This is a genomic window from Streptomyces sp. NPDC055140, from assembly GCF_053607285.1.
Genome location: NZ_JBSGTG010000003.1, coordinates 285627 through 341529 on the forward strand (window position 1 = coordinate 285627; position 55903 = coordinate 341529).

53 protein-coding genes (2 of these 53 only partly in view) are annotated in these 55903 nt (G+C 71.4%); 21 read left to right on the forward strand and 32 right to left on the reverse strand.

The window, feature by feature from the left end:
* Together ACWFR4_RS08975 and ACWFR4_RS08980 are read right to left on the reverse strand one after the other, a co-directional pair.
* Positions 1–780, reverse strand: the start of a protein-coding gene (locus tag ACWFR4_RS08975; protein WP_453651667.1) for an ATP-dependent helicase. The gene continues 2553 nt to the left of window position 1, outside the view; 780 of the gene's 3333 nt are visible here — the first part of the coding sequence; its start codon is at positions 778–780; the stop codon falls past the left edge of the window.
* Between the two features lie 276 nt (positions 781–1056).
* Positions 1057–1431, reverse strand: coding sequence for an MGMT family protein (locus ACWFR4_RS08980; RefSeq protein WP_116510254.1), 375 nt, complete (start codon positions 1429–1431; stop codon positions 1057–1059).
* 162 nt (positions 1432–1593) lie between these two features.
* Here ACWFR4_RS08980 and ACWFR4_RS08985 point away from each other — a divergent pair, with 162 nt between their 5' ends.
* From ACWFR4_RS08985 to ACWFR4_RS08995, 3 genes are all read left to right on the forward strand, one after another.
* Complete coding sequence (locus ACWFR4_RS08985; protein ID WP_453651669.1) at positions 1594–4551, forward strand: lysylphosphatidylglycerol synthase domain-containing protein; 2958 nt, start codon at positions 1594–1596, stop codon at positions 4549–4551.
* Positions 4552–4720: 169 nt separating this feature from the next.
* Positions 4721–6265: an alpha/beta hydrolase gene (locus tag ACWFR4_RS08990; protein WP_453462989.1), complete on the forward strand. Its 1545-nt coding sequence runs from the start codon at positions 4721–4723 to the stop codon at positions 6263–6265.
* A gap of 140 nt (positions 6266–6405) precedes the next feature.
* Positions 6406–8007: an alpha/beta hydrolase gene (locus tag ACWFR4_RS08995; RefSeq protein WP_453651671.1), complete on the forward strand. Its 1602-nt coding sequence runs from the start codon at positions 6406–6408 to the stop codon at positions 8005–8007.
* A 127-nt stretch (positions 8008–8134) separates the two neighbouring features.
* Here ACWFR4_RS08995 and moeZ read toward each other — a convergent pair whose 3' ends face one another.
* From moeZ to ACWFR4_RS09055, 12 genes are all read right to left on the reverse strand, one after another.
* Positions 8135–9313, reverse strand: coding sequence for an adenylyltransferase/sulfurtransferase MoeZ (moeZ, locus tag ACWFR4_RS09000; RefSeq protein ID WP_116513428.1), 1179 nt, complete (start codon positions 9311–9313; stop codon positions 8135–8137).
* A gap of 63 nt (positions 9314–9376) precedes the next feature.
* Entirely contained in the window at positions 9377–10126 is a 750-nt protein-coding gene (locus ACWFR4_RS09005; RefSeq protein ID WP_453651673.1) for a spherulation-specific family 4 protein, read from the reverse strand.
* Positions 10114–11073, reverse strand: a complete 960-nt coding sequence (locus ACWFR4_RS09010; RefSeq protein ID WP_453651675.1) for an NAD-dependent epimerase/dehydratase family protein — start codon at positions 11071–11073, stop codon at positions 10114–10116. The genes ACWFR4_RS09005 and ACWFR4_RS09010 overlap by 13 nt, the downstream gene beginning before the upstream one ends.
* 213 nt (positions 11074–11286) lie before the next feature.
* On the reverse strand, positions 11287–12576 hold the full coding sequence (locus ACWFR4_RS09015) for a hypothetical protein (protein WP_453651677.1): 1290 nt from the start codon (positions 12574–12576) through the stop codon (positions 11287–11289).
* Positions 12577–12896: 320 nt separating this feature from the next.
* Positions 12897–14768, reverse strand: coding sequence for a DUF3492 domain-containing protein (locus ACWFR4_RS09020; protein WP_453651679.1), 1872 nt, complete (start codon positions 14766–14768; stop codon positions 12897–12899).
* A 188-nt stretch (positions 14769–14956) separates the two neighbouring features.
* Positions 14957–16534, reverse strand: a complete 1578-nt coding sequence (locus ACWFR4_RS09025; RefSeq protein ID WP_453651681.1) for a dipeptide ABC transporter ATP-binding protein — start codon at positions 16532–16534, stop codon at positions 14957–14959.
* Positions 16531–17520, reverse strand: a complete 990-nt coding sequence (locus ACWFR4_RS09030; RefSeq protein WP_453463007.1) for an ABC transporter permease — start codon at positions 17518–17520, stop codon at positions 16531–16533. The genes ACWFR4_RS09025 and ACWFR4_RS09030 overlap by 4 nt, the downstream gene beginning before the upstream one ends.
* On the reverse strand, positions 17517–18515 hold the full coding sequence (locus ACWFR4_RS09035) for an ABC transporter permease (protein WP_453651683.1): 999 nt from the start codon (positions 18513–18515) through the stop codon (positions 17517–17519). Before ACWFR4_RS09035 ends, ACWFR4_RS09030 begins: the two co-directional genes overlap by 4 nt.
* Positions 18516–18519: 4 nt before the next feature.
* Positions 18520–20238: an ABC transporter substrate-binding protein gene (locus tag ACWFR4_RS09040; RefSeq protein WP_453468790.1), complete on the reverse strand. Its 1719-nt coding sequence runs from the start codon at positions 20236–20238 to the stop codon at positions 18520–18522.
* A gap of 184 nt (positions 20239–20422) precedes the next feature.
* The gene (locus ACWFR4_RS09045; RefSeq protein WP_453468789.1) at positions 20423–20515 is read right to left on the reverse strand and encodes an Ms4533A family Cys-rich leader peptide; all 93 of its coding nucleotides are present in this window, start codon (positions 20513–20515) and stop codon (positions 20423–20425) included.
* Positions 20516–20571: 56 nt separating this feature from the next.
* The gene (locus tag ACWFR4_RS09050) at positions 20572–22128 is read right to left on the reverse strand and encodes a DUF3152 domain-containing protein (protein ID WP_453651685.1); all 1557 of its coding nucleotides are present in this window, start codon (positions 22126–22128) and stop codon (positions 20572–20574) included.
* Positions 22115–23134: an alpha/beta hydrolase gene (locus ACWFR4_RS09055; protein ID WP_453468787.1), complete on the reverse strand. Its 1020-nt coding sequence runs from the start codon at positions 23132–23134 to the stop codon at positions 22115–22117. Before ACWFR4_RS09055 ends, ACWFR4_RS09050 begins: the two co-directional genes overlap by 14 nt.
* A 148-nt stretch (positions 23135–23282) precedes the next feature.
* On the opposite strand from ACWFR4_RS09055, the gene ACWFR4_RS09060 reads away from it, so the two are divergent.
* The 4 genes from ACWFR4_RS09060 to ACWFR4_RS09075 all read left to right on the forward strand — a co-directional run bounded on the left by ACWFR4_RS09060 (position 23283) and on the right by ACWFR4_RS09075 (position 25140).
* Positions 23283–23501, forward strand: a complete 219-nt coding sequence (locus ACWFR4_RS09060) for a hypothetical protein (protein ID WP_116510277.1) — start codon at positions 23283–23285, stop codon at positions 23499–23501.
* A 144-nt stretch (positions 23502–23645) separates the two neighbouring features.
* Complete coding sequence (locus tag ACWFR4_RS09065) at positions 23646–24287, forward strand: TetR/AcrR family transcriptional regulator (RefSeq protein ID WP_453468786.1); 642 nt, start codon at positions 23646–23648, stop codon at positions 24285–24287.
* 141 nt (positions 24288–24428) lie between these two features.
* Positions 24429–24656, forward strand: a complete 228-nt coding sequence (locus tag ACWFR4_RS09070) for a DUF3107 domain-containing protein (RefSeq protein WP_453468785.1) — start codon at positions 24429–24431, stop codon at positions 24654–24656.
* A 217-nt stretch (positions 24657–24873) separates the two neighbouring features.
* Positions 24874–25140 carry a hypothetical protein gene (locus ACWFR4_RS09075; protein WP_453651687.1) on the forward strand — a complete coding sequence of 89 codons (267 nt, stop codon included), beginning with the start codon at positions 24874–24876 and terminating at the stop codon, positions 25138–25140.
* 27 nt (positions 25141–25167) lie between these two features.
* Here the strand turns inward: ACWFR4_RS09075 and ACWFR4_RS09080 are convergent, their stop codons facing one another.
* Positions 25168–25899, reverse strand: a complete 732-nt coding sequence (locus tag ACWFR4_RS09080; protein ID WP_453466635.1) for a ferritin-like fold-containing protein — start codon at positions 25897–25899, stop codon at positions 25168–25170.
* Between the two features lie 518 nt (positions 25900–26417).
* On the opposite strand from ACWFR4_RS09080, the gene ACWFR4_RS09085 reads away from it, so the two are divergent.
* Both ACWFR4_RS09085 and ACWFR4_RS09090 read left to right on the forward strand, forming a co-directional pair.
* A complete protein-coding gene (locus ACWFR4_RS09085) occupies positions 26418–28547 on the forward strand; it encodes a DEAD/DEAH box helicase (RefSeq protein ID WP_453651689.1) in 2130 nt (709 codons plus the stop codon).
* 139 nt (positions 28548–28686) lie between these two features.
* Positions 28687–29565 (forward strand): alpha/beta fold hydrolase, encoded by an 879-nt coding sequence (locus ACWFR4_RS09090; RefSeq protein ID WP_453466631.1) that lies wholly within the window; start codon positions 28687–28689, stop codon positions 29563–29565.
* Positions 29566–29580: 15 nt separating this feature from the next.
* On the opposite strand, the gene ACWFR4_RS09095 is transcribed toward ACWFR4_RS09090, so the two are convergent.
* Positions 29581–30480 carry an NYN domain-containing protein gene (locus ACWFR4_RS09095; protein WP_453466629.1) on the reverse strand — a complete coding sequence of 300 codons (900 nt, stop codon included), beginning with the start codon at positions 30478–30480 and terminating at the stop codon, positions 29581–29583.
* 263 nt (positions 30481–30743) lie between these two features.
* Between ACWFR4_RS09095 and ACWFR4_RS09100 the strand changes: the two genes are divergently transcribed.
* Entirely contained in the window at positions 30744–30896 is a 153-nt protein-coding gene (locus ACWFR4_RS09100) for a hypothetical protein (protein ID WP_165914635.1), read from the forward strand.
* 115 nt (positions 30897–31011) lie between these two features.
* Here ACWFR4_RS09100 and ACWFR4_RS09105 read toward each other — a convergent pair whose 3' ends face one another.
* The 3 genes from ACWFR4_RS09105 to ACWFR4_RS09115 form a co-directional block, all read right to left on the reverse strand.
* Entirely contained in the window at positions 31012–31617 is a 606-nt protein-coding gene (locus ACWFR4_RS09105; protein ID WP_376257925.1) for a MarC family protein, read from the reverse strand.
* A 122-nt stretch (positions 31618–31739) separates the two neighbouring features.
* On the reverse strand, positions 31740–32603 hold the full coding sequence (locus tag ACWFR4_RS09110) for a PHP domain-containing protein (protein ID WP_405478683.1): 864 nt from the start codon (positions 32601–32603) through the stop codon (positions 31740–31742).
* Positions 32604–32698: 95 nt separating this feature from the next.
* The gene (locus ACWFR4_RS09115; protein ID WP_453466625.1) at positions 32699–33337 is read right to left on the reverse strand and encodes a DUF6758 family protein; all 639 of its coding nucleotides are present in this window, start codon (positions 33335–33337) and stop codon (positions 32699–32701) included.
* A 211-nt stretch (positions 33338–33548) separates the two neighbouring features.
* On the opposite strand from ACWFR4_RS09115, the gene ACWFR4_RS09120 reads away from it, so the two are divergent.
* A complete protein-coding gene (locus ACWFR4_RS09120) occupies positions 33549–34814 on the forward strand; it encodes an MFS transporter (RefSeq protein WP_453466622.1) in 1266 nt (421 codons plus the stop codon).
* 12 nt (positions 34815–34826) lie between these two features.
* Here the strand turns inward: ACWFR4_RS09120 and ACWFR4_RS09125 are convergent, their stop codons facing one another.
* Complete coding sequence (locus ACWFR4_RS09125; protein ID WP_116510288.1) at positions 34827–35423, reverse strand: suppressor of fused domain protein; 597 nt, start codon at positions 35421–35423, stop codon at positions 34827–34829.
* 461 nt (positions 35424–35884) lie between these two features.
* On the opposite strand from ACWFR4_RS09125, the gene ACWFR4_RS09130 reads away from it, so the two are divergent.
* Together ACWFR4_RS09130 and ACWFR4_RS09135 are read left to right on the forward strand one after the other, a co-directional pair.
* Entirely contained in the window at positions 35885–37000 is a 1116-nt protein-coding gene (locus ACWFR4_RS09130) for a magnesium and cobalt transport protein CorA (protein ID WP_453466621.1), read from the forward strand.
* 101 nt (positions 37001–37101) lie between these two features.
* Complete coding sequence (locus ACWFR4_RS09135; protein ID WP_453651862.1) at positions 37102–37602, forward strand: hypothetical protein; 501 nt, start codon at positions 37102–37104, stop codon at positions 37600–37602.
* A gap of 21 nt (positions 37603–37623) precedes the next feature.
* Here ACWFR4_RS09135 and ACWFR4_RS09140 read toward each other — a convergent pair whose 3' ends face one another.
* Positions 37624–38376 (reverse strand): hypothetical protein, encoded by a 753-nt coding sequence (locus tag ACWFR4_RS09140; RefSeq protein ID WP_453651692.1) that lies wholly within the window; start codon positions 38374–38376, stop codon positions 37624–37626.
* A 177-nt stretch (positions 38377–38553) separates the two neighbouring features.
* Between ACWFR4_RS09140 and ACWFR4_RS09145 the strand changes: the two genes are divergently transcribed.
* Genes ACWFR4_RS09145 through ACWFR4_RS09155 form a run of 3 tightly spaced genes read left to right on the forward strand, consistent with a single transcriptional unit; the run spans position 38554 to position 41579 of the window.
* On the forward strand, positions 38554–39840 hold the full coding sequence (locus ACWFR4_RS09145) for a magnesium transporter MgtE N-terminal domain-containing protein (protein WP_382998393.1): 1287 nt from the start codon (positions 38554–38556) through the stop codon (positions 39838–39840).
* On the forward strand, positions 39827–40402 hold the full coding sequence (locus ACWFR4_RS09150) for a DUF1003 domain-containing protein (protein WP_453466615.1): 576 nt from the start codon (positions 39827–39829) through the stop codon (positions 40400–40402). The genes ACWFR4_RS09145 and ACWFR4_RS09150 overlap by 14 nt, the downstream gene beginning before the upstream one ends.
* Positions 40403–40445: 43 nt before the next feature.
* Complete coding sequence (locus ACWFR4_RS09155; RefSeq protein ID WP_453466613.1) at positions 40446–41579, forward strand: Mrp/NBP35 family ATP-binding protein; 1134 nt, start codon at positions 40446–40448, stop codon at positions 41577–41579.
* 65 nt (positions 41580–41644) lie between these two features.
* Here ACWFR4_RS09155 and ACWFR4_RS09160 read toward each other — a convergent pair whose 3' ends face one another.
* The 5 genes from ACWFR4_RS09160 to sigE form a co-directional block, all read right to left on the reverse strand.
* Positions 41645–42313: a hypothetical protein gene (locus tag ACWFR4_RS09160; RefSeq protein WP_453651694.1), complete on the reverse strand. Its 669-nt coding sequence runs from the start codon at positions 42311–42313 to the stop codon at positions 41645–41647.
* 169 nt (positions 42314–42482) lie between these two features.
* Positions 42483–42935: a sec-independent translocase gene (locus ACWFR4_RS09165; protein WP_376540815.1), complete on the reverse strand. Its 453-nt coding sequence runs from the start codon at positions 42933–42935 to the stop codon at positions 42483–42485.
* 238 nt (positions 42936–43173) lie between these two features.
* Positions 43174–45051: a trypsin-like peptidase domain-containing protein gene (locus ACWFR4_RS09170; protein WP_453651696.1), complete on the reverse strand. Its 1878-nt coding sequence runs from the start codon at positions 45049–45051 to the stop codon at positions 43174–43176.
* Between the two features lie 169 nt (positions 45052–45220).
* Complete coding sequence (locus ACWFR4_RS09175) at positions 45221–46201, reverse strand: zf-HC2 domain-containing protein (protein WP_453651698.1); 981 nt, start codon at positions 46199–46201, stop codon at positions 45221–45223.
* Complete coding sequence (sigE, locus tag ACWFR4_RS09180) at positions 46198–46971, reverse strand: RNA polymerase sigma factor SigE (protein WP_453651864.1); 774 nt, start codon at positions 46969–46971, stop codon at positions 46198–46200. The genes ACWFR4_RS09175 and sigE overlap by 4 nt, the downstream gene beginning before the upstream one ends.
* A 156-nt stretch (positions 46972–47127) precedes the next feature.
* Between sigE and ACWFR4_RS09185 the strand changes: the two genes are divergently transcribed.
* Positions 47128–47826 carry an O-methyltransferase gene (locus ACWFR4_RS09185; RefSeq protein WP_453468319.1) on the forward strand — a complete coding sequence of 233 codons (699 nt, stop codon included), beginning with the start codon at positions 47128–47130 and terminating at the stop codon, positions 47824–47826.
* A 117-nt stretch (positions 47827–47943) separates the two neighbouring features.
* Here ACWFR4_RS09185 and ACWFR4_RS09190 read toward each other — a convergent pair whose 3' ends face one another.
* Positions 47944–48111 (reverse strand): DUF3117 domain-containing protein, encoded by a 168-nt coding sequence (locus tag ACWFR4_RS09190; protein ID WP_003966491.1) that lies wholly within the window; start codon positions 48109–48111, stop codon positions 47944–47946.
* 312 nt (positions 48112–48423) lie between these two features.
* On the opposite strand from ACWFR4_RS09190, the gene chcB reads away from it, so the two are divergent.
* Positions 48424–49227: a 2-cyclohexenylcarbonyl CoA isomerase gene (gene chcB, locus ACWFR4_RS09195; RefSeq protein ID WP_453468311.1), complete on the forward strand. Its 804-nt coding sequence runs from the start codon at positions 48424–48426 to the stop codon at positions 49225–49227.
* Positions 49228–49265: 38 nt separating this feature from the next.
* On the opposite strand, the gene ACWFR4_RS09200 is transcribed toward chcB, so the two are convergent.
* Positions 49266–49859: a DNA-3-methyladenine glycosylase I gene (locus ACWFR4_RS09200; RefSeq protein WP_453651700.1), complete on the reverse strand. Its 594-nt coding sequence runs from the start codon at positions 49857–49859 to the stop codon at positions 49266–49268.
* Positions 49856–50215: a DivIVA domain-containing protein gene (locus ACWFR4_RS09205; protein ID WP_453468314.1), complete on the reverse strand. Its 360-nt coding sequence runs from the start codon at positions 50213–50215 to the stop codon at positions 49856–49858. The genes ACWFR4_RS09200 and ACWFR4_RS09205 overlap by 4 nt, the downstream gene beginning before the upstream one ends.
* Positions 50216–50365: 150 nt before the next feature.
* On the opposite strand from ACWFR4_RS09205, the gene folP reads away from it, so the two are divergent.
* Entirely contained in the window at positions 50366–51226 is an 861-nt protein-coding gene (gene folP / locus ACWFR4_RS09210; protein WP_405478700.1) for a dihydropteroate synthase, read from the forward strand.
* Positions 51227–51244: 18 nt separating this feature from the next.
* On the opposite strand, the gene ACWFR4_RS09215 is transcribed toward folP, so the two are convergent.
* Both ACWFR4_RS09215 and dapE read right to left on the reverse strand, forming a co-directional pair.
* A complete protein-coding gene (locus ACWFR4_RS09215) occupies positions 51245–51994 on the reverse strand; it encodes an LOG family protein (RefSeq protein ID WP_453468315.1) in 750 nt (249 codons plus the stop codon).
* Positions 51995–52067: 73 nt separating this feature from the next.
* Positions 52068–53147, reverse strand: coding sequence for a succinyl-diaminopimelate desuccinylase (dapE, locus tag ACWFR4_RS09220; RefSeq protein ID WP_453468316.1), 1080 nt, complete (start codon positions 53145–53147; stop codon positions 52068–52070).
* Between the two features lie 62 nt (positions 53148–53209).
* On the opposite strand from dapE, the gene ACWFR4_RS09225 reads away from it, so the two are divergent.
* Together ACWFR4_RS09225 and ACWFR4_RS09230 are read left to right on the forward strand one after the other, a co-directional pair.
* Positions 53210–54136 carry a heavy metal transporter gene (locus ACWFR4_RS09225; protein ID WP_453651702.1) on the forward strand — a complete coding sequence of 309 codons (927 nt, stop codon included), beginning with the start codon at positions 53210–53212 and terminating at the stop codon, positions 54134–54136.
* 301 nt (positions 54137–54437) lie between these two features.
* Entirely contained in the window at positions 54438–54896 is a 459-nt protein-coding gene (locus tag ACWFR4_RS09230) for an ATP-binding protein (protein ID WP_453651704.1), read from the forward strand.
* A gap of 124 nt (positions 54897–55020) precedes the next feature.
* Here the strand turns inward: ACWFR4_RS09230 and ACWFR4_RS09235 are convergent, their stop codons facing one another.
* A protein-coding gene (locus ACWFR4_RS09235; protein WP_453651706.1) for a bifunctional succinyldiaminopimelate transaminase/glutamate-prephenate aminotransferase crosses the window boundary here: on the reverse strand, positions 55021–55903 show its 3' portion. 245 nt of this gene lie beyond the right edge of the window; 883 of the gene's 1128 nt are visible here — the last part of the coding sequence; its start codon lies off the right edge, out of view — the gene reads right to left on this strand; it ends in the stop codon at positions 55021–55023.

The window sequence follows — 55903 nt, forward strand, 5'->3', positions numbered from 1 at the left end:
GCGCGTGGCGAGTTCGTCGGCGACGGGGCTGCGGTGGGCGAGGAGGACCGCGCGGTGGACGAGTTCGGCGTAGTCGAGGACTCCGTGCAGGTCGAGGACGTCGAGGTAATCGGCGAGGAAGGTGGCGGCGGCCTTCCAGTCGGGGCGGCCGATCCGGCGGGCGAAGGCGTCGAGTGCGGCCGGTCCGAGGCCCAGTTCGCGGCTGCGGGCGAGGACGGCGCGTACCTCGTCGGCGAAGCCTCGGGTGGTCAGGCAGGCCCGCAGCTCGTCGGGCCAGCGGACGTGGGCGAGACCGGCCTGCTCCAGGTCGATCTGGCCGGCGAGCAGTTCGCGTACGGCGACGTCCTGTTCGGGTCCGGACAGCAGGCGCAGGGGTTCCGCGAACAGGCCGGCGTCCTGGTGGGCACGGACGAGGGCGTAGCAGAACGAGTGGAACGTGGTGGCCTGTGGTGCGTGGGCGGCGCCGATGCGCAGGGCCATCCGGTCGCGCAGTTCGACGGCTGCTTTGCGGCTGAAGGTGAGGACCAGGATGCGCTCGGGGTCGGTGCCTTTGGCGATGCGTGCGGCGACGGCCTCGACGAGCGTGGTCGTCTTGCCCGTGCCCGGTCCCGCGAGGACGAGCAGCGGGCCGTGCACGTGGTCAACCACCGCGCGCTGCCGTGCGTCCAGACGAGGGGGGTCCACCAGGGCCGGCGGGGTACGCACCAGTCGGTACGCGCCGGGGGTCCCCTGTCGTACCTGGCGGTGCGACAGGTTCCGGGTGGAGGAAGAGGAGCTCACGTGGATCGCTGGTCCTGGTGGGTGTGCTGGGGGGGACGGGGAGGCGGCCGGCCGGCCCTGCGGGGCGGTGGCTGCGGGGTGAGGGAGGTGCGCGCCGTCGACGCTACGCCGTCGAGTGTGGCGGAAGCCGGGCTTCCGCCGGGTCCCCCGGGTCCCGTGCGGCACGGATGTGCCGCGATTCACGAACGTACGCGATGGCAGCGAAGTGCCCCTCTCGCCCCGTTTCCCCCGTACGGGCCGTGGGCCGCTCGTGCGGGGACGCAGTGGCGGAGGCTGTCAGGTGTGAGATTCCGCGCGTTCCTCGCCGTCCCATCGCGCGTGCCTCATGTCGAGGCGCGGGATGTGTCCCTCGGACGTGCGGGAGGCCTCGCGCAGGGGGGTGCTCTCCGCGCGGTAGTGCGCCATGGCGTCCAGTTCGTGGCCGGGCAGCAGCACGCCGTCCGAGCGCACGACGCGCCACCACGGAACGGCTCCCCCGTAGAGGGCCATCACGCGGCCGACCTGGCGCGGGCCGCCCTCGCCGAGCCATTCGGCGACGTCACCGTAGGTCATGACGCGCCCGGGCGGGATCAGCTCCGCGACCTCGAGCACCCGCTCCGCGTACTCCGGCAGCTCTCCCGCCGCACCGCTCTCCTCGCTCATCCGGCCCATCCTGCCGCACCCCACCGACACTGTGACGGCCCGGTCACGGGGCGTGGAGAGGTACATGAAGAAGCACGAATCCGCGGTTGCGGGATACTTTGCTCGCCCGCATCGCACCCTGATGCCCCCCTGTGTCAGTGGGACGTGCCACCATCGTGCGGGCGGTGACCGGTGATACGAGATCAAGAAGAAACGACGGAGCAGCAGGGCGTGCATCCCGATAAGGCGGAGGGCACCTCTGGGGCTTCGGCGCGCCCGGACAGCGAAGAGGCCGACCACTCCCCCGTGACCGAACGCCTGGGCCGGCGGGCCGAGGCGCCCCCGGCGGGCGCGCCCGAGGAGACCGCGGAGGCCTCGCCCGAGAAGAGCGCGGAGGCCGGGCCCGAGCGGACCGAGGTCCCTCTCGTCGACCCGGAGTGCATCGACGCCGACGCACACTCCGAGCGGGTGGACGGCGACGAACCCCTCCTTCCTGCGCGCGTGCACCGCCCCTCCGACCTGATGCGTCTCCTGGTGGGCGTTCTCGCGATCGCCGTGCTCCTGTCGATCGCCGCCTTCGCCCACGGCACGACCTCGGGTCTTCAGCAGGACATCAGCAAGGGCACGGGCGCCGCCCCCGACCTCATGATCAAGTTCGCGGGGCTCGCGTCGAGCATCGCGATCCTCCTCGTCCCGGTCGCCTTCGCGATCGAACGGCTGATCAAACGCGACGGGCTGCGGATCGCCGACGGTGTTCTCGCGGCCGTCCTCGCGCACGGTGTGACGCTCGCGACGGACCTGTGGGTCGCCCAGGGCGCCCCGCAGTCGATCCAGGACGCGCTCACCCGCCCGTCGCCGGGCGACATCCACGCGCTGACCGATCCGGTGCACGGCTATCTGGCGCCCGTCATCGCCTATATGACGGCCGTGGGGATGTCACGCAGACCCCGCTGGCGCGTGGTGTTGTGGGTGGTGCTGCTACTCGACGCGTTCGCGATGCTGGTCACCGGCTACACGACCCCGTTCTCGATCATCCTGACGGTCCTCATCGGCTGGACCGTCGCCTACGGCACGCTCTACGCGGTCGGTTCGCCGAATGTGCGGCCCACCGGCCAGACGCTCCTCGCCGGCCTGCGGCACGTCGGCTTCCACCCGGTGAGCGCGGCCCGCGAAGAGGCCCACGAGGGCGCTACGGAGAACGGCGACAGGGGACGGCGCTACTTCGTCACCCTGGAGGACGGCCCCCCTCTCGACGTCACCATCGTCGACCGAGAACAGCAGGCACAGGGCTTCTTCTACCGCGTGTGGCGCCGGCTGACGCTGCGCGGGATCACCACGGGCCGCAGCCTCCAGTCCCTGCGCCAGGCGCTGGAGCAGGAGGCGCTCCTCGCGTACGCGGCGATCGCGGCCGGGGCCAACGCACCGAAGCTGATCGCGACGTCCGAGCTCGGCCCCGACGCGGTGATGCTCGTGTACGAGCACACGGGCGGCCGTTCGCTGGACTCGGTGCCTGACGAGGAGATCACCGACGAGCTGCTGCACGACACCTGGCACCAGGTGCAGGCGCTCCAGTCGCGGCGTATCGCCCATCGGCGGCTCACCGCCGACGCGATTCTGGTGGATCGTTCCGGCACGGTGATCCTTACGGATCTGCGCGGCGGCGAGATCGCGTCCGGCGATCTGATCCTGCGCATGGACATCGCGCAGCTCCTGGCCACGCTGGGTCTTCGTGTGGGCGCCGAGCGTGCGGTGGCGTCCGCCGTGGGGGTGCTCGGCCCCGACGCGATCGCCGACTGCCTGCCGCTGCTCCAGCCCATCGCCCTGAGCCGTACGACGCGCTCGACACTGCGCAAGCTCGGCAGGGAGCGTTCCGAACGCGAGCGCGAGGCCGTGCTCGAGGCGTCGCGCAGGGCGAAGCAGGCCCGCCTGGACGAGGCCGCCGCCCTTGCCGAGCCCTCTCCCGCCGAGGAATCGACGCCTACGGAGAGGCCCACCGAGGAAACGCCCTCTACGAAGACGGTCGCCGAGCGGATCACGCCCCCGTCGGCCAAGACCTCCGCGAAGGTCGAACGGCAGACCGAGAAGGCCGAGCGACAGGCCGAGAAGAAGGCCATCGACGAGGCTCTGGACGAAGCGCGCGAGGAGGACCTCCTCACCCAGATCCGCCACCAGGTGCTCCGCATCCGGCCGCAGGCACCCGTCGAACCGGCCCGCCTGGAGCGCGTCAAACCGCGCACCCTCGTGAGCTTCATCGCGGGCGCCATCGGCGCGTACTTCCTGCTGTCGCAGCTCACCCACATCGAGTTCGGCACGCTGTTCGACCAGGCCCAGTGGGGCTGGGTCGCCGCCGCCGTCCTGTTCTCGGCGCTGAGCTACTTCGCCGCCGCGATGAGCCTGCTCGGCTTCGTGCCGGAACGGGTGCCGTTCCTGCGGACGGTCGCCGCCCAGGTCGCCGGTTCGTTCGTGAAGATCGTGGCACCGGCCGCCGTCGGCGGTGTGGCGCTCAACACCCGCTTCCTGCAACGCGCGGGCGTGCGCCCAGGGCTCGCGGTGGCCAGTGTCGGCGCCTCCCAGCTCTTCGGCCTGGGCGCTCACATCATGATGCTGCTGACCTTCGGCTATCTGACCGGCACGGAGAAGACCCCCTCCCTGTCGCCGTCCCGGACGGTCATCGCGGGTCTGCTGACCGTCGCGGTCCTCGTGCTCGTGGTCACGTCGATCCCGTTCCTGCGGAAGTTCGTCGTCACGCGCGTACGGTCCCTGTTCGCCGGCGTCGTACCGCGCATGCTGGACGTACTCCAGCGGCCTCAGAAGCTGATCACCGGCATCGGCGGCATGCTCCTCCTGACGGCCTGCTTCGTGATGTGCCTGGACGCGTCGATCCGCGCCTTCGGGGACGAGTCGACGACGCTCAGCCTGGCCAGCGTCGCGGTCGTGTTCCTCGCGGGCAACGCGCTCGGTTCCGCCGCGCCGACGCCGGGCGGTGTGGGCGCGGTCGAGGCGACCCTGACGGTCGGCCTCATCGCGGTCGGACTGCCCAAGGAGGTCGCGGCCCCGGCCGTGCTGCTCTACCGGCTCCTGACGCTGTGGGTGCCGGTGCTGCCGGGCTGGCTCTTCTTCAACCACCTCTCCCGGAAGGGCTCTCTGTAGGAGCACCTTTCCGGGAGCGCTCCCTGTAGGGACGCGTTTTCGGGAGAGCTCCCCGTAAGGATGCGTTTCCGGGAGAGCTCCTCGGAGAGCCCTCCCCCGTAGCCGCCGTCGCTCACCCGCACGGCCCCCGCCCCGAGCGCCCCGTGAGCCGTCGCCGCAGGATGGGTTCATGCCCAATCCGTCCCGGCCGCGTGCCGCTGCCCTGGCCGCCGCCGCCCTCCTCATGACCTCCGCCCTCGCGGCGTGCAGCGGCGACCCCAAGGACGCGGACCTGACCTCCCAGACCCTCAGCTGGAAGGACTGCCCCGCGCCCTCGGAGTCGGAGGGCGGCGGCCCCGCGCCGTCCCCGCTGCCCGGAGGCGCCACCTGGCAGTGCGCCACCATGAAGGCGCCCCTCGACTGGGACAAGCCCAAGGGCGACACGATCGGCATCGCGCTCATCCGCGCCAAGTCCTCCGGCGCCGAGGACAAGCGCATCGGATCGCTCATCTTCAACTTCGGCGGACCGGGCGGCTCCGGAGTCACCACGCTGCCCGCGTTCGGCAACGAGTACGCGAAGCTGCGCACCCGCTACGACCTGGTGAGTTTCGACCCTCGCGGCGTCGGCCGCAGCGACGGCGTGAAGTGCGAGAACGACCAGCAGCTCGACAAGTACTTCCAGCAGGACGCCATGCCCGACGACGCCGCCGAGACGAAGGAGCTCGTAGGCAACATCACCCAGTTCAACGACGCCTGCGAAAGGAACTCCGGGAAGGTCATCCCGCACGTCGCGACCACGGACGCGGCGCGCGACATGGACCTGATGCGGCAGGTGCTCGGCGACGACAAGCTGCACTACTTCGGGATCTCGTACGGCACCGAACTGGGCGGCGTGTACGCCCACCTCTTCCCGAAGAAGGTGGGCCGCGCCATCTTCGACGGCGTCGTCGACCCCACCGAGAACTCCGAGGAGGGCTCGCTCAGCCAGGCCAAGGGCTTCCAGCTCGCCCTCGACAACTACGCGAAGGACTGCACCTCCAAGGTCGAGGACTGCCCGGTCGGCGACACTCCCGAGCAGGTCAAGGCCAAGATCGCGAAGCTGCTCAAGGACCTGGAATCCAAGCCGATCCCCGGGGTCTTCCCGCGCGAGCTGACGCAGACCGCCGCGACGAGCGGCATCGCGCAGTCGCTGTACTCCAAGGACTTCTGGGAGTACCTCACCGAGGGCCTCGTACAGGCCTACGAGGGCGACGGCAAGATCCTCATGCTCCTGTCGGACTCCATGAACGGCCGTAACGAGAACGGGCAGTACAGCAACATCCAGGCGGCCAACGTCTCCGTCAACTGCGCCGACGACAAGCCCCGCTACACGCCGGCATACGTCAAGTCGAAGCTCCCCGAGTTCCGCGCCGCCTCTCCCCTGTTCGGCGACTACCTCGCTTGGGGCATGCTCAGCTGCACGGACTGGGCGGTCCCCGGCGCCGCGGACCACCCCGACGTGAGCGCGCCCGGCTCGGCGCCGATCCTCGTCGTGGGCAACACGGGCGACCCGGCCACCCCGTACGAAGGTGCGAGGAAGATGGTCGACGCGCTCGGCAAGGGTGTCGGGGTGGAACTCACCTACGAGGGCCAGGGCCACGGCTCTTACGACAGCGGGAACAAGTGTGTGCGGGGCGCTGTGGACAGCTATCTGCTGAACGGGACGGTGCCGAAGGCGGGCTCGGTCTGCAAGTAGCGGCGGGGGTACGTGCGTTCGGCTCGCACGCACGGTCGCCGATGACACGCTGGCGCAGGTGATTGTCAGTGGCGCTGCCTAGGATGGTCTGACTGTCTTCGGATCGGAGGCAGGCGAGGGGGATCGCCAGGGGGGTGCCTGTGTCGCGTCATGTTCGTTCGCTCGCGCTGCTGGCCGCGGGGCTGCTGGTGGCCGGTGCCGCCGCGGGCTGCGGCGGGTCGGGAGACAAGGCCGGGCACGGCGAGGGGAAGGGGCGCGCGCAGCCACCGCGCTCGTCGCCGCCCTCGCCGTCGTCACCGCCAGGCTCGGGCACGGCCGGCCGCGCCGGCACGCTGCCCGCGCTGCCCGCCGTGCTCACGTCTCAGCGGCTCGACTGGGGCCGCTGCAAGGCCACCGACGACGGCCCCGCGCCCGGCTCCGACTGGCAGTGCGCGACGCTGAAGGCGCCCCTCGACTACGCGAAGCCGGACGGGAAGACCATCGGCGTCGCCCTCATCCGCGCCAAGTCCACGGGCGGGAGCGGCCGTTCCGGCTCGCTCCTGTTCAACTTCGGTGGCCCGGGCGGCTCCGGGGTCTCGATGCTGCCCGCCTTCGCACCGGACTACGCGAAGCTGCGCGAGCGCTACGACCTGGTGAGCTTCGACCCGCGCGGCGTCGGCGCGAGCGAGGGAGTGCGCTGCCGCGACGACAAGGCGATCCAGGCCGCCGAGTCCGTCGACCTCACGCCGGACACCCCCGCCGAGGAGCGGGCGTACTTCAAGGACGCCGCCGACTTCGGCGCGGGCTGCGCGCGGCAGGCCGGCAAGCTGCTCGGGCACGTGTCGACGGACGAGACAGCCCGCGACATGGATCTGGCGCGCCAGGCGCTCGGCGACGACAAGCTGCACTACATGGGCGTCTCGTACGGGACCCAACTGGGCGGTGTGTACGCGCACTTGTTCCCCGGCAAGGTGGGACGGCTCGTCCTGGACGCCGTGGTCGACCCGGCCGCGGACACCGTGGGCCACGCCGAGAACCAGACGAGGGGCTTCCAGCGGGCCCTCGACAACTACCTCAAGTCCACCGGTCAGGACCCGGATCAGGGGTCCCGGAAAATCGCCGCGCTGCTGAAGCGGATCGACGCGAAGCCGCTGCGGACCTCGGGCGGCCGCGAGCTCAACCAGTCGCTCGCGACGATCGGCATCACCGTCACCCTGTACAGCCAGAGCAGTTGGCCCGCACTGACGCGTGGCCTGGAGGCGGCGGAAAAGGGGGACGGGACGGCGCTGCTCGCGCTGGCCGACGCATACAACGAGCGGAGTCCCGCCGGGCATTACAGCCCGCAGAGCCACTCGCAGCGGGCGATCTCCTGCCTCGACGACAAGGCACGGCCGACGCCGCGGGAGGCGCAGCAACGGCTCGCCTCGTTCCGCGAGACCTCGCCCGTCTTCGGGGAGTTCATGGCCTGGGACACGGCGGGCTGGTGCCATGACTGGCCGGTGCCGGGCCAGTACGCGACACCCGAGGTGAGCGCGCCGGGCGCCGCCCCGATCCTCGTCGTGGGGAACACGGGCGACCCGGCGACCCCGTACGAGGGCGCCCGCCGGATGGCGGACGAGCTCGGCAAGGGCGTCGGTGTCGAGCTCACCTGGAAGGGCGAGGGGCACGGCGCGTACGGCAGCGGGTCGAGCTGCGTCGACTCGACGGTGAACGGCTATCTACTGGAGGGCCGAATACCGCGCGACGGGAAGGTCTGTTCCTGACGCGGACGCCGACGCGGTGCCCCATGCGGCGCTCTATGACGAACGGGCCCCGCACGCGAGGTGCGGGACCCGTTCGCAAAAGCTGCCCCCTGACCGGCGGCGTCGGCCGCGCGGGCCGGCGGGCGGTCTAGTAGACCGGCTTCTCGGGCTCGATCTGGTTGACCCAGCCGATCACTCCGCCGCCGACGTGCACGGCGTCCGAGAAGCCCGCGGACTTCAGGACGGCGAGGACTTCCGCACTGCGGACACCCGTCTTGCAATGCAAGACGATCTTCTTGTCCTGCGGGAGACTCTCCAGGGCGGTGCCCATGAGGAACTCGTTCTTCGGGATCAGCCGGGCGCCGGGAATCGAGACGATCTCGTACTCGTTCGGCTCGCGGACGTCGATGATCTCGATGTTCTCGCCGTCGTCGATCCACTCCTTGAGCTGCTTGGGAGTGATCGTCGAGCCGGCCGCCGCCTCCTGGGCCTCCTCGGACACGACGCCGCAGAAGGCCTCGTAGTCGATGAGCTCGGTGACGGTCGCGTTCGGGCCGCAGACCGCGCAGTCGGGGTCCTTGCGGACCTTGACCTGGCGGTACTGCATCTCCAGGGCGTCGTAGATCATCAGGCGGCCGACGAGCGGCTCGCCGACGCCCGCGAGGACCTTGATCGCCTCGGTGACCTGGATGGAGCCGATGGACGCGCACAGCACGCCCAGGACGCCGCCCTCGGCGCAGGAGGGGACCATTCCGGGGGGCGGGGGCTCGGGGTAGAGGCAGCGGTAGCACGGGCCGTGCTCGGACCAGAAGACCGAGGCCTGGCCGTCGAAGCGGTAGATCGAGCCCCACACGTACGGCTTGTTGAGCAGCACGCACGCGTCGTTGACCAGGTAGCGGGTCGCGAAGTTGTCCGTGCCGTCGACGATCAGGTCGTACTGGCTGAAGATGTCCATCACGTTCTCGGCCTCGAGCCGCTCTTCGTGGAGGATCACGTTCACGTACGGGTTGATGCCGAGGACGGAGTCCTTGGCGGACTCGGCCTTGGAGCGGCCGATGTCAGCCTGGCTGTGGATGATCTGGCGCTGGAGGTTCGACTCGTCGACCTCGTCGAACTCGACGATGCCGAGCGTGCCCACACCGGCCGCGGCCAGGTACATGAGCGCCGGCGAACCGAGGCCGCCCGCGCCCACGGCGAGCACCTTGGCGTTCTTCAGCCGCTTCTGCCCGTCCATCCCGACATCGGGGATGATCAGGTGGCGGGAGTACCTGCGGACCTCGTCTACGGTGAGCTCAGCAGCTGGCTCTACCAGGGGTGGCAGCGACACGGGGGCTCCGTTGATCGTCATTTCGGAACAGTGGTTCTTGCGTCAACACTGCCACGCCCCTCTTCATTCCGAGACACCCGTTCCGACCCGCGAGACGATGTCGTCCCAGTACCCGGGCATGGCCTCCCAGGGATCGGCGGCGCCGCCGCGGTCCGTGCGGTCGGTGAAGTAGATCGTCCCCGCGCCCTGCCAGCGGGCGATGCGCAGCGCCTCGTCGAGGTGCCCGCGGGGTACGCCGTGCACGAAGTGGCAGAAGCGCTCGGGCGGGTAGTCGGCGGTCCACTCGGCGACCTGGGACCACCGGTAGTCGCTCCAAGGCCCGGAGAAGGTCACCAACTGGTCGGCGGTCTCGGCGTATCCCGGGTACGGGTGCGTGCCGTGCCCGAGGACGATGTGGGCGTCCTCGCACAGGGCGCGCAGCGTGGTGACGATGCGGCGGACCTCGGGGAGGGCCGCCCGCTCGGTCGGGCAGCGGCCGAGGGAGAACCCGTCGACGCGGTACCAGTCGAGATAGCGGTGGGCGTCGGAGACGACCTCGCCGAACGAGCGGGCGCCGTAGGTGAGATCGAGGTGGCCGAGGACCCGTACGTCCCGGTTGCGCAGCCTGCCCGCGGCTTCGAGGCAGTGCGGGTCGGGGCGGGCCCCGGGTCCGTCCGCCACGTTCAGGACGACCCAGTGCAAGGGGGTGCCGGGGCGGGTGAGTTCGGCCCATTCGACGGGCGCCATGAGGGGGTGTGCGTAGCCGGGGATGCCGAAGCCGAGCCGTATGTCGGTGCTCGCGGTCCCGGGGACGGTGGGGGTCAGATACGGCATGCCGCTTCCATCCAGATGTCGGCGAGTGATTCCTCGAGGTTGATGCGGGGGCGCCAGCCGAGCCGGTCGCGTGCGGTGCGCACGTCGGCCTGCTGCCAGCTGCCGCAGCCGTCCGGGTACGGGTACGCGGCGGGTGCCACGTGGTCGGGGTCGGAGCGGGGGTGGCCGAGCGTCGGGCGGACGGGGCCGCCGGGTGAGTCGAGCTCGTGGAGCGCGCCGCCGAAGCCGGCGACGCGGGCGAGTACGGACGCCGCGTCCCGCAGCCGGACGGCACGGCCCGAGCCGATGTTGATGACGCCCTGCGCGGCGGAGAGCGAGGCGGCGTGGACGGCGCGGGCCACGTCGCGTACGTCGATGAAGTCGCGCTGCGCGCCGAGTCCGCCGAGCTTGAGTTCGCCGTCACCGGACTGCATGACGCGGCGCATGGCCTCGGCGAGACGGCCGAGGGGCGAGCCGGCGGGGGTGCCGGGTCCGGCCGGGGAGAACACCCGCAGGACGACGGCGTCGAGGCCGGAGCCGAGGACGAGTTCCGTCGCGGCGAGCTTGCTCACGCCGTACGGTCCGCCGGGCCTCGGCACGGCGTCCTCGGCGGTGGAGGAGCCTTGCTGCGAGGGCCCGTACTCGGCGCCGCAGCCGATCTGGACGAGGCGGGCGCCGCAGCCGCTGCGCCGCAGTGCCTCACAGATGGTGGCGACGGCGACGGTGTTGTGGCGGGTGAGGTCGCGGGCGCCGCCGCGGGTGGCTCCCGCGCAGTTGATGACGACTCCGGGGTGGACCGCGTCGAGGAAGCGGGTCAGTGCGCCCGGGCTTCCTGTGGCCAGGTCGAACCGTACGTCCGCGTCGTCCCCCCTGCCGAGTGCGGTGAGCTGCACGGCGGGGTCGGCAAGGAGGCGGTCGGCGACGAAGCGGCCGAGATATCCATTGGCTCCGATCAGCAGCACCCTCATCGGGCGGCTCCCTGGGTGAGCTCTCCGAGCTCTCCGGGAAGTCCTGGACGCCCGGGGTGTCTGGATGGTCCAGGGCCTCCGGGGGGAGGGGTGGTCATCTCGCGTTCTCCTTAGGGGTGTTGCCGTGGGTCTTCGGAAGGCCCGCGGTGTCGGCCCCGCGGGAGGGGAGCGGCCGGCGGGCCGCTTCGTGTGGTCGTACGGCGTCGGGCGCGGTCACGGAGTGGTGTCCGTGGGCGCGTGGGCGGAGGCCCTGGTGAGGGTGCGGGCCGCGTGGACGAGGAGGGTGAGGGCGGCGGCGCCGCAGGCCAGGCCGGGTACGGCGCCGGGCCCCCAGGCGTCGACGGCCGTCTCTACGGGGACGGCGAGGACGCCGCAGCCGGGGAGGCGGCCGGCGAACACGGTGCAGACCGCGAGTGCCTCGGCCGCGGCGGCTGCGCCGAGGACGACGGCGGGGGCGTGGGTGCGGCCGTGCGCCGTGAGCAGGCGGGCGAGCAGCAGGAGTGCGCCGAGCGTTCCGGCACCGGCGTATGCGGCGTCCTGGCCGAGTACGGCGGCGGCCACCCCGATGAGGGTCCACAGCGCACACAGGAAGAGCGCGAAGACGGCGAGGAGGAGGGGGCGGACGGAGGCGGCGAACTCTTCGAGGCCCCGGCTGGAGGCGAGCCTGCGCCGGGCCACGGCGCCGAAGAGCTGGGCGCACCAGGCGCCGGGCGCGACGGCGAAGGCGAGGGCGAGGAGGGGGGCGGTGGCGGGTGCCCAGGCCTCGTCGGGACCGCCCGCTACGGCGGCGCTCAGGAGTCCGTCGCCGAGGAGCGCGTAGGCGAGGAGCCAGCAGGTCCAGGCGCGGGTGGCGGGCACGGTGTGGGCGGTGGCGCGCAGCGGGCCGCGGCGCAGGGCCGCGCGGAGTGCGGCGGTGACGGCGAGCACGCCGCCGGCCCCGACCGCGAGCCGCAGTCGTCCGCCGGTGAAGTTGAGTCCTACGAGGGTGAGGGCGCCGAGCGTGCCGGGGAGCAGCGCGAGGACGGCCCAGACGGGGCGCCGGCCGCGCGGTGTGTCGGATACGGCGTACTGGATTTCCGGTTCGATGTCGCTGTCGCGGGGCACGCGCGCGTACATCTCTTCGGCGAGCGAGAAGACGTCGCGGTGCCGGAAGCGGGCGGCGGTCCGGTCGGTCACGCCGTGGGCCTCCAGACCGGCGGCGATCTCCAGGGCGTCGACGGCGCGCTCGCACAGCTCGCGGTGCCGGTGCATCAGCGCTTTCACGGGATCCACGCCGGTACGGCGGCGGCTGCCGCCGGTGGCCTCGTCGGCCTTGGCGGGGCTGCCGGGGTTGGCGGGGCTGCCGGGGCTGCCGGGGTTGGCGGGGTTGGCGGGGCTGCCGGGGCTGCCGGGGTTGGCGGGGCTGCCGGGAGGGGAGGCCGGCGGAGGGGGTGGCGTGTAGCGGAGCGGGCTGCCCGTTGATGCGGCTGCGGTGGTGGCGCGCCAGGCCGCGGGTTCGTTCAACAATGCTTCGTCGGCCGCGGCGGGGTCGAGCCCACGGGCCAGGACCCCCGGTTCAGCCTCCAGCTCGGGCCCCGCATGCCGCTCCGATTCCGGTCCAGCCTCCGGCTCGGGCCCCACACACCGCTCCGATTCCGGTCCAGCCTCCGGCCCCGTAACCGGCTCAGCATCCGACCCCGACCCGACATCCGACCCCAACCCGACACCCGGCCCCGGCTCCCCCAACACCTCCTGCGACCCCGCACCCCACGCATCCGCGCCGCCTGGCACCTGCGGCGCGTCCAGGCCAGCGCCCACGACCGTCTCGCCCGACCGCTGCCCGCTCACGCGTCCCCCTCCCCACCGGGAAAGGCCCCTGCCAACTGGCCTTGCTCACCGGTCGGCCGCTCCCCGCCACCGCCCGAACCCACGGCACCGCCCGAGCCGATACCCCCACCCGAACCAGCGGCACCGCCCCCCGAGGCAGCCGCCTCCCCCTCCGCCCCCGCCCAACTGGGCGCGCCCCCAGAAACGGAGCGCCCCGCCAGCCACGTGCCGAAGCCCCCGCCCGACTCGCTCGTCGGCGCGGTCCAGCGGCCCGGTACATGGGCCTCCGGAGGGTTGGCGAAGGGCAGGGGTTTGCCCGCGTCGTCCACGGATTCACGGCGCACCGGGCAGTGGGAAACGATCTCCAGGTAAATGCTGTGAAATGCCGTGATGTTCTGCTCGACGGTGAAGAGTTCGAGCGCTCGTGCCCGCGCGGCGGCGCCGAGCCGTTCACGGCGCCGCGGGTCGCGCAGCAGCGACACACACGCCTCGGCGAGCGCCCGCGGATTGCGCGGCGGGACCACCAGGCCGGTGCCGCCGATGACCTCGACGACGGCGCCCGCGTCGGTCGAGACCGTCGCGCGTCCGCAGAACATCGCCTCGACGAGGCTGATGGGGAACCCCTCGACGATGCTCGACAGGACGACGATGCTCCCGGCGGCGTACGCGTCCGCGAGGGCGGGCGTCTCGGGCCCGCCGATCCCCTCGAAGGAGACCGGGTTGTCGCCCATCGTGTGGGCGCCCTCCGCCTCGTCGGGGAAGAGCTGGGCGGCGAGGGCCTTGCAGTGGGCGAGGTAGGCGGCGGCGTCGGGTCCCTCAGCAGGTGCTCCGACGAGGCGCAGGCGGGCTTTGGGCTCCTCCTTGCGGATCTCCGCGAAGGCGTGGAGGAGGGAGATCAGGTCCTTGGAGGGTTCGATGCGGCCGACCCAGACAAGGGTGTCGGGCTCCCCCGGCTCCTCGCGCTCGCCGATCTCGGCGAAGCGGGAGGCCTCCATGCCGGGGTGGACGGTGCGCAGTTTGGCGCGGTCGGCGCCGCACCGCTCCTGCCAGCGCCGGGCGTGTGTGTTGCCGGGGGTGATGATCGCGGCTTGCCGGTAGGTCTCGGCGGCGAGGCGGCCGTGGAATGCGGCGAGCATCGCCCGTACGGGGGCCTTGAGTTCGGCGTCGCCGGCCGCGATGTAGTGGGCCCGCAGCTGTACCCCGTACTCGGTGACGAGGAGGGGGACGCCGGAGAAGTGGCGGGCGACGAGTCCGGGGAGGGCGGCGGGGCCGCCGGAGGTGGCGTGGCACAGGTCGACCGAGCCGAGGCCGTCGTCGCCGTACCAGTCGAGGGAGAGCGGGCGCAGGGCGCGTTCGATCTGTCCGGCGACGGTGAGGAGGTCGGGGACGCGGGCGGCGCGGGCCGCGCGCAGGGCGCCCGGTGCGCGGCAGGCGCGCTCCAGCGTGCGCACGGCGGTTTCGGAGCGCAGGGCGCCGACGAGTCCGCCTTCGTCGCGGGCGAGTTCGGCGAGGGCGTACAACGCGTTGCCGAAACGGTCCGCCTCGGCGCCGACGGAGTGGGCGGGCGCACCCGCGAGGCCGGTGGCGTCGGGGGAAGCCCCGGTACAGACGGCCGCCGCCAGCTCCGCGTACGCGTCGGCGAAGCGTCGCCTGCTGCGGCGTCCGTAGCCGGTGCCGTCGTCGTCGGCGGTCCACATCGGCGCGGTGCGCACCCGGCTGACCTGTGGCGGCAGTTCGATCCAGCCGCGGTCCTCCTGGTCCTGACTGCGGCTGAGCGCGTAGAGGTCGAACTCGTGCTGCTCGAGCCCGCGCACGAGCCGGTCGCACCAGAGTCTGGCCTCACCGCTCACATATGGATAGCCACCCTCCGTAAGTAGTCCGATGCGCACGAGTACACCCCCGATCTCCCGTCTGGGGAGCCGCCGTTGGTCCGGCGGCTCAGCGGGACGAACGTATGCGGACATGCCGGTGGCGTGATGGACGGTTGTCCATCACGCCACCAAAAGGGGTGAACGGCCGTAACTTTCCCGTGCGGGTAGCGTTCCGTCGCGCTACACGCTCATTCGATCACGGAGTGTCATGTTGCGGCCAGCTCCCTGCGAGCGGTGCGTCGTCGCGCGGCGACGGCCGGATCGAGCGCCGGCACGGCGGCGAGCAGCTGCCGGGTGTACGGGTCCTGCGGCGCTCCGTAGACCTCGTCCACGGTGCCGTACTCGACGACGCGTCCCTTGCGCATGACGGCGACCCGGTCGCTGACCTGGCGGACGACGGCGAGGTCGTGGGCGATGAAGACGAGGGCGAGGCCCAGCTCGTCCTGGAGTTCCCGCAGCAGGCCGGTGACCTGGGCCTGGGTCGTGACGTCGAGGGCGGAGACGGCTTCGTCGCACACGATGATGCGCGGTTCGGCGGCGAGCGCGCGGGCGATCCCGACGCGCTGGCGCTGGCCGCCACTGAACTCGTGCGGATAGCGCCCGTAGTGCGCCGGGTCGAGCCCGACGCGTTCCAGGAGCTCCTCGACCCGGCCGCTCACCTCCTTGTCGCCGCGCGCCCGCAGCGGATCGGCGACGGACTCCCCCACGCTGCGGCGGGGGTTGAGGGAGGAGACGGGGTCCTGGAACACCATCTGCACGCCCGTGTCGGCCCGCGCCCTTGAAAGGAGCACCTGCCCGGACGTCGGTTCGAGGAGTCCGACGAGCATCCGCCCGAGCGTGGTCTTGCCGCTGCCGCTCTCGCCCACGATTCCGAGGGTCTCGCCCCGGCGCACGGTCAGGGAGACCCCGTCGACGGCGGCGAAGGCGCGCTTGCCGCGCCCGAACTCCCGTCGCAGGTCGACCGCTTCGAGCAGGACGTCGCCCGTCGCGTCCGGGCGCTGCGGGCGTGCCGCGTCGACGCGGGGGACGGCGCCGAGCAGTTCCTTCGTGTACGCGGCGGAGGGTGAGCCGAGCACGTCGGCGACGGTTCCGCGTTCGACGGCGCGGCCGTGGCGCATGACGAGGACGTCGTCGACGCTCTCGGCGGCGACGCCCACGTCGTGGGTGACGAGGATGAGGCCCATGCCGGTCTCCTGGCGCAGTCCGTGCAGCAGGTCGAGGATCTGCGCCTGGACGGTGACGTCGAGGGCGGTGGTCGGTTCGTCGGCGACGAGGAGGGCGGGTTCGCAGGCCAGGGCCATGGCGATCAGGGCGCGCTGGCGCATGCCGCCGCTGAACTCGTGGGGGCGTGAGCGCGCGCGGCGGGCGGCGTCGGGGATGCCGACCCGGTCGAGCACTTCCACGGCACGCGCGCGTGCGGCGCGCCGGGACGCCTTGGAGTGCACGCGGTACACCTCGGCGATCTGGTCGCCGACGGCGTAGTACGGGTCGAGGGAGGACAGCGGGTCCTGGAAGACCATCGCGGCCGTCCCGCCCCGCAGTCGCCGCAGGGCCTCGTCGTCGGCTTCCTGTACGTCGGTGCCGGCGACGCGCACGGACCCGGTGACGCGCGCGCCGGTCCCCCGGTGGAGGCCGAGGAGCGCGGAGGCGACCGTGCTCTTGCCGGAGCCGGATTCGCCGACGACGCCGAGCGCCGCGCCCTCCTCCAGGCGGAAGGAGAGCGCGTCGACGGCCCGCAGGTCCCCGAACTCGACGGTGAGCGCGTCCACTTCGACGAGGCTCATGACAGGACCACCCGTCGGTCGGCCACCGCGTACAGGACGTCCGCGACGGCATTGGCGAGTACGACGAAGAAGCCGGTGACGAGGACCATGCCGACGACGACCGGCAGGTCGACGACGTTGACGGCGTGCACGAGTTCGCGGCCGAGTCCGGGGATGCCGAACAGGGTCTCGCTGAGCACGGCGCCGCCGAACATGGAGCCGAAGTCGTTGGCGTTCAGGGCGATGACAGGGGCGACGGCGCCGCGCAGGGCGTGCCGTCCGATGATGGAGCGTTCGCCGACCCCGTAGGCGCGGAAGGTGCGCACGTGGTCCTCGGTGAGGGTCTCCAGCATGGAGGCGCGGGTGAGGCGCGCGTACTTGGCGGCCTCGATGAGGGCGAGCGACAGCCAGGGCAGGAGCAGGTTCCACGCCCACTGTTCGGGGTCGTCGGTGAAGGGCACGTACTGCGGGAAGGGCAGCCACTGGAGCTGTCCGCAGACGACGATCATCAGCAGCAGGCCGATGACGAAGACCGGCGTGGCCGTGCCGGCGAGGGTGATGCCGGTGAGGATCCGCTCGGTGGGACGGCCGCGCCGCCATGCGGACAGGACGCCGGTGCCGACGCCGAGGATCAGCCACAGCACCATGGCGCCGAGCGCGAGCGAGGCGGTGGCGGGCAGCTTGGTGAGGATCAGCTGCGTGACCTGCTGGTCGGTCTGGTACGAGAAGCCGAGGCAGGGGGCGTCGCAGTGCTGGACGGCGGTGCCGGTGGAGAAGTCCTGTCCTACGAAGATGCCCTGGAGGAAGTGCCAGTAGCGCAGGTACAGCGGGTCGTCGAGCCTCAACTGGTCGGCGACCTGCTGCACTTGGGCGGGCGAGCAGCGGGGGCCGCAGCTGATCTGGGCGACGTTGCCGGGGGCGGCGTAGAAGACGACGTAGATGATCACGGAGATGGCGAGCAGGGTGACGGCGGCGCCGATCGCCCTGCGCAGCAGGAAGCCGGTCATGCGCCGGCCTCCCGCTTGCGGCCCGTGCCGATGCGCAGGCGGGACGCGGCGCGCGGGTCGAGCGCGGTGCGCACGCCGTCGCCGAGGACGGTGAGCGCGAGCACGGTCACGAAGAGCGCGCCTGCGGGCAGCAGTAGGTACTGCGGCGCGGCCTGGTACCAGACGTCGGCGGCGGTGAGCATCTGTCCCCAGGAGGGTGTGGGCGGTTTGACGCCGACGCCGAGGAACGAGAGGGCCGCCTCGACGGTGACGTTCGTCGGGACGAGCAGGGACGCGTACGTGATGACGGGCGCGGCGAGCGACGGGAGGAGTTCGCGGCGGGCGATCTGCCAGGTGGGCCAGCCGCTGAGCCGGGCCGCGGCCACGAAGTCGCGTTCCTTGAGGGTGATGGTCTGGGCGCGCACGATCTTGGCGGTGCCGCCCCAGGCCACGAGCCCGATCACGAGGGCGACGAGGACGGGCCGGGGAAAGCCGCCCGGGACGATCGCCATCAGGGCGAGCGCGAGGATCATCAGGGGCAGCGCGACGATGACGTCGGTGGCGCGGCTGAGGATCTGGTCGACCCAGCGGTTGCCGAGCCCGGCCGCGATGCCGACGGTGACGCCGATGAACACCTGCACCACGGTGGCGGCGAGTGCGACGCCGAGGGAGACCCGGGCCCCGTAGACGAGGCGGGTGAACAGGTCGCGTCCGGTCTGCGGTTCGACGCCGAGCCAGTGCTCGCCGCCGGCCCCGCCGAACGCGCCGACGGGCACGCCGCCGCGCGCGGAGTCGATGAGGTGGGGGTGGTACGTGTTCGGGTCCTGGCCCTCGATCAGCGCGAGGAGCGGGGCCCCGAGGGCGATCAGGACGAGCAGGGCGACGACGGCCGCCGCGACGAGGGCGGCGCGCTGCGTACGCATGCGCCGCCAGAACTGACGGGCCCCGGAGACGGGGGCGGACGCCGTGACGGCGCCCGCCCCTGCGGTCCCCGAGGCCACAAGTGCCTCGGTCATCGCGTCACTTCACCGAGACCTGCGAGATGTCGAGCACTCCGGTCCAGTCGCTGATGACGATGTTCTTGACGTCCGGTCCGTACAGGCGCTTGTACACCGGGTGGAACAGCGGCACGGTCAGTGCCTGCTCCCCGATCTTCTTGTCCAGTGCACCCCAGCGCTTGGCGGCAGCGTCAAGATCGGTCAGCTTGTTGATCGAGTCGATCTCGTCATTGACGGACTTGTCATTGAGGAAGCCGGTGTTGAAGTTCGCGCCGTCCTTGACGATCTGCCGGCCGTCGAAGATCGGGGCGAGGAACGGGCCGCCGGAGGGCCAGTCGGCTCCCCAGTGCGCGAGGAAGAAGCCGGGCTCCTTCTTGGCGCTGTGGATCGTGTCGGAGTAGTCGTTCGCCTCCAGGCCCTGGAGCTTGACGGTGATGCCGGCCTTCTTCAGGGCGTCCTGGAGGGCGGTGGCGATCTCCGGGCTGGTCTCGAAGTCCTTGGCGTTGGAGTGCGTGAGGGTGACGGTCAGGCCCTTCTTGTAACCGGCGTCCTTGAGCAGCTCCTTGGCCTTCTGCGCGTTGCCCGAGGCACCGGCCGGGAAGTGGTCGTACGCGGTGTAACCGAAGGACTTCTGGTTCGGCAGGTACGTCGTCGCGGCCTCGGCGAGCGAGGAGCCGCCGGCCGCGTTGATCACCGACGAGCGGTCGACGGCGGTGGCGATGGCCTGGCGCACCTTCGGGTTGTCGAACGGCTTCACCTTCGGGTTGAAGGCGATGTAGTTCGTGTAGCCGAAGTGGCCGGTGCCGACGCGGGCGGCGAGCTTCTTGTCGCCGCTGACCTTGGCGAGTTCGGCGGGGCCGAGGTTGGTGTCGGTGGTGACGGCGGCGGCGTCGGCTCCCTGACCTGCGGAGATCCGCTGGTTGATGACGGACGGGTCGAGACCGGAGCGGACGTCGACCCGGTCCGGGTAGGCCTTGCGCTCCTCGTCGGTTGTCGCGGACCAGTGCGTGTTGCGCTCCAGGACGAGCCGCTCGCCGTCGTTCTCGTTCTTCACGACCTTGTACGGGCCGGACGAGACGGGGTGCTCCTCGTACTTCGTGCCGGTGTCCTTGGCCTTGGGCACGGGCGTGAACTGCGTCTGCGTGGCCAGGTAGGGAAACTCACCCTCGGGCTTGTTCAGGTGGAAGACGATGGTCCGCGCATCCGGGGTCTCGATCGAGTCGAGGCCCTTCTTGTCCTTGTACGGGCCCTGGTAGTCGGCGCCGCCGATCAGCCAGTCCCTCAAGTACGGTGCGCCACCGGAGAGTTCGGCGGCGAACGACCGCTCGATGCCGTACTTGATGTCGGCGGACGTGATGGCCGAGCCGTCCTCGTAGGTGACGCCCTTCTTCAGGGTGTACGTCCACACGGTCGCGTTCTTGCTGGGCTTGCCCAGGTCGGTGGCGAGGTCGGGGACGACCTTCGCGCCCGCTGCGCCGTCCTCGCGGTTGCGGGTGGTCAGCGTGCGGAAGACGAGCGAGGGGACGTTGCCGCCGCCGGAGGTGTAGAGCCGCGCCGGGTCGAAGTCGGACTGCGGGTTGGAGTTGAGGACGGTGAGGGTGCCGCCCTTCTGCGGCTTGGCGTCGGAGCTCCCCCCTGCGTCGCTGTCCTTGGGCCCCGCGCAGGCGGCGGCGCCGGCGGCGAGGACCACGCTGACGGATGCGGCGGCCACGCGGCGCGCTATGACGGACGGTTGACGCATCGGAAATCGACCCCTTGGGGAATGTGCGCTGCACTGGGCAGCAGAGGGCAGGCAGGGAAATGCGCAGAACTCGCCCTAGGCACGTCGACAGCCGGAAACCGCGAAACCGGAAACCCTGAGAAGGGATAAGGGTGGAGACCGGAAAGGAGAGATTAGATGCGACGCAGCACGCCAGGGGCGGGCGTCAGCAACAGTGCACGTCGGCGACGCACAGCCCGGTCACGCCGATGAGCGTGAGCTCAATGGCGGTGCTCGAGGGTGCGTGGCGGTGCGACATGCGGAGAAATATGAACGAACTTTCGCCGGATGTCAAAGCGGCCCTGCCCTCGCGGCTCAACTCTCGGGAAAGGCCCAGGGATTGGGCTTGCAGGTGATTCCGTCGAAGGTCAGGAACTTGGTCTGCTGCTGCATGACGGGCGCGAGCGCGCCGTTCTTCGTACAGGTCACGTGATTGAACCCGAGCCGGTGCCCGACCTCGTGGTTGATGAGCATCTGCCGGTACAGATGGATCTTGTTCCCGTACGTCGTCGATCCCTGCGCCCACCGATAGGCGTTGATCATGACGCGGTCGGTGGCGGCGGAATCGCAGGACACATTGTCCTCGGTCGTGTCGAGCCCGGATTTCTCGCACCAGACGCCGGTGGTTCCCGGACTGGCGAGCGTTATCACGAAATCGGGCTTTCCAGAGGAAATCCGCTCGAAAGTCCTGCCGCCGCCGTGGGCCCAACTGCGGTCGTCGTTGAGGGTCTTCTGCACGGCCTGTGCGAAAAGCGCGCCGTCGAGCCCGAGCCCGTTCTCGACGTCGATCCGGTACCGGAACTTCTCCCCCTTGCCCGGCGCCTTGTCGAATCCGGGCACCGCCGTGAACTTCCCGGAGCCCTTGAGCTTGGCGGACAGGGGATACGTCTTGCCCATCTTCTCGTCGTACGTGAGCGGGGTGACCGGCCGCGCCTTGCCCCCGGGGATGGCGCGGTCGTCCGAACGGGACGCCGATCCGGTCGTCGACCGCTTGCCGGGCCCGGCCGCGGACTGCGCGTGGGCGTCGGCCGCGTCGCCACGCCCTTGGACGACGTGCCCGGCGACGACGACGGCGAGCGCGGTGGTCACGGCGGCGGCCGCGATGCCGGTGTAGGTACGACCCTTGCGCCGTTTGTCACCCGGCTCCTCGTCCTCGGCAGACCCGGCGGCGGCCACATCGGGCTCGCCGCCCTCCGCGTCCCAGTCGGTGACAGTGCCGTACGGGTCGGAGGGACGGGCAGGCGGGGCGAACGCGTCCACGTAGTCCTGCCGCGGCCTGTTCCGGGGCGAGGGCACGACCGGCGCGGCCGCGTAGCCGACGCCCATGCGGGTCTCGCCCCGGGCACCCCCCTCGAACTGCTCAGGGTGCCCACCGCGCACATGCGGAACGCCGTGCGCGGGCGTGCCCTGCGGGAATCCGTGGGAAGGCGTCACACGGGGCGACCCATGAGCCGGAGTCCCCTGCGCCGGAGTCCCCTGCACCGGGAAACCGTGCGGCGGGGTCGCCTGCGGGAAGCCGTGTGCGGGGGTCGCCTCGGAGAACCCACGCGTGGTGGGCCCCTGCGGCGGAGCCGCCTGCGGGAAACCGTGCGGCGGGGTCGCCTGGGGAAAGCCATGTGCGGGCGTCGCCTCCGAGAACCCGCGCGGCGGTCCGGCGTTCGGAGGCGCAGCGCGGTACCGGGCCGGCCCCGGTTGCGCCTGCCCGCGCGGAGCGCCCTGCTGCGCCTGGGGTCCCAGCGTGGTGGGACGTGGGACATCGGGGGCGCCGCGCCTGCGGCGACCGTGGCCTGCGGCGACCGGTGCCCCGGCCGCCTCCGCGTCGTCCGACGGTGCCGGTGCCGGTGCCGGCCCCCGGCGGCTATGCCGTCCCACTCGCCGCCTCAGCTCCCCGCCCGCTCGTCTCGTCGCTCTCGGTCAATGCCCCCGCATCCGCGAGGAGTTCACGCATCGCCGTGGCGACCGTCTCCGGATACTCCATCATCGCCACGTGCCCCGCGTCCGGCAGCGTCAGGAGCCGCGAGGAACGGAACGTCCGCGCGGCCCGCGCCGCCATCCGGTAGGACACGAGCTGATCGCGTCCACCGTAGACGAGGAGCGTGGGCGCGAGGACACGTTCGGCCTGACGCCACAGCCCATGCTGCCCGCCCAGGGTGTACGCGTTCACGACGCCACGCGCCGAACGGGTCATCGCGTCCCAGAAATAGGGCAGTTGAAGCCGCCGCTCCATCTCCTCGACGGCGGCTCGGTACCCGTCGGGGGTGACCCGGCCGGGATCCCCGTAACAGAGTGCCGTGACGCCGCGCACCCGCTGTTCGGCGGTCCAGTCCTTGGTGAGTCGGGTGAAGAGCGAGGCCACGCCCGGTACGGCCAGCAGCGCGGTCGGCACCGCCGTGCGCTGCACGCGGATCTCGGGCAGCGCGGGCGAGACGAGTGTGAGGGTGCGCACGAGATCGGGCCGTACGGCCGCGATCCGTGTCGTGATCGCCCCGCCGAGGGAGTTGCCGACGAGGTGGACGGGCCCGCGGCCCGCCGCGTCGAGGTGGCGGATGACGGCGCGGGCGTGCCCGGTCACCGAGTAGTCGCCGTCGTCCGGCGGCGGCGAGTCGCCGAAGCCGGGCAGGTCGAGCGCCTCGCCGTCGACGACGTCCTCGAGGAGCGGCATCAGGGCCGACCAGTTCTGCGAGGACCCGCCGAGACCGTGCACGTACAGCGCGGGCGGCAGCCCTGCGCGGGTGCCGGGGCGGGAGCGGATCGTGAGCGTGAGCCCCGGCAGGCCGACCGAGCCGAGCCGCTCGCCCTCCGCGACCCGGACGGTGCCCGGCTTGGGCGCCGCGGCTGCGAAGGCGGCAGGCACACGCGGCGACTCGGTCGAAGACATGCGGGATATGTTACGAGACGATCACGCACTGGATCGTGTGTTCGCCGTCACAGATCGCATCGCGCCCCGTTCCGGTGTCTCCTACGCTCGGATCTGGGCACCCGCCCACATGAGGACGTACAAGGACACATGAGGGAAGGGAGTCGCCATGACGGTCGACCCATCCGACCCCGACACATTCGAGCGGCAGGAGGACGACGCGGAGTTCGGCGTCGAGGCCCCCGAGGCGGACGCGGCCGAGCAGCTCACGGAGCTCTCGCCGCACCGTGACGACCCTCCGGCGGACGCGGACCCGGACGCCGCCAACGAGGCGGACCGTGCCGAACAGGCCCGCGTAGTGGATCTGGACGAGGACGACTATCGGTGACCTGCCCGTATTTGCCCGCATGCGGACGGTTTCCATAGCTGTCCGGTCCGTGAAATTGTGCGTTCGCACCGCGCACACCACGGTTACCGAAAAGTACGATGGCGAAGCGGCGCACACCGCACACGGACAATCTTGGGAGGCGGCGTGACAGCCATCGAGCAGACAGAGGCAGCGCGCCCTCGGGGCACGCGCCTGCCGCGCCGTGCCCGACGTAACCAGCTTCTGGGCGCGGCCCAGGAGGTATTCGTCGCGCAGGGCTATCACGCGGCGGCCATGGACGACATCGCGGAGCGCGCGGGCGTCAGCAAGCCGGTGCTCTACCAGCACTTTCCCGGCAAGCTCGACCTCTACCTGGCCCTGCTCGACCAGCACTGCGAGGCGCTTCTCCTGGCCGTGCGCACGGCGCTGGCCTCCACGTCCGACAACAAGCAGCGGGTCGCGGCCACGATGGACGCGTACTTCGCCTACGTGGAGGACGATGGCGGCGCGTTCCGCCTGGTCTTCGAGTCGGACCTGACGAACGAGCCCGCGGTGCGCGAGCGCGTGGACCGCGTCAGCCTGCAGTGCGCGGAGGCGATCTCCGACGTGATCGCCGAGGACACCGGCCTGTCGAAGGACGAGTCGATGCTTCTCGCCGTCGGCCTGGGCGGCGTATCGCAGGTCGTGGCGCGCTACTGGCTCTCCAGCCGGTCGCAGATCCCGCGCGACAAGGCCGTGACGCTCCTGACGTCCCTGGCCTGGCGCGGCATCGCCGGCTTCCCGCTGCACGGCACCGACCACCACTGACGAGGCGCGGCCGGCGGTTCAGGGGCTTGTTCGCTCCTGGCGTGCAGCGTGGACGCCGGGTACGTCCCCTCACCGGGCTAATGTGTGCTGGGTACGGCGCGGTCGTCCGCGCACATCACGGATCGTCGGAGGGACAAGGCCGTGGAGGTCAAGATCGGCGTGCAGCACACGCCCCGCGAGATCGTTCTGGAGAGCGGCCAGACCGCCGAGGAAGTCGAGAGCGCGGTGTCCGAGGCACTGTCCGGCAAGGCGCAGCTGCTGACTCTCGTGGACGAGCACGGCCGCAAGGTCCTGGTGCCGGCCGAGCGCCTGGCGTACGTGGAGATCGGTGAGCCGTCGGTGCGCAAGGTGGGCTTCGGCCCGATGTAGAGCCCCGCGCACGGCAGCACGAAAGACATACGGGAAAGGCCCGGTGGCATCCGCCACCGGGCCTTTCCCGTACCTGTTTCCGTGCCTGTCCGCGACGCTGCGGCCTTCACAGGGCGGACACAGCGAACCCATACGGGGAGGATTGCATTCCGCGGCCCGGGGGTACACCGGTCAAGACCGATTTGCACCACGGCCAATGCGGGAGGGACCTCACACAATGCTCCTGGAAGCGCTCGGCTCCGCCCTGCTCGGCCTCGGCCTTGCCTGGACCGCGACTGTCCGCCTGCCCCGCCGGCTCCCGTCGCGGGCACTCGTACTGCCGACAGGAATCGCGGGTGCGCTCTTCGGGGCATTTCTGACCCACACCGCGCTCGGCTCCGGCCACGCCCTTGCCACCCTCGCCGGAGCGGTCGTCGTGGGGGTGGCGTTCCTGTCGCTGCTGCTGCGCCCCTCAGCCCGAGTCCGCCGGTCGGCGCCGGCCTAGACGTGACCGACCGGCGGTGAAGCGGCCTCAGGCCGCGAGCCCCAGCGCGGCCATCCGCTTGGTGTGCGCCTCGGTGATCCGCGAGAACATCCGGCCGACCTCCGCGAGGTCGAACCCGTCGGCCACGCCGCCGACGAGCATCGTCGACAGGGCGTCCCGGTCGGCGACGACCCGCTGCGACTGCGAGAGCGCCTCCCCCATCAGGCGGCGAGCCCACAGCGCGAGCCGGCCGCCCACGCGCGGCTCGGCCTCGATCGCGGCCCGCACCTTCTCCACGGCGAAGCTGGCGTGCCCGGTGTCGTCGAGGACGGCGAGGACGAGGGAGCGGGTGTCCGAGTCGAGACGGGCCGCGACCTCACGGTAGAAGTCACTGGCGATCGAGTCGCCGACGTACGCCTTGACCAGACCTTCCAGCCAGTCCGACGGCGCGGTCTGCTTGTGGAAGCCGTCGAGCGCGGCGACGAAGGGCTCCATCGCCTCGGTCGGCTCGACACCGATCGCCGAGAGCCGGTCGCGCAGTTGCTCGAAGTGGTGGAATTCGGCGGACGCCATTTTCGCGAGCTCGGCCTTGTCGCCGAGCGTAGGCGCCAGCTTCGCGTCCTCGGCGAGCCGCTCGAATGCGGCCAGCTCTCCGTACGCGAGTGCGCCGAGCAGGTCCACGACCGCTGCGCGGTAATGGGGGTCGACGGATGCCTTCGCCCAGTCCTGGGCGGCGATTCCGGTGGGTTCGTCGGCTGCGGCGTTGTCAGGCGTCTCCATGAAGCGCACAATAGCTCGCCGACCGCCGCCCGGAAGTCCCTGGTCAATGACTGTGACGACGGCTACGTGACCAATTCGGCCATCGCACATGCGCGATTCCGGGGTATGGTGGTAAAGAGCCCGCCGGGTACGAGCAGAACTTTTACGTGTCTGTTTGTACGCGTTTTCGACGGGCTTCATGAATGAGGATGCCCGGTCGGTGGCCCGATCGGCTCCGACCCGACAGCCCTCCGGGCGGTACGTCACACGACGTACGGCACGAGGAGGGAATCCCTCAGCGGCACGAGCGCTCGAGCGTCGGCAGTGGTCCCGCGTCACCCGGCCCGCCCGCCTTTCGCTGGCGACCGGCGATCAAGGCACGGTCACGACCCCCGCGTTCGCCTCGCACCGCGTCTCACAGAAGAGGCAACACCCTGACTACGCAGCAGCTTTCCACGTTCCGAGAGCTCGGGATCCTTCCCGAGACCGCCGAAGCCCTCGAGGCCGTCGGCATCATCACCCCCTTTCCCATCCAGGAGATGACGCTCCCCGTAGCGCTCTCCGGCACCGACGTCATCGGCCAGGCCAAGACCGGCACCGGCAAGACGCTCGGCTTCGGGCTTCCGCTCCTCGAGCGCGTCACCGTCCCCGCGGACGTCGAGGCGGGCCGGGCGCAGCCCGAGCAGCTGACCGACGCCCCGCAGGCGCTCGTCGTCGTCCCCACCCGTGAGCTGTGCCAGCAGGTCACGAACGACCTGCTGACGGCCGGCAAGGTGCGCAATGTGCGCGTCCTCGCCATATACGGCGGGCGTGCCTACGAGCCGCAGGTCGAGGCCCTCAAGAAGGGCATCGACGTCGTCGTCGGCACCCCGGGCCGTCTCCTCGACCTCGCGGGCCAGAAGAAGCTCAACCTGAAGCACATCAAGTCCCTCGTCCTCGACGAGGCCGACGAGATGCTCGACCTGGGCTTCCTGCCCGACGTCGAGAAGATCATCAACATGCTTCCGGCCAAGCGCCAGACGATGCTGTTCTCCGCGACGATGCCCGGCGCCGTCATCGGCCTGGCCCGTCGCTACATGTCGCAGCCGACGCACATCCGCGCCACGTCGCCCGACGGCGAGGGCGCGACGGTCGCGAACACCTCGCAGCACGTCTACCGCGCGCACAACATGGACAAGCCGGAGATGGTCTCGCGCATCCTGCAGGCCGAAGGCCGCGGCCTCGCGATGATCTTCTGCCGTACGAAGCGGACCGCCGCCGACATCGCCGACCAGCTGCAGCAGCGCGGCTTCGCGTCCGGCGCCGTCCACGGTGACCTCGGCCAGGGCGCGCGCGAGCAGGCCCTGCGGGCGTTCCGCAACGGCAAGGTGGACGTGCTCGTCTGCACCGACGTCGCCGCTCGCGGCATCGACGTCGAGGGTGTGACGCACGTCATCAACTACCAGTCCCCCGAGGACGAGAAAACGTACCTGCACCGCATCGGCCGTACCGGCCGCGCGGGCGCCAAGGGCATCGCGATCACGCTGGTCGACTGGGACGACATCCCGCGCTGGCAGCTGATCAACAAGGCGCTGGACCTGAAGTTCCCCGACCCGGTCGAGACGTACTCGTCGTCTCCGCACCTGTACGAGGAGCTGAACATCCCGGCCGGCACGAAGGGCGTGCTGCCGCGCTCCGAGCGCACCCGGGCCGGTCTGGCCGCCGAAAAGGTCGAGGACCTCGGCGAGACCGGTGGCCGTGGCGGGCGCGGCGGCCGTGGTGGCCGTACGGCCGCTCCGGCTCCCGTCCAGGAGCTCGAGCGCGAGCCGCGTCCGGCGCGTACGACGCCGCGTCGCCGTCGCCGCATCCGTAACGGCGAGCCGGTGGCCGCGCCGACGGTGAACGAGCCGAGGACGGCTCCGGCCGAGGCGGTCGCCGCCTCCGAGGCCGTGGACGCCGCGGTGGTGGAGCCGCGTACGCCGCGTCGTCGCCGTCGCACCCGTTCGGGTGCCGCGCCGGAGGCCGTCGTCGAGACCGCCGCCGTCGTGACGGCCGAGGCTGTCACCGACACGGTCGAGGCGCCCGAGGTCGCGGAGACGAAGCCGAAGCGCACCCGTAAGGCCGCCGCCCCCAAGGCCGCTGTCGAGGAGGTCACCGAGACCGTCGAGGCGACGGTCCCGAGGCCACGCCGCCGCACCCGCAAGGCCGCTGAGGCCGTGGTGGACACGGTCGAGGCCGTCGAGTCGGTCGAGGCTCCCGCGGAGGCCAAGCCCAAGCGCACCCGCAAGGCTGCGCCCAAGGCCGAGGCCGTGGCGGACACCGTCGAGGCGACGGAGGTCGCGGAGACCAAGCCGAAGCGCACCCGTAAGGCCGCCGCCCCCAAGGCTGCCGCCGAGGAGGTCGTCGCCGAGGAGGCCGAGACCAAGCCGCGCCGCCGCACCCGCAAGGCTGCGCAGGCCGTGGTGGACACGGTCGAGGCCGTCGAGGTCGCGGAGACGAAGCCGAAGCGCACCCGTAAGGCCGCCGCCCCCAAGGCGACCGCCGACGCGGCCGCCGAGGTCACGAAGACGAAGCCGAAGCGCACGCGCAAGGCCGCGGCCCCCAAGGCCGCCGCCGAAGCGCCCGCCGAGGAGGCGCCCGCCAAGCCCCGCCGCCGCACCCGCAAGGCCACGGAGCCGACGGAGAGCTGAGCGTGACCACGTAGCAAGCCACATGGCCCGGGCCCGCGAAAGCGGGGCCGGGCCATGTGCGTTCACGGTCACGGAGGTCGCGGAGAGCCCCGCCCCATCCCCGAATGACCCGCGGCGGCACTGCGGTTAGCCTCGTCGCATGAGTCGGCCTCCCGTATTCGTCCCGCCGCCCGGCGCCGTCGCCCACGCTCTTCGGACCGAGCGCGGCGACTTCGCCGCCATCAGCGCCGGTCCGCAGGACGCCGGGCACACCGGTACCGCGCTCCTGCTGCCTGGCTTCACCGGCAGCAAGGAGGACTTCATCGCCCTGCACGTGCCACTCGCCGCCGCCGGATACCGCACGGTCGCCGTGGACGGGCGGGGGCAGTACGAGTCGGCGGGGCCCCTCGACGATGAATCTCCTTACGCGCAGCGGGAGTTGGCCCGCGATGTGCTCGCGCAGGCGGCCGTCGTGGACGACGGGACGCCGCTGCACCTCGTGGGGCATTCGCTGGGCGGCCAGATCGCCCGGGCGGCCGTGCTCGTCGACGCGACGCCGTTCGCCTCACTCACCCTCATGTCCTCGGGCCCGGCCCAGATCTCGCCGTCGCAGCAGGAGCGGGTCAAGCTGCTGCGCGACGCACTCGCGGTGCTCGACATGGCGCAGGTCTGGGACGCGATACAGGCGCTCGACGCGCCGGAGGAGACGGACGCCCCCGGAGCGGGCGCGGACGACGCCGCCGCCCTGCGGCACCGCTGGCTGCTCAACAGCCCGGCGCAGCTCATCGCGACCGGCCGCCAGCTGTGCACGGAACCCGACCTGGTCGACGAGCTGGCGGCCGTCCGGCTGCCCAAGCACGTGCTGTCGGGCGAGCGCGACGACACCTGGCCGGTACAGCTCCTCGGCTCCATGGCCGTACGCCTCTCGGCCCGCAGGACCGTCATCGCGGGCGCGGAGCACTCCCCGAACACGGACCGCCCTCAGGAGACCGCGGCGGCCCTGGCCGCGTTCTGGGACCTGCACCCGCCGGTGGTCTAGCCGGCGGGCGCGGCACTAGTACTGCGCCTGGAGGTGGCCCCAGAAGCCGTCCCGCAGGGCGCGCCGCAGGTCGGACTGCCCCCGCAGCGAGTACTGCAGCAGCGCCTCCGCCTCGACCAGCAGCTCCTGGTCGACGGGCCCGGGCAGATACGGGTGCCCCGGCAGCAGCTCCACCAGTGACTCCCTGCCGCGCGCGGCGAGCCATTTCGCGGCGATCTGCGCACCGACGAAGCGCACGTCCTCCCTCGATGGGCGGGGCGTGCCGGCGTTCTCGTACGTCGCCGCGCCGGTGCGCCGGGACACGTACGGCTTGAAGAACGCCAGGTCGAACGTGCGCTGGCTGTCGACCTCCCACAGGAGCGGGTCCGCCTGGTTGCGGCCCTCGGGCGCCTCGATGCCCCACAGGTGGACGCGTGCGCCGTAGCCCTGCGCCGCCTCGACCGCGGAGACGAGGTCCTCGTCCCCGCCGATGAGCGCGGCATCGCTGATGGCGCGGTGCCGGGCGAGCGACTCGAGGTCCGTGCGGATCAGGGAGTCGACGCCCTTCTGCTGGTTGTGGGCGTTGAGGTTGCCGAGCCTGACCTTGACGTCGGGCAGCTCGGCGATCGACTGCTGTTCGTTCGTGTGGATGCGGCGCCGGGCACCGTCGTACCAGTACACGCGCAGCAGCCGGCTGTCCGCGAAGATCGTGCGGGCCTTGTCGATGAGGGCGTCGACGATGCCTTCGGCGTCGAGGTCGAAGGCCCTGCGGTCCTCGGTCCCGGTGACCAGGCGGCCGGCGGCGGCGTAGAGGTATCCGGCGTCCACGAAGATCGCGTGGGTGGACGGGGTCTTGGCCACTTCGGCGAGCATGCGCTTGAGCAGCTCGTTCGTACGGTCGAGCTCCGCGCGGATGGCCGTCAGGTCGTCGTTCATATGTGACCCATTGTCCCGGCCGTCACGCTGCGAACACAACTGGTCCCGCCACCCGCAGGTAATTAGCCTCGCGAAAAATTTCCTTAGCGTAGGGAATGTTTGCTGGGGGCAACCCGTTGATCCCTACAGAACGCGGGGCATTGAAGCCACGCAATCCACTCTTAACGGTCAGGCAACCGCCTGGCCGTACGACGGGGCAAGACTGTTGTCCCGTACCAGTAGTTCTCCTCCAGGAGGATGACCAGACGAAGGGAGAAGCGGGTATGCGCTTCGAAATCATGCGACTCGACGATGTCGACGGAACCGCCGTGGACAGCACCGTCGTGGACGCCGCCTCCGTCAACCGGATCGTTCAGCAGGCGGCCGCCATCGGGCAGCGCCTCTACATCCGCCCGGCCGAGTCGCCGGCCTCGTAACGCGACGACGACTCCTGATACACCGTACGTAATCGAATAACACGCTTCAGAACCCCCGTACGACATCCGTACGGGGGCTCTTTTGCGTGCACGGCGGGGCTCGGCGCGCCCAGCGTCAGGAGCCCTGGATCACCTGGGTCACACCGTTGATGATCTGCTGCACGGCGATCGCGGAGAGCATCATGCCCGCGAGGCGCGTCACCAGGACCACGCCGCCGTCCTTGATGACGCGGATGATCAGCAGCGAGTAGCGCATCACGAACCACAGGACGACATGGATGGCGACGATCGCCGTCCACACCGACACCTGCGTCGCGGCGCTGTCCGCCTTCTGCACGGCGAGGATGACGGACACGATCGCACCGGGGCCCGCGAGCAGCGGCATGCCGAGCGGCACGAGCGCGACGTTCACGTCCTTGGTCTGCTTCGGCTCGTCGGTCTTGCCGGTGAGCAGGTCGAGCGCGATGAGGAGCAGCAGCAGCCCGCCCGCGATCATGAGCGCGGGGACGGAGACATGCAGGTAGTCGAGGATCTGGTGGCCCAAGAGGCCGAAGACCGCGATGACGCCGAAGGCGACACAGACGGCCTGGAAGGCCATCCTCTTCTGCACCTTGGCGGGCCGGCCCGCGGTGAGCGCGAGGAAGATCGGGGTGATCCCAGGGGGGTCCATAATCACGAATAGCGTGAGAAAAAGGGATCCGAAGACAGCGACATCAAACACAGGTGTGGCCTTGCGAGTGGGGTCCGCGGGATCAGCCGGGACGCGTCGTGCGTGGGGGTGCGGTGCGTGAGCCCGCACCGGGGCATGAGGGCAGCGGCCCGCCGGATCGCGGCAGGGCGCTGCTACGCGGTGGTTCCGCCGGCCCCGGGCACGGGGAACGCCCCGGTCGCCCGGCGCGTGATCTCCCCGTACACCTCGGGGTCGGTGGTGAACTCGCCGAGCACGCAGGTCTTCCGGCTGCCGTGGTAGTCGGAGGAGCCCGTGGCCAGGAGGCCGAGGTCGGCGGCGAGGCCGCGCAGGCGGGCCCGCGTGGCCGGTTCGTGGTCCATGTGGTCGGTCTCGATGCCGTCGAGTCCGGCCGCGGCGAGGTCGGCTATGACCGACTCGGGCACGACCTGCCCGCGCTTGGCTGCCGCCGGGTGTGCGAAGACGGTGACCCCGCCCGCGGCCTTGACCAGGCGGATCGCGTCGAAGGGGTCGAGCTCGTGCTTGCCGACGTACGCGCGGCCGCCGTCGGCGAGCCAGTCGGGCGTGAAGGCGTCGGAGACGGATCCGACGACGCCGAGTGCGACGAGGGCCTCCGCGACGTGCGGGCGGCCGACGGATCCGTCGCCGGCGATGCGGGCGACCTGCTCCCAGGTCACGGGCACGCCGAGGTCCTGAAGCTTGGCGACCATGCCCTGCGCGCGCGGCACCCGGTCGTCCCGTACGAGCTCGCGCTCGCGCAGCAGCTCGGGCTCGTCGGGGTCGAAGAGGTAGGCCAGCATGTGCAGGCCCACGCCGTCGAGGCGGCAGGAGAGTTCGGCGCCGGTGACCAGCGTGAGTCCGGCCGGCAGCGCGGCGACGGCCTCCGCGTACCCGCGGCTCGTGTCGTGGTCGGTGAGCGCGACGACGTCCAGACCGGCGGCGGCCGCGTTGCGGACCAGCTCGGCCGGGGTGTCCGTGCCGTCGGAAGCGGTGGAGTGGGTGTGCAGATCGATGCGCACGCGCGTACTCCAGGCTCTGAACGGACGGAAGGGGACGCTCAAGGATAACGGGGATCCGGAGCGATCCCGTCACCGTCGTCTCCCGGTATGACCCCTTACGTCAGGATGCGCGGAGACAGCGCGCCGCAGGGCAGCAGGTCGACCTCGGCGCCCGCGTCGCGCAGGTCGGTCAGGACCAGCTCGTCGTACATCAGGAGCCCGGTCTGCTCGGGCCACACGATCGCCCACACCCACAGTCCGCGCGCCTCGCCGGCGAAGACCGCGCGGTCGTCGGGGGTGCCGGAGACGTGCCACATCGGGGTCGGGCGTCCGGCGGCCAGGACCTTGGCCTGGGGCGGTTTCCCGATGGTCATGTACGGGCCGGGGTCGGGGCCGTCGATGCCCGCGTACCGGGCGCCGAGGCCGACGCCGAGCTCCTCCGCGACGAGCAGCATCTCCCCCACACCGCCGAGCGGTCCGGGGCCCGAGCACGCCACAGCGGTCGCCTTGCCGCCCGTGCGGTCGTCGCCCGCGCTGGCAACTCCGGTGAACAGCCACCCGAGGGGCAGCGGCCAGGGCATCCACACCGGCACCTGGGCGCGGTGCACGACGACACTGAGCGCCTCGACGCTGGGCGGGATCACGGGCTGCAGCGGATGCACCGCCCCGTGCGCTTCGCACTGCCAGGAGTCGGAGAAGAGGCCGGGAGCCCTGACCCGGCCACCACACTTCGGGCAACTGGGTTCGCCCCTCATAGAGCCCAACGGTCCTCCCCGTCTCCCGCTCCGTCAAGGACGATCACCCGTCCGAGGGCGGGGTCTCACGGGACCTTCCAGGAAAAATTAGATGTACCTTGCATTAATTAGCCGAGCTAATTTATTATGTGTATACGCCAACGATTGCTCACGGTCGCCGACGATCACGAGCGATCTCCGTGCGAACGACACACGAACGCGAGGAGCCGGCATGAGCCACAGCAGTACCGGAAGTGCGGGAGGTCCCGCCGAAGGGGACACGTTGGACGCAGGGGCGACCAGCCTGCTGCGTCAGCCGAAGGCGGTCTGGGCGACCGCCGGGGCATCCGTCGTCGCCTTCATGGGCATCGGCCTCGTCGACCCGATCCTGCCCTCCATCGCCAAGGGCCTCGAGGCGACGCCCAGCCAGGTCTCCCTGCTCTTCACCTCGTACTTCCTGATCACCGCCGTCGCGATGCTCGTGACCGGGTTCGTCTCCAGCCGGATCGGCGGCAAGAAGACGCTGCTCGTGGGGCTCGCGCTCGTCGTGGTGTTCGCCGCGCTGGCCGGCACCTCCGGCTCCGTCGGTGAGCTCGTCGGCTTCCGCGCCGGATGGGGCCTCGGCAACGCGCTGTTCGTCTCGACCGCCCTCGCCGTCATCGTCGGCGCCGCGGCCGGCGGCTCGGCCGCCGCGATCCTGCTCTACGAGTCCGCGCTCGGCCTCGGCATGGCCTGCGGCCCGCTGGTCGGCGCGCTGCTCGGCAACGCCAGCTGGCGCTACCCGTTCTTCGGCACCGCGGCCCTGATGGCCATCGGCTTCCTCTGCATCACGGCGTTCCTGAAGGAACAGCCCAGGCCCGCGAGGAAGACCTCGATCCTCGACCCGATCAAGGCGCTCGGCCACGGCGGGCTCGCCTCGGCCGCCGTCTCGGCCTTCTTCTACAACTACACGTTCTTCACGATCCTGGCCTTCACGCCGTTCGTCCTGAACATGACCCCGTACAAGTCGGGCGGTGTCTTCTTCGCCTGGGGTGTGCTGCTCGCGTTCTTCTCGGTGATCGTCGCGCCGCGCATGCAGGCCCGCTTCGGGTCGCTCAAGGTGCTCGGCGGCTCACTGGTCCTGCTCGCCGCCGACGTCCTGGTCCTCGGGTACGGCGGCCACACCGCCGCCATCGTCTGCACGATCGTGTCCGGCGCCTTCATCGGCGTGAACAACACCGTGTACACGGAGCTCGCGCTCGGCGTCTCGGACGCGCCGCGGCCCGTGGCGAGCGCCGGCTACAACTTCGTGCGCTGGTTCGCCGCCGCGGCCGCCCCGTACTTCGCGCCGAAGATCGAGGAGTGGACCGACATCCACATCCCGTTCGTGGTCGCCGCGGTCACGGCGCTGCTCGGCGCGGTCGTCGTGTGGGTGCGCAGGAGCGCGCTCACCCACGAGGCCGAGGAACTGGCGCCGCAGCACGCCGGCGAGGACGGGATCTCCGTCTTCGCGAACTGACGCCTACTGCCCCTACTGATCCAGGGACACTGACCTGCGCAGCGGATCGCGCAGGTCCGTTCCGCTGTTCAGCCACTTCTCCTCGAGGGCGGCCGCGCCGTGCACCCGCTTCCACGCCGCCTCGTTCTGCGTCATCGGCAGCAGCGGCAGGAACCGTACGGGATCCAGCGGATCGTCCAGTTCCAGATCCTCCACGAGGCCCCCGGACTCCGCGACGAGCACCGAGGTGAACGGGGCGCCGGGCCACAGGGGTTCACCCACGTCGAGCGAGGCGCCCGCGGCCACGACGACCCCCTCGACCTGCGGCGACGCGGCGAGCACGGCGAGCGGGCGCAGCACCTTGTCGGTGTCGGCGCGACCGGCGCGCACCGACAGCACGAGCTCCGCACGCGGGCCCTTGAGCGGGTCGGCTAGCGCGGACGTCGGGTCGGCCATGGGGGCCGCCGACATACCGAGCGTGGCGTAGCGCACGAGGCCGGTGTCCGCCGCGTCCGTGAAGCGCAGCACCTCGATGCGGTCGGTGCCGAGGAACGTGACCGCGGCGCGCGCGTCCGGTTCACCGAGGGCCGTACGCAGCCGGGCCTCGACCAGAGCAAGAACATCTCCCATGACGCGAGCATAGAACTCGCATCCAATGGGTAAAGGCTGGGCTTGCTTCTTCAGTCGGCTGATAGTCTTGGCCGCTGGTCGGGGCAGCACGCCAAGCGTTGCTTTCGAGCCCCTGACCTACATGCGTCCCCTGCGAGGGATGAGACGTCGTCCCTCACGGGGGACCGGCTGGAGGAGGTGGGGCTGCAATGGACCGAAGTCGACCGTGCAGTACCACCCGCTCTTCCGGCCACTGAGCCGCATTTTCCCGGCTTTCCGCGCACGCTCGAGTCTGTCTGCGCACCACGGAAGAGCACTTCGTTTCCGCCTGATCTGAATCAGTAGCGAAGCCGCCACCGCGCCGGTGCGGCGCTCCCCGCTTTGTGGACGTGCACACAGGATCCGCAGTCAGGACGTCCTCATTCCGGTTAGCGCCGACCCGTATGGCCACCGGCGGCTCCCGCCCGCGAAGGAGCCTGCCCATGTCGATGATCCGTGACCTGCGTGCCGCCGTCCGCCCCGCGCCGCGCGAGACCGGCAGCACGTCAGCCCCGTACGACACCACCCGCGACCCGTCGACGTCCACAGCCGTCGTCGACTGCGCCGTCTACCGCGACGGCGCCCGCGTCCGCGACAGCGACTGCCTGACGCCCGGCGGAGCGATCCTCAAGGCACGCCGCGACGGCGGCTTCGCCTGGATCGGTCTCCACGAGCCGACCGAGTCCGAATTCGCTGGTATCGCAGCCGAGTTCGGGCTCCACCCGCTCGCCGTCGAGGACGCCGTACACGCCCACCAGCGCCCCAAGCTGGAGCGCTACGACGACACCCTGTTCACCGTCTTCAAGACCATCCACTACGTGGAGCACGCCGAACTCACCGCGACGAGCGAGGTCGTGGAGACCGGCGAGGTGATGTGCTTCACCGGCCGGGACTTCTTCATCACCGTCCGGCACGGCGGCCAGGGCTCGCTGCGGGCGCTGCGGCACCGGCTCCAGGACGACCCCGAGCTGCTCGCCAAAGGCCCGTCCGCCGTCCTGCACGCCATCGCGGACCACGTCGTCGACGGGTATCTCGCCGTCGCCGACGCGATGCAGGACGACATCGACGAGGTCGAGACGGATGTCTTCTCGCAGACAGGCAAGGGCGCTCCGCGCGGCACCGACGCCGGGCGGATCTACCAGCTCAAGCGCGAGGTCCTCGAGTTCAAGCGGGCGGTGGCTCCGCTCCAGCGGCCCATGCAGCTGCTGAGCGAGCGGCCGATGCGGCTCGTCGACCCGGACATCCAGAAGTACTTCCGTGACGTCGCCGACCACCTCGCGCGCGTGCAGGAACAGGTCGTCGGCTTCGACGAACTGCTCAACTCCATCCTCCAGGCCAACCTCGCGCAGGCGTCCGTCGCGCAGAACGAGGACATGCGCAAGATCACGTCCTGGGCGGCGATCATCGCCGTACCGACGATGGTCTGTGGCGTGTACGGCATGAACTTCGAGCACATGCCGGAGCTCCACTGGCGGTTCGGCTACCCGCTCGTCCTCGGCGTCACGGTGGGCGCCTGTTTCGCGATCCACCGCATCCTGAAGCGGAACGGGTGGCTCTGAACGGCCGAAGGAGAGGCTCTAGGCTGGCGCCCATGACGGATCAGGCCAGCCCCTCTCCCGACCGCGGCCCCTCGACGAGCCGCTCCGCGGCGCCCCTGTTGATGGACCAGGCCCTCGTCGAGGAGGCCACCAAGAAGTCCGGCCTCATCTGGGTACGGGGCGCCTCCGGCCCCGAGCGCGCCCTGTGGCACGTGTGGCACGAGGGCGCGGCGAACCTGGTCGGCGACGGGCCCGGCGAGCAGCCGCTGCCCGGCCTCACCGACGGCGGGGCGGCGACCGTCACCGTGCGCAGCAAGGACAAGGGCGGGCGCCTCGTGGGCTGGGCGGCCAGGGTCGTCGAGCTCGCCCCGCACTCCGAGGGGTGGGAGGCGGCCGTCGCCGAGCTGAAGGGCAAGCGCCTGAACGCGCCGGACGGCGAGGCGATGCCGGAGCGCTGGGCACACGAGTGCCGGGTGCTCCGCCTGGAGCCGACGGGGACCACGGTCCCGCCGTCGTCCGAGACGCTGGCCGCGGCGCCGCTCGCCACGACCGCGACCACCCGTCGCGAGGCCCCCGCGGCGCTCCCCCACCTCCTGCTCCGCCGCAAGCGGCGCGGGAAGTAGAGCGAGCCGACCCTCGGTGACTCAGGACGTCGGGAGTTGGGCCCCGTAGTCCACCATGTCGCCCTTGCCCGGCTCGCGGAGCGTGAAGTCCTTGCCCCAGTCGGTGAGTTGAAGTGTGCCGGCGCCGCCCGCGCGCTCCAGGCGCAGCGGGTACGGGGTGCCCTCGAGGGAGACGTCGAGCGTGCCGCCGGCGCCCTTGTCGCCGGTGAGTTCGACCGTGCGTACGCCGCCCGCCGAACCCCGGTCGCCCTTCTCCACCTTGCCGTGCAGGGTGAGCAGTCCGTCCAGGAGCGCGCCCTTGACGGTGAAGCCGCTCAGGCGTTTGTAGGCGGGGTCGCCCTGCGGGACCTTGACGTACTTGCCGTCGAGCTTGTCCGCTGCGGCTGCCGTGCCCCCCTGCGCCGTGCTGCCCGAACCCTTGCTGTCCTGGTGCGTCCAGAAGTCCGCGTCGGCCTTCAGGAACAGATGCTCCTTGACCCGTAGCAACTGGAAGGTCCGGCCGCCCGTCGTGACGGATCCCGTGCCGCCCTCGTCCTTGAGCCGCATGTCGATCTTGTACGCGTGCCCGCTGCTGACGACCGTGCCGGACAGATGGACGGCCCCGGCACCCTGTGCGGCCTTGACGGTGCGGCTCTGGATCTTCGGGGCGGTCAGTTCGGCGACGCCGTTCGTGCCCGCGTCCGGATCCTCGCCGCTGCATGCCGCGAGCCCGAGGCACATCACTCCCACCAGAAAGATCCCAGGGGAACGGCGGGCCAGGGGAAGTACGGTCACGGCTCGCGCTACCTCTCGTACGACGTCTTGCTCGGCGGCAGAACGGCAGCGTACCCGTGTCACCTGCGGTGAACGGAGCCAGTCCGTCCGGACGCAGCGCAAAGGCGCACGGGACCGGGACGGGCTAGCCTGAAGGACACCTTCAGGACAAATGAGGATGTAAAGGAGGCGCGGCGCATGGCGGCAGGCGCCCCCCGGATCTTCGTCTCGCATCTCTCCGGCATCGCCGTCTTCGACCCCAACGGCGACATGGTGGGGCGCGTCCGCGATCTCGTCGCCATGCTGCGCGTCGGCCGCCGCCCGCCCCGGCTGCTCGGGCTCGTCGTGGAGCTCTCCACGCGGCGCCGCATTTTCCTGCCGATGACCCGCGTGACCGGCATCGAGTCCGGCCAGGTCATCACCACCGGCGTACTGAACGTGCGGCGCTTCGAGCAGCGGCCCACCGAGCGGCTCGTCCTCGGCGAGATGCTCGACCGGCGGGTGCGGCTCGTCGAGTCCGGTGAGGAGGTGACTGTCCTGGACGTCTCCGTCCAGCAGCTGCCGGCCCGCAGGGACTGGGAGATCGACCGGGTCTTCGTACGCAAGGGCAAGGGCGGTGGCACCTTCCGCCGCGCCAAGGGCGAGACGCTCACCGTCGACTGGTCGGCCGTCGACGGGTTCTCGCTGGACGAGCACGGGCAGGGCGCCGAGAACCTCCTCGCCACGTTCGAGCAGCTGCGCCCGGCCGACCTCGCCAACGTCCTGCACCACCTCTCCCCCAAGCGCCGGGCCGAGGTCGCGTCGGCCCTCACGAACGAGCGCCTCGCGGACGTCCTCGAGGAGCTGCCCGAGGACGACCAGATCGAGATCCTCGGCAAGCTCAAGGAGGAGCGCGCCGCCGACGTCCTGGAGGAGATGGACCCGGACGACGCAGCCGACCTGCTCGGCGAGCTGCCCGAGGAGGACAAGGAGCGGCTGCTCGCGCTGATGCAGCCCTCGGACGCGGCCGACGTGCGGCGGCTGATGGCGTACGAGGACAAGACCGCGGGCGGTCTGATGACGACCGAGCCGATCGTGCTGCGGCCCGACGCGACCGTCGCCGACGCGCTGGCCCGGGTCCGCAACCCCGACCTCTCCCCCGCGCTGGCCGCGCAGGTGTACGTGTGCCGGCCGCCGGACGAGACGCCCACCGGCAAGTACCTCGGCACGGTGCACTTCCAGCGGCTGCTGCGCGATCCCCCGTACACGCTGGTGTCCTCGATGCTCGACGAGGGCCTCCAGGCCCTCGCGCCGTCCGCCGCACTCCCGGTCGTCGCCGGGTTCTTCGCGACGTACGACATGGTGGCGGCGCCCGTCGTCGACGAGAGCGGTTCGCTGCTCGGCGCGGTCACCGTGGACGACGTCCTCGACCACATGCTGCCGGAGGACTGGCGCGAGCAGGAGTTCCACCTGGCCGACGCGGAGGTGGACCATGGCGCCCGCTGAACGCGAGCGGGACGGCCGCCCCGAGACCGCGCGGGCGCCGCGCTTCCGGCTCGACCTGCCGCGCCCCCCGCGCCGCAAGCTGCTGCCCGACTACGACCCGGAGGCCTTCGGACGCCTCTCGGAGCGCATCGCCCGCTTCCTGGGGACGGGCCGGTTCATCGTCTGGATGACGGTGATCATCATCGCGTGGGTGGTGTGGAACGTCTCCGCGCCGAGCGGCCTGCGCTTCGACCAGTACCCGTTCATCTTCCTGACCCTGATGCTCTCGCTCCAGGCCTCGTACGCCGCTCCGCTCATCCTGCTCGCGCAGAACCGGCAGGACGACCGGGACAAGGTCAACCTCGAACAGGACCGCAAGCAGAACGAGCGCTCCATCGCCGACACCGAGTACCTCAGCCGCGAGGTCGCCGCCCTGCGGATGGGCCTCGGCGAGGTCGCCACCCGCGACTGGATCCGCTCCGAACTCCACGACCTGCTCAAGGAGCTGGAGGACCAGCGCGTCACCTTCCCGGCCGCCTCCACGCACGACGCACGTCACGGACGTGACGTAGACGACCGCTGACAGGTCTTTCCGGACAAGGGTTACCGCGCCGTACTATCGGCGTATGGCTACGGAAGACGCGGTGCGCGAAGCACTGGCGACGGTGAACGACCCCGAGATCCAGCGACCCATCACTGAGCTGGGGATGGTCAAATCGGTGGAGATCGGCGCGGATGGCGCGGTCGCGGTCACCGTGTACCTCACCGTCTCCGGCTGCCCCATGCGAGAGACCATCACGAAGAACGTGACCGACGCGGTCGCGGCAGTCGAGGGCGTCACGCGCGTCGACGTCACGCTGGACGTGATGGGCGACGAGCAGCGCAAGGAGCTCGCCACGGCGCTGCGCGGCGGCACGGCCGAGCGTGAGGTGCCCTTCGCCAAGCCCGGCTCGCTGACCCGTGTGTACGCGGTGGCGTCCGGCAAGGGCGGCGTCGGCAAGTCCTCGGTGACGGTGAACCTCGCGGCCGCGATGGCCGCCGACGGCCTGAAGGTCGGCGTCGTGGACGCCGACATCTACGGCCACAGCGTGCCGCGCATGCTGGGCGCCGAGGGGCGTCCCACCCAGGTCGAGAACATGATCATGCCGCCGTCCGCGAACGGTGTGAAGGTCATCTCGATCGGCATGTTCACCCCGGGCAACGCGCCGGTCGTGTGGCGCGGCCCGATGCTGCACCGCGCGCTCCAGCAGTTCCTCGCCGACGTCTTCTGGGGCGACCTGGACGTCCTCCTCCTCGACCTGCCGCCGGGTACGGGCGACATCGCGATCTCCGTCGCGCAGCTCGTCCCGAACGCGGAGATCCTCGTCGTCACGACGCCCCAGCAGGCGGCGGCCGAGGTCGCCGAGCGCGCCGGCTCCATCGCCGTCCAGACCCACCAGAAGATCGTCGGCGTCGTCGAGAACATGGCGGGCCTGCCGTGCCCGCACTGCGGCGAGATGGTCGACGTGTTCGGCACGGGCGGCGGCGAGCGCGTCGCCGAGGGCCTGACGAGGACGACCGGGGCGAACGTGCCGGTGCTCGGCTCCATCCCGATCGACGTCCGGCTGCGCGAGGGCGGCGACGAGGGCAAGCCGGTGGTCCTCTCCGACCCCGAATCCCCCGCGGGCTCCGCCCTGCGCGCCATCGCCGGCAAGCTGGGCGGCCGCCAGCGCGGCCTGTCGGGCATGTCGCTGGGAATCACCCCGCGCAACAAGTTCTGACCTCAGGGAGTACGCCGATGGGGCACGGTCATCGCGACCGTGCCCCATCGGCGTACTCGGAACCTCTACGCCTCGTAGGCGCCGATGTCCTTGATCATCGAGAAGCCCAGGCCGTACGCGCTCATGCCGCGCCCGTACGCCCCCAGGTGCACGCCCTCCTGCGTCGACCCGGCGAGGACCCAGCCGAACTCCGACTCCCGGTAGTGGAACGGCACCGGGACGCCGTCCACCGGCAGGGACAGCATCGTCCAGTCCGCGCCCTCGAGGTCGTCCGCGAGGACCCACGCCGTCTCGGTCTGCTGGTCCAGCCAGTCGTCGCGCAGGGTGTGGTCCATCTGCCCCGGCCACGTGACGTTGAGCAGGCCGACCCCGGCGAGCCAGGCCGCCGAGGAGACCGAGGTCGCCTCCAGGACACCCGTGCCGTCGGCGCTGCGCCGGACGGGGCTGGCCGCCACGGTCACGACGACCACGAACCGCTCCTTGGCGTCCCTTCCTGCCGGTCCTTCGCTCCGCAGGGTGGGCTCGTCGCCGTGCCGGATGGAACCGTGCTCCACGGCGCCCTCCGCCGAGGTGCCGACCGGCATCAGCCACCGCGGTCCCGTGTACGCCTCGTCGAGGCCGTACCACGGGAAGGGCGCCAGCAGGTAGCCGTCGACCGTGCGCCGGGCCGTCAGGACCTCGGGGGTCCCTTCCGCCGCGGGCGCCTGCGCGCCTACCCGACTCGTCGTCTCCATGTACCCGGCCGCCTCCTCGCTCAGTCGGACCGCGGCGGCCCACCCCCCTCGGGCGTCCTCGCCACCGATCCGCGCAACAACAAGGCAGGATGCCACACCCGGGTACGCGACCCCGGGTTCCGGCAGGTGCACGGGGCGGGTCGCCGGCTGCGCAGCGAGTCGGGACGCCTCAGGTCGCGTCGGCGTCGTACGGCGGGTGGTCGTCCGCCGCCGGCTTCTCCGGCTTCTTCTGCATGTCGATCTTGGCAGGAGCAGAACCGGACGACGCGGCGGCGGCCCCGGAGCCGGACGACGCCTCGTCCGCGCTCTGCACGGCCTCCGTGACCTCGGCCATCTCCTTCTTCAGGTCGAAGCCGTTGCGGATCTCTTTCAGCCCGAGCTCGTCGTTGTCCAGATGCTTGCGGATGAACGTCTTCGGGTTGAGGTCCTCGAACTCGAAGTCCTTGAACTCCGGGCCCAGTTCCTCGCGGATGTCCCGCTTGGCGCTGTCCGAGAACTCGCGGATCTTACGGATCGTGCGCGTCACGTCCTGGATGACCTTCGGCAGCTTGTCCGGGCCGAAGACGAGCACCGCGAGGACGACGAGCGTCAGCAGCTCGAGTGGGCCTATGTCGTTGAACACCTTGCGCTCCTAGCGTGTCCTCAGGCCCGCAGCAGGTCTCCGTGGCAGGTCTTCCGGATTCCGGACCGGGTCCACGGTACCCGGCGTTGCTGTCCGTCCGGTAGCCACTGGGCTACGTCTGGGCTCAGCCGTCGCACAAGCGCTTGCCGCCGGCGCCTCACCGAGGTCCCGTCCCGGCCCTCTGGGGGGCGGGCCAGGGCCGCGGTGGGGCGCTTGTCGCGCGTCGTCGATTGCCCCGTCAGCTGCCGTCCGCCGAGCCGAGGACGAGGGCGACCTTGCGCTCCTTGCCGTCCCGTTCCACGGTCAGGGCCAGGCGGTCCTCGGGCCGGTGGGACCGGATCTTGACGATGAGTTCCTCGGCGGAGTGGATACGCGCCCCGTCCACCGCGGTGACGACGTCGCCGCCCTCGATCCCGGCCTTGGCCCCGGGGCCGCCCGGATTCACCGGCGAACCGCCGTTGTTGCCCTTCGTCGCGACACGGGCTCCGTCACCCGAGTAGTCCATGTCGAGCGTGACGCCGATCACAGGGTGGGTCGCGCGGCCCGTGTTGATCAGCTCCTCGGCGACACGCTTGCCCTGGTTGATGGGGATGGCGAAACCGAGGCCGATCGAGCCGGCCTGACCGCCCTCCAGGTCCGAGCCGCTGCCGGCGGAGCGGATGGCGCTGTTGATGCCGATGACGCGGCCCTGCGCATCGACCAGCGGACCGCCCGAGTTACCCGGGTTTATGGGCGCGTCGGTCTGCAGCGCGTCGACGTAGCTGATGTCGCTGCCGTCGCCCTTCTCGCCGCCGGCCGTGATGGGCCGCTCCTTGGCGCTGATGATCCCGGAGGTCACCGTGTTGGCCAGGTCGAAGGGCGCGCCTATGGCCACGACGGGGTCGCCGACCCGGACGTTCTCCGAGTTGCCGAGCGCGAGGGGCTTGAGCCCGCGTACGCCGGCGACCTTGACGACGGCGAGGTCGTAGCCGGAGTCATGGCCGATCACCTCGGCCTTGGCGGTCTCACCTCCGCTGAAGGTGACCGATATGTCGCCGCTGCTGCCGGCCGGTTCGACGACGTGGTTGTTGGTGAGAATGTGGCCCTGGGCGTCGAGGACGAAGCCTGTGCCGGTGCCCTGGGCGTCGGAACCGCTGACGTGGATCGTGACGACGCCCGGCAGGGCGCGGGCCGCGATACCGGCGATGCTGCCGGGGTCGCGCTTCACGGACTCGGTGTCGGCCTGCGGCAGTTCCACGTCGGCCGACGAGCCGTCGCGCTCCAGATACGTGCCGACGAGGCCACCGATCCCGCCCGCGACGAGCGCGACCACGGCGGTCCAGACGACGAGCAGCCGCCGCCCCCGCCTGGTCCCACGCCGCTGCCCGTCCGCGGGGGCGGGCGCGTTCCAGGGGTCGTACCGCTGCCAGGGCCCTCCGGGCGGGGGCGGGTTGATCCCGGGTCCGCCCGCCGCCGAACCGCCCGTGAGCGGCGGCGCCGCATGGTGGGCCTGCTGTTCGACGGGCACCGGTGCCTGATCCGCCGGGTGCGGGGCGTACGGGGCGGCGTGGGGTGTCGGTCCGCCGGCGTACGGCGGCGGGGTGCCGTGCGCCGGCGGCATGGGCGTGCCGTGGGCCGGGGACGGCATGGCCGTGCCCTGTGCGGGCGTGGCGGCGGCCGGGTGCTGGACCGGCGGCGCAGGCGCCCAGGGCCCGGGCTCACCGTAAGGCGGCGTGCCGTAGGGGTCCGGGGCATGCAGAGGACGCGGCCGCGTCTGCTGCACGGCACCCTGATCAACCGTTACGGCTTCACCGGGCGCCTTTGCAGACCCCTCGGCGACAGCGGAATCGGCCACCTGCGCGGGACCACCGGGAGCTTCAGCAGTCACCACATCGACAACGGCAGAGCTGTCACCGGAACCATCACCGGCAGACGCGCCCGCAACCGACGCCCCGTCAACCGCGCCCTCACCGTTCCCGGCGAGGGTCTCTGTGGCATCGGACACATCCCCTGAGCCCGACACCACAGGCGCGGGCGCCGGCTCGGCCAGCTCGAAGTCCCCGTCGTCGCGTGGAGCACTCCCGGTCGGCCGGGGACGGCTCCACCACTTCGCCTTCGTGGGCTTCCCCTCGTCCATGTTCCGCCGCTCTCCCCACACCTGGCCCGCGGCAACGACCCGCGGGCAGCCACACGGCGATCGCCCCAATCGGACCGCCCCTCGGCGCCGCACCCCGGGATCGCCCGGCGGGCGCGGCCGCTCACCATGGATTCAACCAGGTTCGCGGACCGGCGCGCAGAGGGCAGGGTCAGCGGGCGGAGGCCGTGGGCGTGCCGGAGGGCGACGCCGCGGGGGCCGCCGCGAGGCTTGACCCGGGGCTGGACTCCGGGCCCGGCCCGGGGCTTTCGAAAGCGGTGCCGACGCCGGACAGGGGCGCTGCGGGGACGGACGCGGCGGGACGTATCAGCGGAGACAGCGTCTGGATCCCCCTGAGGAGCGGGGCCGCGAGCGGGTAGACGGCGCTCTGCGCGCCCGGCTGCGTGGCCATGCCGGACAGCAAGGGGGCGCCCGATTCCGTGGCGGCGACCGGCGCGTTCAGCGCGCCGCCCGCCCGCTGTCCGAGCATCGGTGACAGGTTCCGGCGGCGCTGCGACTCGGCCGCCGTGGCGACGCCGCCGCTCTGGGTGCGCAGCGGTGTCGCATTGCTGCCCGAACCGCCGCCCCGGACGTCGCCCGTGTCGGCGGGAACGCCGGTGGAGACGCCGCCGAGCGCGATCGCGGCCAGCGACACCGCACCGGCGGCGGCGAACGCGAAGCGGCGCCCGCGGGAGGCCGCGCGGTCACTGTCACCGCGACCGACCTCATGGATGCGGAAGCCGCGCTCCGCGGCCGGGGCGCTGGCGAGCAGTGCGTTGTGGCGGCCGGTCGGGGCGTAGCCGAAGGGTTCGGGGTCTACTCCGAAGACTCCGTTCCCGAAGCCTCTGCCGCCGAGTCCTCCCCCGCCGAACGGGGTGCCGCCGCCGTGTGAGTCGTCACCTCCCCCGGGGAGCCCCTGGAGACGTGCCAGGAAACTCTCGGTGGGGGGCGGTGGTGCCGCCTCGGCGAAGACGCTCTTCAGCCGCCGCTGCGCGTCGGCCTCGGCCTTGCACTTCGGACAGGTGGCCAGATGGGCGAGCCCCCGCTCACGGGCGTCATGGCCCAGCTCACCGTCGACGAGGGCGGCGAGCCGGTCTCCCAGATGCTGCTCGGAGAGCTGCCGCTCGGCAGGGTCCGGACGTGATCCACTCACGCGGTCGCGCCCCCTCCTCCAAGCGCGGGAACGCCCGTGGTCGCGAGCGAGCGACGCTCGGCGCGGGCCTCCGGCGACCGGTGCTGCAGGGCCTTGCGCAGCTGCGAGCGACCGCGGTGGATCCGGCTGCGGACCGTGCCGAGCTTGACGCCCAGGGTCGCGGCGATCTCCTCGTACGAGAGGCCCTCGATGTCGCACAGGACGACGGCCGCACGGAACTCGGGCGCGAGGGTGTCCAGCGCCTGCTGGACGTCCGCGTCGAAGTGCGTGTCGTGGAACACCTGCTGCGGCGACGGCTCGCGGCTCGGCAGGCGCTCGGCCGCGTCGTCGCCGAGGGCGTCGAAGCGGATGCGCTGCTTGCGGCGCACCATGTCGAGGAAGAGGTTCGTGGTGATGCGGTGCAGCCAGCCCTCGAAGGTGCCGGGCGTGTACGTCGACAGCGAGCGGAAGACGCGGACGAAGACTTCCTGTGTGAGGTCCTCGGCGTCGTGCTGGTTACCCGTCAGGCGGTAGGCGAGGCGGTAGACCCGGCCGCTGTGCGTGCTGACGATCTCCTCCCAGGTCGGGGGAGTCCACGCCTGCGATTCCGCCTCAGCGGCAAAGGTCGCGGTCTGAGCGGAACGGGCGGCGTTGGAACGGTCAGCAGTGTTGGTCACGGATTTCGGCTCACCCGCCGACCTGAGAAAGCGCCGCAGCACTCCTCCCCGATCCACAGGCGCAGCCGCACCTCCCCTATCGGCTCTGGTGGTGTCCAGTGGAGCCCCTACCATAGCCACCTCGCCCGTTAGCTCCGGATAAGTGTTTTTACTGAGATTTGCCTGAGGGCGCCGGGCGCTTCGCCTGCGCTGATTGCTCCGTCGGTCCACCGGCCACCCCCGCGCTCTTTCCCACTCCGTTTTCCCCTGCCCCCTTAAACGCCCGGTCCCATCTGCGAGTTCCCGCCACCAACGGATACAGTCACGCGCAGGCAACCACGGGGACAGGAGAGGGCCATTACCGGCAACCGGCAGACGAGCTGGGCGTTCGCCGACGCCTTTGTCGCCGAGGACGACGCGCTGCGCTGGGCCCGGGACCGGGCCCGTGAGGCCGGCACCCGCCCGGTGTCGCCCGGCGCGGGCGCCGCGCTGCGGATGCTCGCTGCCACCGTGGGCGCCAAGGCGGTGGCCGAGATCGGCACGGGGACCGGGGTGTCCGGAATCCATCTGCTGCACGGCATGCGGCCCGACGGCGTCCTGACCACGGTGGATCCGGAGCCGGAGCGGCAGCAGTTCGCCCGGCAGGCGTTCCGCGCCGCAGGATTCGCGAGCAATCGGGCGCGTTTCATCCCCGGACGGGCCCTCGACGTGCTGCCCCGGCTCGCTGACAGCGGGTACGACCTCGTCTTCTGCGACGGCGACCGCACCGAGTGCCTCGACTACCTCGCTGAATCGTTGCGCCTGTTGCGACCTGGTGGGCTCGTCTGCTTCGAGGGCGTCTTCGCCGACGGCCGGACGGTCGATTCGGGCCCCCAGCCGGTGGAGGTCCTGCGGATGCGGGAGCTGCTGCGGGCGGTGCGCGAGACGCAGGATCTGGTGCCCTCGCTGCTCCCCGTCGGCGACGGGCTGCTCTGCGCCGTCAAGCGCTGACGCCGCGTCCCGAGCCCCGTAGAAAATGCTTCTGCACGCCATTTGACCTGCGGATACACGACTGCCCCGGCACCACTTGCGGTACCGGGGCAGTCGACAGGTATGGGCGCTTCCGCGTCAGCCGACGACCTTCTTGAGGGCATCGCCGAGTGCATCGGCCTCGTCCGGAGTCAGCTCGACGACAAGCCGACCGCCGCCTTCGAGCGGAACGCGCATGACGATGCCCCGCCCCTCCTTGGTCACCTCGAGCGGGCCGTCGCCCGTCCGCGGCTTCATGGCCGCCATGCTCGTTCCCCTTCCTGAAACCAGCTCATCGCAGCCGACAACCCAGGTGTCACCGGCATCGAACACATTGCTTCCTGGCCATTATCCCGCATCGCGGGACCCGATGACCAACTTCGGTCCGCATCGCTTGCACAACGCGCTTGAGCAAAACCACTCAATTCGGCGATGTGGCTGCGATACTGCGCCTCCTTCACGGCTCCCCCAAGACGAATTTCTTTGACACAGGTCACATGCACGGGCTCCGCCGCGGACCGTGATCTCCGTCATGCTGAGCACTGACGACGACCGAACCGCATCAGTTGGAGGGGATCCATGGCCGACAGCGTTCTCTACGAGGTGAGCGACGGGCTCGCGACCATCACGCTCAACCGCCCCGAGGCGATGAACGCGATGAACACCGAGTCCAAGGTCGCCTTCCGGGACGCGGCGCAGGCGGCCGCGGCGGACGGTGCGGTACGGGCCGTGCTGCTCACCGCCGCGGGTGACCGGGCGTTCTGTGTGGGCCAGGACCTGAAGGAGCACGTGGGCTCCCTGATGGCCGACCGCGAGGCGGGCACGGGCCGGACCATGAACACCGTGCGCGAGCACTACAACCCGATCCTGCGGGCCCTGACGCAGATGCCCAAGCCCGTCGTGGCCGCGGTCAACGGTGTGGCCGCCGGGGCCGGTTTCGGCTTCGCGCTCGCCGCCGACTACCGGATCGTCTCGGACACGGCGGCCTTCAACACGTCCTTCGCGGGCGTCGCCCTGACCGCGGACTCGGGTGTGTCCTGGACGCTGCCGCGCGTCGTGGGCCCCGGGCGCGCCGCCGACCTGCTGCTGTTCCCGCGCTCGGTGAAGGCGCAGGAGGCGTACGAGCTCGGGATCGCGAACCGGGTCGTGCCCGCGGCCGAACTGGCCGGGGAGGCACGGAAGCTGGCGCGTTCGCTGGCCGAGGGTCCGACGCTGGCGTACGCGGCGCTGAAGGAGTCCCTCGCCTTCGCGGCGGGTCACACGCTGGACGACTCCCTCGACAAGGAGGACGAACTCCAGTCGAGGGCAGGCGCGTCGGAGGACCACGCCATCGCGGTCCAGGCGTTCATCGCCAAGGAGAAGCCCAAGTACCTGGGCCGGTAGGGCGCGTGCGCGGCCCGGAGTGTGCCTGAGGCCCGTCCTCAGCGCTTGCGGGCCACGCAGTCCACCAGGTGGTCGTTGACCAGGCCGCAGGCCTGCATCAGCGCGTACGCCGTCGTCGGGCCGACGAAGCGCAGGCCGCGCTTCTTGAGCGCCTTGGACAGGGCCGTCGACTCGTCCGTGATCGCGGGTACGTCGCCGATGACGCGCGGCGCCGGGCGGGCGGCCGGGTCCGGTGCGTGCGACCAGATGAGGGTGTCGAGCTCGCCCTCGGGCCAGTCGGCGAGCACGCGCGCGTTGCCCAGCGTCGCGTCGATCTTGGCGCGGTTGCGGATGATGCCCTCGTCGGCGAGGAGCCGCTCGCGGTCGGTGTCCGTGAACGCGGCCACGTCGGAGATCTTGAACCCGGCGAACGCGGCGCGGAAGCCCTCGCGGCGGCGCAGGATCGTGATCCAGGACAGGCCGGACTGGAACGCCTCCAGGGAGACCCGCTCGAACAGCGCGTCGTCGCCGTGGACGGGGCGGCCCCACTCCTCGTCGTGATACGTCACGTAGTCCTCGGTGGACAGGCCCCACGGGCAGCGCAGCGCCCCGTCCGGGCCCGGTACAGCCCCGCCGGCGCTCTCGTCGCTCACTGGTGGTCCTCTCCGGGGTGCCGGCCGAAACCGGGTCCCTGGGGTCGCATCTGGGCACGCGCCCCCGACAGGGCGGTCTCGAGGTCGGCGATGCGCTGGTCCCGCTCGGCGAGCTCGGCGCCGAGCCGCCCGAGGGCGTCGTCCACCTCCGCCATGCGGTAGCCGCGCAGCGCGACGGGCAGGCGCAGGGCCTCCACGTCGGCCCGGCCGACCGGCCGGTCGTAGGGCAGCGGGTCGGCGAACTGCTCGGGCGGCGCCTCCGGGAGCGCCCCGCTCTCGCCGCCGCCGAGCACGGCGAGCGTCACCGCGCCGACGACCACGACGAGCGCGACGACCAGAAACAAGAACATGACCATCTTCGCTGTCCCCTGGCTCGAAGCCCGGATCCGGTCCCGATCCCGGTCCGGAAACTGTCAGGGTCCGATCGTGCCATGAGGGTGTGACAGTTAAGGTCACAGGCGACCGGTCGACAGGTTTCACAGCAGCCACAAGGAGAGTCACAGGGGATGCTCAGGCTTGGCCCGCGCGAGTTCGGCGCACACGAGCCGGTGATCATGGCGATCGTGAACCGGACCCCTGACTCCTTCTACGACCAGGGCTCGACGTTCCACGACGAGCCCGCGCTCACCCGGGTCGAACAGGCCGTGGCGGAGGGCGCCGCGATCATCGACATCGGCGGGGTCAAGGCGGGCCCCGGCGACGAGGTGAGCGCGCAGGAGGAGGCGCGCCGCACGGTCGGCTTCGTGGCCGAGGTGCGCCGCCGCTTCCCGGACGTCGTCATCAGCGTCGACACCTGGCGGCACGACGTGGGCGAGGCGGTCTGCGAGGCCGGCGCCGACGTCCTGAACGACGCGTGGGGCGGCGTCGACCCCAAGCTGGCGGAGGTCGCTGCGCGTTACGGGAAGGGCCTGGTCTGCACGCACGCGGGCGGCGCCGAGCCGCGCACGCGCCCGCACCGGGTCACGTACGACGACGTGATGGCGGACATCCTCGACGTGACGGTGGGGCTCGCCGAGCGGGCCGTGGCGCTGGGGGTGCCGCGTGAGTCGGTGCTCATCGACCCGGGGCACGACTTCGGCAAGAACACCCGGCACAGCCTGGAGGCGACGCGCAGGCTGGGCGAGATGGTGGAGACGGGCTGGCCGGTTCTGGTGTCCCTGTCGAACAAGGACTTCGTCGGCGAGACGCTCGACAGGCCGGTCAAGGAGCGCGTGATCGGGACCCTTGCGACGACGGCGGTGTCGGCGTGGCTGGGCGCGCAGGTGTACCGGGTCCACGAGGTGGCCGAGACCAGGCAGGTGCTCGACATGGTGGCCACCATCGCCGGCCACCGGCCCCCGGCGGTCGCCCGCCGGGGGCTCGCGTAGGCGCCTGTCCTCAGGGCCTTACTTGCCGACTTCCTTGGTCACGAGGGAGATCGCCTCTTCCACGTCGTCCGTGACGTGGAAGAGGAGCAGGTCGGCCTCGGAGGCCTTGCCCTGGGCGATGACGGTGTTCTTCAGCCAGTCGACCAGGCCGCTCCAGTACTGCGTACCGAAGAGGACGATCGGGAAGCGCGTGACCTTCGTGGTCTGGACGAGGGTGAGCGCCTCGAACAGCTCGTCCAGGGTGCCGAGGCCGCCCGGCAGGACCACGAAGCCCTGCGCGTACTTCACGAACATCGTCTTGCGGACGAAGAAGTAGCGGAAGTTCAGGCCGAGGTCGACGTACTGGTTGAGGCCCTGCTCGAAGGGCAGCTCGATGCCCAGGCCCACGGAGATGCCCTTGGCCTCGACGGCGCCCTGGTTGGCGGCCTGCATCGCGCCGGGCCCGCCGCCCGTGATGACCGCGAACCCGGCCTCGACGAGCGCCTTGCCGATGGCGACTCCGGCCGCGTACTCCGGCGAGTCCGTCTGCGTACGAGCCGAGCCGAACACGCTGATGGCGGGCGGGAGTTCGGCGAGCGTGCCGAAACCCTCGATGAACTCCGACTGGATACGCAGGACCCGCCAGGGGTCGGTGTGCACCCACTCGGAGGGACCTTCGGAGTCGAGGAGTCGCTGGTCGGTGGTGCCCTCCTGGACCTGGTCGCGGCGACGGATCACCGGGCCGAGCCGCTGCTCCTTGGGGCGCTTCCTGCCCTCGGGGTTGCTCATTCGCTGCTCCCTCCACTGCGTACGTGCAGCAAGGGTAGGTCTACGCGGGTTACGTGCGGGGGACCTCGGAGTGTCAGGCCGTGAGCCAGGAGCGCAGGCGTTCCTCGACGGCGAGGATCTTGCGGGTGTCCACGTGCTCGTCCCTCTTGTGCGCGAAGATCGGGTCGCCGGGGCCGTAGTTCACGGCGGGGACGCCGAGCGCGCTGAACCGGGAGACATCCGTCCAGCCGAACTTGGGGCGGGCCTTGCCGCCGACGGCCGCCATGAAGGCGGCGGCGGCCGGGTGGTCGAGGCCGGGGCGCGCGCCGCCGGTGTGGTCGTCGACCACGTAGTCGTCGATGTCGCAGCCGGCGAAGAAGTCCCGGACGAAGGCCTCGGCCTCCTCGGCGCTGCGGTCGGGCGCGTAGCGGAAGTTGACGGTGACGGAGCAGGCGTCGGGGATGACGTTGGTGGCGACGCCGCCCTCGATGCGCACGGCGTTGAGGCCCTCGTGGAACTGGAGTCCGTCGACGACGGGCTTGCGGGGCTCGTACGCGGCGAGGCGTTCGAGAATGGGGGCGGCCTTGTGGACGGCGTTGGAGCCCATCCACGCGCGCGCGGAGTGCGCCCGCTCGCCCTTGGTCGTCAGGATGACACGCAGGGTGCCCTGGCAGCCTCCCTCGACCTCGCCGTCGGTGCCCTCCAGGAGGATCGCGAAGTCGCCCTCCAGCCAGTCGGGGTGGGCCTCGGCCACATGTCCCAGACCGTTGAGGTGTGCGGCGACCTCTTCGTTGTCGTAGAAGACGAACGTGAGGTCGCGGTTGGGCTCGGTGACGGTCTGCGCGATGCGCAGCTGGACCGCGACGCCCGACTTCATGTCGCTGGTGCCGCAGCCCCACAGGACGCCGTCCTCGTCGAGGCGCGAGGGGACGTTGTCCGCGATCGGGACCGTGTCGATGTGCCCGGCGAGGATGACCCGCTCGGCGCGCCCCAGGTTCGTCCGCGCGACGATGTTGTTGCCGTACCGGTCGACCGTGAGGTGCGGCAGGGCGCGCAGGGCCGTCTCGATGGCGTCGGCGAGGGGCTTCTCCTGCCCGCTCGGCGACGCGAAGTCGACCAGCTGGGCGGTGAGCAGCGCGGCGTCCCGCGTGAGGTCAAGGGCGGTGAGGTCCATGATGTCGACCCTAATGCCCGGCGGCCGCGGGCCCTGTCGGTGGCCTCCAGTACCTTTGACGCGTGCCTGAGCCCCCCACCCTCGTCCGGCGCGGCCGTCTCCTCCGTATCGGGGCGGCCGTCGTGGTGCTGCTCGCTGTCGCCGCGTATCTGGTGGTCCAGTACGTCTCGGGCGGCAGACCGGCCCCGCGCTGCACGGTCGTGTCGGGGAACGGCGACGGCGCGTCCTACGAGTTCACCTCGGAGCAGGCGGTGAACGCGGCGGCGATCTCGGCCGTCGGCACCTCGCGCGGCATGCCCGAGCGCGCCGTCACGATCGCCCTCGCGACCGCGCTCCAGGAGTCGGGCCTGCGGAACATCCACCACGGCGACCGCGACTCGCTGGGCCTGTTCCAGCAGCGCCCGTCGGAGGGCTGGGGCACGCAGGCGCAGATCATGGACCCGGTGTACGCGGCGGGGCGGTTCTACGAGCATCTGGACAAGATCCCGGGCTATTCGCGGCTGCCCCTGACGGTCGCCGCACAGCGGGTGCAGCGCAGCGGCTATCCGCAGGCGTACGCGAAGCACGAGCCGGACGCCACGCTGCTCGCCGCGGCGCTGACCGGCCGGGCGGGTGCGTCGCTGACCTGCGAGGGCCGGCCGAGCGGCACGGAGGTCAGGAAGCCGGGCGATCCGGCGAAGGTGCGGGCGGCGCTGGTGCGTGACTTCGGGCGCGCGGTGTCGCCGGCGGCCGGCGCGGGCGGGCACGACGTGACCGTCCCGGTGCCGGCCACGGTGGACTCGGCCGAGGGCGGGGAGCGGCAGCGCGGCTGGGAGCTGGCGCACTGGGCGGTGGCCAACTCCTCGGCGCTGCACATCGAGCGGGTGTCCTACGCGGGCCGCGACTGGACCGCGGGCGACGCCGGCGGCAAGTGGAGCCGGGCGGCGGCGCAGGCCGCGGCGGGGGCCGAGAAGGGCCTCGGAGAGGTCCGGATCGTCACCGCGCAGTAGTGCGGTTGATAGCTCGATCGGGCGATGTACGTCATCCGGGGGGCGACGTCCCGCACGGTTCTTCGCAGGACTCGTGGGCATATGCGAAATTCCCTTGCGGGCAAAGGGGCGTAGACGTTTTACGACCTCGCGGAGCGCGTGGCGTTTGCCCGCTTTTCGCCGCAGATGATAATGCGACACATTGCCAACTCTTTACGTTGCGGGGGCGAAACCTTCGCGACCTTCGAGCGGTAGTCACTGCGTCCGAGCGCCGGGCACCCGGCGCCTGACACCACCGTTCTCTCCCGTCTAAGGAGCATCAATGTCCCTCCCCCTGACCCGCCGGATCGCCCGTGCCGCGCTGCTGATCGCAGCGGGAGCGGCTCCCGTGGTCGGAGCGGCCGGATCCGCGAGCGCCGTAGACCTCCCGGCCACCCCGAACATGGGCGGCCTCACCGCGCTCGACGGCGCGAACGTCGGCAACACCGTCGACGGCGCCGCCAAGAACGTCAGCGGCCTCGCCGGTGACACGGGCAGCAAGGCCGTGAAGAAGGCCGTGCCGACCGTCGGCAAGGCCGTGGGCCGGAGCGCCAGGACGGCCACCCCCGCCGCCCAGAAGGCGGCCGGCGACGTCGCGGGCAGCGCCGGTGACGTGGTCGGCCAGACCGCGGGCGCGGCCACCGGCGGCGGCCTCCCGACCGACAAGCTCGGCAGCGGTCTGCCCACCGGCGCGCTCCCCGCCACGGGCAAGCTGCCGACAAAGGGCCTGCCGCTCGGCTGAGCATCCGGCACACAGTGAGAGTGAAAGGGGGCGGGGAGCCTGTGACGACAGGCTCCCCGCCCCCTTTGCTGTGCTGTGAGCCGCGTGAGCTGTAACTCAGGCGCCCCGGCCCAGGCGTCCTGGCTCAGGCCCCCTGGCTCAGGCGCTCGACCGCCGCGGCCACGCGCTCGTCGCTCGCCGTCAGCGCCACGCGGACGAACCGGTCGCCCGCGGGACCGTAGAAGTCGCCGGGCGCGACCAGGATCCCCAGCTCCGCCAGATGCGCCACGGTGTCCCAGCAGGACTCGTCGCGCGTGGCCCACAGGTAGAGGCTCGCCTCGCTGTGCTCGATGCGGAAGCCGTGCTCGACCAGGGCGTCGCGCAGGGCCGCACGGCGGGCCGCGTAGCGCCCACGCTGCTCCTGCACGTGCTCGTCGTCGCCGAGCGCCGCGACGACGGCCGCCTGCGTCGGGGCCGACGTCATCATGCCGCCGTGCTTGCGGATCTGGAGCAGGTCGCCGAGGACGGCGGCGTCACCGGCCAGGAAGGCGGCCCGGTAGCCGGCGAGGTTCGACCGCTTCGAGAGCGAGTGGACCGACACGATCCCCTCGTACGAGCCGCCGCAGACGTCCGGGTGCAGGACCGAGACCGGGTCCGCCTCCCAGCCGAGCTCGATGTAGCACTCGTCGGAGAAGACGAGGATGCCGTGCTCGCGTGCCCAGGCGACGATCCGGGTCAGCTCGTCCTTGGACAGGACGCGGCCGGTCGGGTTCGAGGGCGAGTTGAGCCACAGGAGCTTGATCCCCGTCGGGTCGAGCTCTGTGCCCGCGGCGTCAGCCGCAAATGTCTCGATGTCGTACGCGACGTGGTCCGCGCGGGCGAGGCGGGCGCCGACCTCGTACGTCGGGTAGGCCAGGCGCGGGTAGGCGACCTTGTCTCCGGGGCCGAGGCCCAGCTGCGTCGGGAGCCAGGCCACGAGCTCCTTGGAGCCGACGATCGGCAGGACGTTGTGGTGGGTGAAGCCGCGC

Bases quoted from the DNA above. Each gene is read 5' to 3' on its own strand.
- ACWFR4_RS08980 (WP_116510254.1), bottom strand. From the start codon at position 1,431: ATGGGCCGGATGAGCGAGGAGAGCGGTGCGGCGGGAGAGCTGCCGGAG.
- ACWFR4_RS08990 (WP_453462989.1), top strand. From the start codon at position 4,721: ATGCCCAATCCGTCCCGGCCGCGTGCCGCTGCCCTGGCCGCCGCCGCC.
- ACWFR4_RS09005 (WP_453651673.1), bottom strand. From the start codon at position 10,126: ATGCCGTATCTGACCCCCACCGTCCCCGGGACCGCGAGCACCGACATA.
- ACWFR4_RS09010 (WP_453651675.1), bottom strand. From the start codon at position 11,073: ATGAGGGTGCTGCTGATCGGAGCCAATGGATATCTCGGCCGCTTCGTC.
- ACWFR4_RS09025 (WP_453651681.1), bottom strand. From the start codon at position 16,534: ATGAGCCTCGTCGAAGTGGACGCGCTCACCGTCGAGTTCGGGGACCTG.
- ACWFR4_RS09030 (WP_453463007.1), bottom strand. From the start codon at position 17,520: ATGACCGGCTTCCTGCTGCGCAGGGCGATCGGCGCCGCCGTCACCCTG.
- ACWFR4_RS09035 (WP_453651683.1), bottom strand. From the start codon at position 18,515: ATGACCGAGGCACTTGTGGCCTCGGGGACCGCAGGGGCGGGCGCCGTC.
- ACWFR4_RS09040 (WP_453468790.1), bottom strand. From the start codon at position 20,238: ATGCGTCAACCGTCCGTCATAGCGCGCCGCGTGGCCGCCGCATCCGTC.
- ACWFR4_RS09045 (WP_453468789.1), bottom strand. From the start codon at position 20,515: ATGTCGCACCGCCACGCACCCTCGAGCACCGCCATTGAGCTCACGCTC.
- ACWFR4_RS09055 (WP_453468787.1), bottom strand. From the start codon at position 23,134: ATGTCTTCGACCGAGTCGCCGCGTGTGCCTGCCGCCTTCGCAGCCGCG.
- ACWFR4_RS09060 (WP_116510277.1), top strand. From the start codon at position 23,283: ATGACGGTCGACCCATCCGACCCCGACACATTCGAGCGGCAGGAGGAC.
- ACWFR4_RS09075 (WP_453651687.1), top strand. From the start codon at position 24,874: ATGCTCCTGGAAGCGCTCGGCTCCGCCCTGCTCGGCCTCGGCCTTGCC.
- ACWFR4_RS09080 (WP_453466635.1), bottom strand. From the start codon at position 25,899: ATGGAGACGCCTGACAACGCCGCAGCCGACGAACCCACCGGAATCGCC.
- ACWFR4_RS09085 (WP_453651689.1), top strand. From the start codon at position 26,418: ATGACGCTCCCCGTAGCGCTCTCCGGCACCGACGTCATCGGCCAGGCC.
- ACWFR4_RS09090 (WP_453466631.1), top strand. From the start codon at position 28,687: ATGAGTCGGCCTCCCGTATTCGTCCCGCCGCCCGGCGCCGTCGCCCAC.
- ACWFR4_RS09095 (WP_453466629.1), bottom strand. From the start codon at position 30,480: ATGAACGACGACCTGACGGCCATCCGCGCGGAGCTCGACCGTACGAAC.
- ACWFR4_RS09100 (WP_165914635.1), top strand. From the start codon at position 30,744: ATGCGCTTCGAAATCATGCGACTCGACGATGTCGACGGAACCGCCGTG.
- ACWFR4_RS09115 (WP_453466625.1), bottom strand. From the start codon at position 33,337: ATGAGGGGCGAACCCAGTTGCCCGAAGTGTGGTGGCCGGGTCAGGGCT.
- ACWFR4_RS09120 (WP_453466622.1), top strand. From the start codon at position 33,549: ATGAGCCACAGCAGTACCGGAAGTGCGGGAGGTCCCGCCGAAGGGGAC.
- ACWFR4_RS09125 (WP_116510288.1), bottom strand. From the start codon at position 35,423: ATGGGAGATGTTCTTGCTCTGGTCGAGGCCCGGCTGCGTACGGCCCTC.
- ACWFR4_RS09130 (WP_453466621.1), top strand. From the start codon at position 35,885: ATGTCGATGATCCGTGACCTGCGTGCCGCCGTCCGCCCCGCGCCGCGC.
- ACWFR4_RS09135 (WP_453651862.1), top strand. From the start codon at position 37,102: ATGGACCAGGCCCTCGTCGAGGAGGCCACCAAGAAGTCCGGCCTCATC.
- ACWFR4_RS09145 (WP_382998393.1), top strand. From the start codon at position 38,554: ATGGCGGCAGGCGCCCCCCGGATCTTCGTCTCGCATCTCTCCGGCATC.
- ACWFR4_RS09150 (WP_453466615.1), top strand. From the start codon at position 39,827: ATGGCGCCCGCTGAACGCGAGCGGGACGGCCGCCCCGAGACCGCGCGG.
- ACWFR4_RS09155 (WP_453466613.1), top strand. From the start codon at position 40,446: ATGGCTACGGAAGACGCGGTGCGCGAAGCACTGGCGACGGTGAACGAC.
- ACWFR4_RS09160 (WP_453651694.1), bottom strand. From the start codon at position 42,313: ATGGAGACGACGAGTCGGGTAGGCGCGCAGGCGCCCGCGGCGGAAGGG.
- ACWFR4_RS09170 (WP_453651696.1), bottom strand. From the start codon at position 45,051: ATGGACGAGGGGAAGCCCACGAAGGCGAAGTGGTGGAGCCGTCCCCGG.
- sigE (WP_453651864.1), bottom strand. From the start codon at position 46,971: ATGGTAGGGGCTCCACTGGACACCACCAGAGCCGATAGGGGAGGTGCG.
- ACWFR4_RS09190 (WP_003966491.1), bottom strand. From the start codon at position 48,111: ATGGCGGCCATGAAGCCGCGGACGGGCGACGGCCCGCTCGAGGTGACC.
- chcB (WP_453468311.1), top strand. From the start codon at position 48,424: ATGGCCGACAGCGTTCTCTACGAGGTGAGCGACGGGCTCGCGACCATC.
- ACWFR4_RS09205 (WP_453468314.1), bottom strand. From the start codon at position 50,215: ATGGTCATGTTCTTGTTTCTGGTCGTCGCGCTCGTCGTGGTCGTCGGC.
- folP (WP_405478700.1), top strand. From the start codon at position 50,366: ATGCTCAGGCTTGGCCCGCGCGAGTTCGGCGCACACGAGCCGGTGATC.
- ACWFR4_RS09215 (WP_453468315.1), bottom strand. From the start codon at position 51,994: ATGAGCAACCCCGAGGGCAGGAAGCGCCCCAAGGAGCAGCGGCTCGGC.
- dapE (WP_453468316.1), bottom strand. From the start codon at position 53,147: ATGGACCTCACCGCCCTTGACCTCACGCGGGACGCCGCGCTGCTCACC.
- ACWFR4_RS09230 (WP_453651704.1), top strand. From the start codon at position 54,438: ATGTCCCTCCCCCTGACCCGCCGGATCGCCCGTGCCGCGCTGCTGATC.